Below are 57671 nucleotides of genomic sequence, written 5' to 3'. Positions count from 1 at the left end.
CAGTACATGGCATCTGTTGATGCTAAGCCTGAGCACTTGGCGGCTATTGCTTCAATAGAAGCGATGGAAAAAAGTGGTTCTACTGTTACAGTCATTCGCGCCGATGTTACCAATGATGGTGATATGGAGCGGTTATCAACAGAGGTGAAAGCCAAGTTTGGCTCTGTAGATGGTATAGTTCATGCTGCCGGTCTACCTGGTGGCGGTGCTTTAATTCGCAAACAAAAAGCGGATATGGAAGCAATCTTAGCTGCTAAGGTACAAGGTACTGAATTGTTACTGCAAGCGTTTGCCGATCAGTCTCCAGATTTTATGGTGCTTTGCTCTTCTGTCACTGCGATTTTGGGTGGCTTTGGTCAAGTTGACTACAGTGCTGCCAACGCTTATTTGGACGCTTTTGCTCAAGCTAAGTCACTGAGCAGTGAGACTCGGGTGATCGCCATTAACTGGGATAATTGGCAAGAAGTAGGGATGGCCGCCGATCCGAGCCAAGGCGTTAAGGTTGATCTGGATTGTTTGGGACCTGAGGTCGAATCTGATGGCATAGCTTTTTGCCAAACTTACCGAGTAGAAACGCAATGGGCTTTGAGCGAACACTGGATCCTAGGGGTGCCAACCTTACCTGGCACTAGCTACCTAAACATGGTGACCATGGCGTTAAAGCGTGCGGCTAATATCCAGCAGTTTAGCTTCAAAGATATTGTCTTCCTCTCGCCTTTGGCATTGAACCAAGGGGAGCAGGCACAGGTGATGACTCAGTTAACTCAAACTGCCGATGGCTACGAGTTTTTAGTGCGTTCACAAGAACATGAACACGCCAAGGGGCGTGTGGTGGTGCACTCAATGCAATCAGCTCCAGCTGTTAATCTAAAGCAATTGAAAGACACTTGTTCTGATAGCATTATCGATAATCCAGAAGAGATTGCGCATTTGGGCAAGATAACGAGTAAGCAATCTGGAGAAACTCAGTTTGAGCTGGTGGAATTTGGTGAGCGCTGGCAGAATCTAGATTGGATCCGCTTAGGAGATAAACAAGGGATTGCCAAGTTATCACTGGCTGACAAGTTTGCTGCAGATTTTAATCTAGTTCCGCTGCACCCGGCCTTGCTAGACTGTGCAACTGCGTTTTTGCGCCCGTTCCATTACGAAGGGGTATTTTTGCCCTTGTCTTACGACCAAATGCGAGTCTATCACCCATTACCTGATACCATTTATAGCCATGCTCGCTTGGTGTCGTCACAAGTAAATAATCAAAAAGGTGTGCAGAGCTTTGATGTAACGTTGCTGGACAGTTCAGGCCGTGTATTAGTGGAAGTAAACCGCTTTACTTTGCGCGAGGTGGATCAATCCAGTATTGATCGCTCTTTGTCTCACAAGCAGCCAACAGCGGACAAGGGGTCAGCCCTTAATGCATTGCGCGGTGATGGTTTGACTAATCAAGCTGCGTTAGCTGCTTTTGATCAAGTGATGCAGCTCGATAGCCCGAGTATTGTGGTGTCGAAAGGTAATATTAATCAGCGTATAGCGCAATATGATGACTTTCTTAAAGTTCAAACTGAAGAGAAAGCTAGCAAGTCTCCGCGACCTGAGCTAGATGTTGCTTATGTCAAGCCAAAGACCGAAGTAGAAATTAAACTTTCAGAAATACTGCAACAAATCATGGCTTTGGAAACCGTAGGCGTTCAAGACGACTTCTTTGAACTCGGCGGCGACTCTCTACTATTGGTTCAATTCCACAAAAAGCTACAAGAAAACTTTAAGCAAAAAATTGCCATGACGGACTTGTACGAGCTGACCACTATCAAAGAGCTGGCTGTCGCTCTGAGCAGTGAGTCGAAAGAGGCCAGCGATGCTGAGGTAAAACGCGCAGTGTCTCGCGCGGAAAAACAAAAACAAGCAGCCGCACGTCGCCGAAAAGGGCGTGGCAACAGCAGAAACGATTTATTGAATTAAGGGAAACCCATATGTTAGATAAAGAAGCGTTAATTGAAGAGTACATTGATGATATTGCCATTATCTCCATGGGAGGGCGTTTTCCCGGGGCGGATAATCTCAAAGCATTTTGGGATAACCTTGAACAAGGTGTTGAGTCCATTACTTTCTTCAATCAAGAACAATTACTTGAGTTAGGTGTTAACCCATCTCTGTTAGAAAACCCAAATTTTGTCGGTGCAGAAGGGGTGTTAGACAATGTTGAAAACTTTGATGCAGAGTTTTTCTCTTTCTCTCCACGGGAAGCCGAGTTATTAGATCCCCAACATCGATTATTTCTTGAAGTAAGCTGGGAGGTACTAGAGAAAGCAGGGTATAGTTCGCCTGATTATAAAGGCGCTGTTGGTGTGTATTGTGGTGCGGGTGCAAGCTCTTATTTATCGAGAAACCTGCTGTCACATCCTGATTTCGTTACAGATGTAGGAACATTCAAGGTGTCGTTATCGACCGGTCAGGACTTTGTCGCGACACGTGCGAGTTATAAGCTGGGCCTAACTGGACCTAGTATCAACGTAAACACCTTATGCTCTTCCTCTGCAGTTGCTGTACACTATGCTCGTGAAGCGCTGCTCGCGTATCAATGTGATGTAGCCATTGCTGGTGGCGTCACAATTTCAAATTCACGTGAAGATGCGCTGTTTTATCAAGAAGGTGGCATTGGTTCATTTGACGGCCATTGTCGTGCATTTGATGAACGCGCCGCAGGGACTGTCGCCGGAAACGGGATTGCCTTGATTGCGCTTAAACGTATGGAAGATGCCATCGCTGACAACGATACAATCCTTGCCGTAATCAAGGGCACGGCCATTAACAATGATGGCGCTGACAAAGCGAGCTACACAGCACCTAGCTCACAAGGGCAAGCGAAAGTTATTGCAGAAGCTCTGGCCATAGCTGATGTGAATGCAGACTCTATCAGTTATGTAGAAGCGCATGGTACGGGCACGAACTTAGGCGACCCAATTGAAGTGGCAGGACTGACCCGAGCCTATCGATTGCAAACTGATAATAAGCAGTATTGTGGTATTGGCTCGGTCAAGACGAATATTGGCCACCTTGTATCTGCCGGCGGTGTTGCCAGCTTAATAAAAACAGTTTTGGGTATGCAACATCGCACCATTCCAGCAAACCTCAACTTTGAAAAGAGTAATCCAAAAATTGATTTTGCCAATAGCCCATTTTACGTGGTGGATAAAAAGCAAGCCTGGGAACCAGTTGGCGGAGACAAACTCAGAGCGGGTGTTAGCTCATTTGGTATTGGAGGTACGAATGCGCACTTGATTGTTGAGGAAGCACCTAAGTTATGGCAAACCGACGCAGTCGATGGGGTTTTTCCGATCGTACTGTCTGCTAAAACAACTACAGCCTTGGCGATGATGAAGGAGAACTTGAAACAGTATTTGCTTGAGCATGGAGAGACAATAAATTTGGCCGACTTAGCTTACACTTTACAAGTTGGTCGACATCATTTTGAACATAAGTTTTACGCAGGATGTAAAACGGTTGAAGAATTAGTCCAAGCGTTAGGCCAAGCGGGTGAGTACGCTAAGCAGGCGCAATCGAAACCGCGTGATCGTCAAGTTTGCTTTATGTTTCCAGGCCAAGGTAGTCAGTACATCAATATGAGCCGCGATTTATATCAAGAAAACCAAACTTATCGCGCGCAATTAGATGTTTGCTTTGAGAAGTTACCTCAGGATTTAGCGTTTGACTTACGCGCTTTGATGTTCCCAGCAATTGGCGAAGACGCCGCCGCGGAGATGCGATTAAGAAATACAGACGCTGCGCAGTTAGCGTTATTTGTTGTGGAATATAGCTTAGCAAAATTATGGCAGACGTCTGGCGTACAGCCAAGTCATATGATTGGGCACAGTATTGGTGAATATGTAGCGGCTTGCTTGGCAGGCGTATTTAGTCTTAAAGATGCGCTAAAAGTAGTTGCTAGACGAGGCCAGCTGATGGCTGCACAAGCTAAGGGAACCATGTTATCAGTGTCGCTCAATGAGTCTGAAATTCAGAAGTATGTATCCGATACTATCTGGCATTCAGTACAAAATACGCCAAATAACCATATTCTATCTGGCTCTGAACAAGCCATTGCAGACCTTAAAGTGCAGCTCAGTAATGATGATATTGGTTTTACTGAGCTAGTCACGTCTCATGCCTTCCACTCAGGTATGATGGATGGTGCACTTGCGGACTTTAAAGCGGTATTGAACTCTGTTGATTTGCATTCAGCGAACACGCCATTTATATCAAACTTAGATGGTAACTGGGTGGGTGAAAGAGCAACCTCGGTAGATTATTGGGTGTCGCATTTAAGGTCGACAGTACGTTTCTCTGATGGCGTTAAGACGTTACTTGAAGAGAATAATGAGCAACTGTTTTTAGAGGTTGGTCCGGGCCATACGTTGAGTGCGTTTGTAAAAGCGCAAAATGATCAGACACAATTAGTGGTGACCACTTTACCACATCCGCGTCGTGCATCTGATTCCGCTTATACCTATGCAACTGCATTAGGGAGCTTATGGGGTCAAGGCATTAAGCTTGATTGGTTGTCTTTATATCAAGGTCAACAGCGCCGTAGAATTGAATTACCAACTTACCCATTTGAGCGAAAACGCTACTGGATCCCAGCAGCCCCGCATGGCAGCAGAAGCTTTAGTCCGGATGTCATCATCAGTCAAACTGAGGATTTGAAAAAAGTTGAACATGCAGACGTTAAAAAAGCAGCGGTACATTTTGACATCACTGCAAATGATACCGATTCACTACCTTCTGACAAACTTGCCGCGCTATTGGCATTACAATCTGAGTTCGCGAAGCAATGTAAAGAAATTATGGGTGAAGGGTATCAAAGTGTCTCAACGGGCCTAGAGCTTAAGCTTGGGGAAATGCACTCAGTGGATCAAAGTGAAGGCGAATCTGTGGCGGTAAACCCGGTCAGTGCTACTAATTCTAGGCCTGGTTCGTCAACTGAGTATGTGTCACCAAGTACTAAAACGGAAGAAGTGTTGGTTGCCCACTGGCAAGAAGTACTGGGTTATTCTCCAGTCGGTATTGATGATAACTTCTTTGAGATGGGAGGGCATTCATTAATGGCGGCATCAATTATTACGCGGATCCGCAAGTCATTCTCACTGGATGTGCCATTAAAGGAATTATTAGATACGCCAACGGTAAAAGCATTAGCCGCTGAAATTGACAACCAGATCTGGTTGAAAGAGTCAAATGAGCCCGTGGAGCATGAAGGCGAGGTACTAGAGTTATGATTAAAATCTCTGAGTTGCTACAAAAGCTTAAAACTGCCGGTGTCAAAGTTCGCTTAAGTGATGATGACAAGTTATTGTGTGAATTGCCCAAAACAGGGATCAGCGCAGAACTGAAAGCTGAATTGATCGCGCAAAAAGAAGCGTTGAGAAGTTATATTAAGCAGCTCAACCTAGGCCATGAGTACAATAAAATAGAGCCGCAAACAAGTCGCTTTGCCGGTGCGCCATTATCCTTTGCACAGCAGCGTTTGTGGTTGATTGATACTCTAGAAAGTGACAGCACGCACTACAATACCTATGCAGTATTCAAATTTAACGGTAATTTTGATGTTGAGGCATTTCGAGTAGCGCTGGTTAAAATTGTCCAGCGTCATGAATCTTTGCGAACGGTGTTCAGTGCAGGTGACGGTGAGCCGGTCCAGAACATTCGGTTGTTTGACGAGCAAGATGCGGGTCGTATTCTTGAACTAAAACCGGCAGCTGAAGGTGATTTGTCCGAGTATATTCTGTCTGAAGTCAATCGCGCATTTGATCTCAGCCAAGATTATATGCTGCGGGTAACGGTGACGCCTATTGATGAAGCGCGGTATGTGGTGACATTTGTCACCCATCATATTGCATCAGATGGCTGGTCTTTGGCTTTGCTATGTCATGAATTAAACCAGTTTTATAATGCCGAAGTGAGTGCAACATTACCACAAGTCGCAAAGTTAGATGTGCAATATGCTGACTTCGCTATTTGGCATCGAGAGCAGTGGAGTGATGTTGAAGAGGACACTTCAATGCAGTATTGGCGTGAGCGCCTCAGTGACATTCCACCGCTGCATAGTTTACCGTTGAAAGGGCCTCGCCCGCTCAAGCAATCATATCAAGGCGCGCGTTTTGATTTGTCCATCGAGAACGGCATGTTGGCAGATTTATCAGATTATGCGAAGCAAAAAAGGGTGACCTTATTTAATCTATTGCAAACTGCGTTTTCATTAACTTTGGCTAAATACACGCAAGAGTCAACGATTGTGATGGGAGTACCTGTTGCGGGTCGAGATCATCGTCAGATTGAGCCGTTAATAGGCTTTTTCGTCAATACGTTGGTGTTACGTAGTGATGTAGATTTTAATAGTTCTTTTGCGACGCTATTGGCGCAAAATAATGCAGCTAACTTAGCAGCGTTTGAGCACAAGCACGTGCCGTTTGATAAAGTCATTGAAGCGGCGGTAACGGATCGAGTACAAGGTTACAGCCCGCTATTTCAAATTTTGTTTGCCTTTCAAAATAACAAGCAAGCCGTTTTCGATTTAGACGGCGTTGACGTTGAAGATATGCATTTTGACGGACAGCATCTACGCTTTGATTTGGAACTGCATATCACTGAGAAAGATGATTTTTGTGCGCTCAATTTCTATTATGCGACGGCCTTATTCTCAGAGCAGACGGTGGCGAGTTTAGCCAATGCCTATCTCAATGTATTGGTACAGATTTTAGCGGATGATAGCCAGCCGTTAACCACACTTAAATTACTACCGCTAAATGAGGTGGAATACTTTACCAAAACTTTGAATGACACGGCGCAGGACTATGCCAAGGCATTGTGTATTCATGAGTCAATCGAGCAGGTTGCTGCTGAGCAACCCATGCAAGTCGCGCTTAAGTTTGGACGCGAAACGTTGACGTACGCTGAGCTTAATGAGCGTTCAAATCAGGTCGCACACTATCTGCGTGAGCATCATGATGTGAAGCCTGATACATGCATTGGTGTGTATATTGACCCTTCAATTGAGCTAATCGTCGCGATGATCGGTGTGCTAAAAGCGGGTGGGGCGTATGTGCCACTTGACCCCAGCTACCCCAGTGAACGGATTGAGTATATTGTCTCGGATGCAAAACTCAGCACCATACTCACGACGGCTAATTTATTGTCTGAGGACAAGTTCACGGCTCTGGACGTTTTGGCCGTGGATAAACTGCCCTTGGAGAATGATAAAAAGCACAACCTAGCTAAATCTGAGTTGGGGTTATCTGCCAATAACCTAGCATATGTAATTTATACATCAGGTTCTACAGGTCAGCCAAAGGGTGTCATGGTAGAGCATACACAGGTGCTCAATCTGTTGACGGGTATGGATAAGCATTTTGCATTGAGCAATCAGGATATTGCATTATCGCTGACATCTGTGTCTTTTGATATTCATGTGTTGGAAATATTCCTGCCTCTATTTAGCGGATCATCGGTCGTGATTGCGAGTAAAGAAGATGCGACGCAGGCGACAAATTTAATCCATACAATTGCTGACGAGCAGGTTAATTTCATACAGGCAACACCGGCTACATGGCAAATGTTGAGTGATGTCAATTGGTCTCCACAGTCCCCAATCACATGCTTGTGTGGAGGAGATGCACTGAGTAATAAATTAAAAGAACGATTACTATCTCACCCCGCGGTGACTTTATGGAATATGTATGGCCCGACAGAAACATGTGTGTGGTCATCCCTTAGTAAATTGAGCCTTGATGCGGATGTTAATATTGGTAGGCCAATCGACAATACCTATTTATATGTCTTAGATGAGCAGCACAATGTTGTGCCAATGGGCATGTCCGGTGAGTTATATATCGGCGGAGCCGGTGTGACACGAGGGTATTTGAACAATCTTACGTTGACAGAAACTCGATTCATTGACAATCCTTTTTATGATCAGGCTGATGCCTCTGGTGCTAAACGGCTTTATCGAACTGGAGATTTAGTTCGCTATTTGCCCGATGGCAAACTGGAATACATTGCACGTTTAGATAACCAGGTAAAAGTGCGCGGCTTCAGAATCGAGCTTGGTGAAATTGAGGCTCAATTGGAACAATCAGAGCTAGTTCACAGTGCAAAAGTGGTGATTTCACAGCAACAAGATTATGACACGCAATTACATGCCCACGTCAGACTTAATGAGCAGTTGCCCCTGCATGACCCACAACAGCAGATGATCAGTACATGGAACGCCTTATGGTCTGAAGCTTATGAGAGTGAGCCTGTAGCGGAGGATATGGAGAGTAGTGCTGAGTTAGATACATCAGGTTGGTTAAGTAGCTATACCGGTGAGCCAGTACCAGAACAACAAATGGCTGATTGGGTCGCAGAAACGGTTGAACGGATAAAGCTGTTAAAGCCTAAAAAGATATTAGAGATCGGCTGTGGTACAGGGATGCTACTTGCGAGCTATGCGAAGTTCTGTGATCAAGTCGTGGCGCTAGATGTATCAGAATCTGTTATCAAAAAAGTGCAAACCATGGTCGACCTCAATCAGTGGTCGCATGTCGAGTTGAAAGTAGGTGATGCCCACTCTTTGGCGAATATGCAGGTTGAAGAATTTGATCTCATTGTGATCAACTCAGTCGCCCAGTATTTTCCAAGCGAACAGTATTTCAAGCAGGTAATAGACATTGCTTTGGGCAAGTTGTCACCTGATGGCAATGTGTTTATTGGTGACGTGCGCAACTATGATCTGCACGTTCAGTTTGCTTCGCGTGTTGTTTGGGAGAGAAAGCAAAATGACTGGCATGTCGCAGATTTTGAGCGCAAGGTAGGCCAGCTCGTCGGTGAAGAAAATGAATTATTGTTCAGCCCTAGCTATTTTTATCAGCTAGCCCAGAGCAACCCATATATTAAAGGGTTAGATATTCGAGTTAAAGACACCATTGCTGACAATGAAATGTCATCGTTCAGATACGATGTTACGTTAAGAAAGTCAGGGGAACTACAAAGAGAAACCGTGCAATGGGTCGATAACCTTGAGGTGCTTAAAGCACAGCTGATAAATGGGACAGAGAAGGTTTTTGGTATACGTGCTGTCAATAATCCTAATCTGCAGTTAAACGCGCGCATTGATAATATGTTGACTCAACAGCGCGCTCAACATGCACAAACCTTGCAATGCGACTTAACACAAGTGGAGGATAATAATGAGTTTATTGAACAGTTTTCGCAACTAAAAGCGCTTTGCGAACAGTATGGCTACACCCTGACTGGCACATGTGATTTGAATAACATATGGTTGATTGACTGCTTTATTTATCCAACTGCATTGGATTGTAATCACATCGCCTTTGTGAGTGACTCTGTAAGTTGTTCTAAGCAGTTATTTAATAAGCCATACTTACATGTTGTTGGGGCGAAAGTATTTCCTCTGTTAAAGCAAGAGCTACAGGCATTTTTACCCACACACATGATCCCTCACTATTTTAATGTAATTGATGAGTGGCCATTGACAGCGAATGGAAAAATTGACCGCAATGCGTTACCTGTTCCGCAGTGGAATGCAACTCAACAATATATTGCGCCAGAGTCTGAAGTACAGCAAAACCTATGTGCGGTGTGGCAGGAAATGTTGAAGATAGATCGAGTTGGGATCAGAGATAACTTTTTCGCTTTAGGTGGCAATTCGCTGCTCATTTCAAGAATGATTTATGTTCTCTCTGAGCGGTATGGCTTCCATTTCTCTGTTGCAGATATGTACTCAACTCAGACGGTCGAAAAACTTGCAGAATGCCTACAAAAAAGCGGCACATCACACCCTTATGCTCTGGAAAACCACAGTGAGAGTGGTACTGCACCGCTTTCTTACGGCCAGTACCGAGTGTGGTATACCAACAATATTTGGGGCCAAAGTAGTGTGACTAATATACCTATCGGTATTAAAGTGAAAGGCGACTTTAGCTGTGAAAAAGTGACTTCGACACTCTCTCTCTTATTTGAAAAGCATGGCATATTTAGAACTAAGTTTACTGAGCAACAAGGCGAGATACAGCAAGAAATAGGTGCAGATGTTAAGCCGATAGTGGACTATCATGACTTGTCTAGTGTACCAGCCTTAAATAAACAGCAAGAAGCGGCACAATTGACACAGGCTCACGGGTTACGTCTGTTTGATTTAACATGTGCGCCACTTATCTCAACTCAGGTCATCAAGTTGGATGAGCTGGAGCATTTGTTGCACTTTAACATTCACCACATCATTCTTGATGGGTGGTCAGTAATGTTATTTATCAACGAGTTTTTAGACGTTTATGAGTCGCTTTCTAAGGGGAAAAAGCCAGACTTGGCACCGCTCGATTATAATTTCAAAGATTACTCCTTATGGCAATCAAGTTTCATAAGCAGTGAAGCGGCGCATCCTCAAGAAGCATTTTGGAAGAAATATCTCGCGGGTTGTAATGAATTTTTAAAATTGCCATTTTATCTCGAGGGCAATCAAAATGAATTGGGTGAGAGTGGACTGGAAACTGTCATTGTTGACCTAAAAACAAAGCAGGCATTGGAGCAAATTGGCAAGCAGCACAATGGTAGTTTATTCAATGTAATTCACACTGCATTGGCGCTGCTGATTGCGCGCCTGACAGGTGAAAATGATTTCAACATTGGTATTCCAGTGACAGGAAGAACCATTCCAGGCACAGAAAATATGTTGGGGATGTTTCTTAATAACTTACCAATTCGGCATGAGCTTAACACCAACAGTTCTTTTTCACATTTGTTGAGCCAGCAAGTAGACAATGTGAATAAGGTGCTCTCAAATCAAGAAATGCCTTTTGAACGGATATTGGAAGTTAGCAACGCCAAGCGTAAAGGGATGTCTACACCTCTGTTTCAAGTATTCTTAAATATGGCTAATTTGCCACAAATTGAGCGAAAACCAAGAACGCTGGAGTTGGAAGTAGATGACGTGCCGTATGTAGGTAATAAATTTGACCTGACTTTGTATGTGACCGATCGAGATGAAGGGATAGAGATAACTTGTGACTATAACAGTGGCATATATTCAAAGAGTAATATCCAAATGCTTTTGGAGATGTACTGCGCGCTTCTGACACAGGTTGCATCATCACCTCAACTCCAATGTGATCGATATGATTTAAGAGTTGCTTCACAAGACATGGAAGAGTTGAGCAAGTCCTTAACTACTTCATGGCAAGGTCCAGTTCATCAATGTTTTGAGCAGTGTAGTTTTACGTCACCCGAAAAAATTGCGTTGGAATATGGAAACAATCAGTGGACTTATCGCCAATTAAATACGATTGCCAATGCATATGCACAGCGCCTACACGCGCTCGATGTGCAATCTGGTGATGTTGTTGGGATTATGGCTACCCGAAATGACTCGACAGTGGCATCGGTAATTGCCACGCTCAAAGCTGGTGGCGCGTTTATGATGCTTTCAAATGAACTACCTAAAAAGCGCCTGATCCAACAATTAGAATTGGTTCCTCCAAAATGCATAATTACAACGGATGGGCAGCTTCTATCACCTGATTTGCAGCAGCATTTGGACAGTATTAATTGTCCTGTTATGGACGTTTCAATGACAGGTATTTCAGGTTCTGATGACCTTATGGTCAGTGCTGCTGTTGATGCAGACGCACTGGCGTATATCGCGTTTACATCAGGTACATCAGGCAAACCTAAAGCAGTAATGGGCAGACAAAGCTCACTGACAGTGTTCATGCCTTGGATGGCCAAAGAGTTTGACTTAACAGCCGATGATAAATTTTGTATGCTCTCAGGTCTGGTACATGACCCACTGCACAGAGATATCTTTACGCCGCTGTGCATGGGGGCTACTTTATTAGTGCCAACACAAGAGCAATATAATTCATACAACATAAAGGCATGCTTGCAAGCTCATCAAGTAACTACGTTACATTTAACACCAAGCCTTGGTGAGATGTTGCTCAATGGTGTCGGCGGTGAAGTGGGGTCACTGCGAAGAGGCTTTTTTGTTGGGGAAGCGCTGACCACTAAACTGGTCAATAACTTTGCTGACGTTGCACCAAATATGGAAGTGATTAATTTGTATGGCTCTACTGAGTCCTCTAGAGCCGTGAGCTACTTCAGGCCTCAAGGCCCTGATGCAGCTGATACCCAGCTTTCCAATATCATTCCTGTAGGTAAAGGAGTAGAAGGCGCACAACTTGTTGTATTGAATTCAAGCTTGATGCCTTGTGGCATATGGGAAACGGGACAAATTGGTATGCGTAGTCGACATTTGTCTAAAGGTTACCATGCTGATACTGAGCAAACGGAACAGAAGTTCATTGTTAACCCATTTCGCAATGAAGATAATGACATTTTATATCTAACAGGTGATTTGGGACGTCGGCTTCCTAGCGGAAATGTGCAATGTCTTGGTCGTATAGATAAACAAGTTAAGATCCGAGGGTTTAGGGTTGAACCACTTGAAATCCAGCAAACTTTAGAAACACACCCTAACGTAGACAAGGCCGCAATTATTGCAATTGGTGATGCGCAATCACAGACTGTATTAATAGGTTATGTGGTGTGGCGAAGCGGATCGGGTGAGCGATTTGAGCGAAAGTCAGTCCGTGAGTTTTTAGCGGATGTTTTGCCGAATTACATGATCCCTCAGCAGATCATCGAAATAGAGTCTATACCGCTAACTGAAAATGGTAAATTGGATACAACAGCATTGAAGGCAAAGGTGAATACTTCAGCCTTTGAAGGCATTGTGAAAGAGTTGCCTGAAAGTAAAACGGAAAAAGAACTCGTTGAGATATGGGAAGAACTGTTGGGGCATTCCGATATTTGCGTTAACGAAGACTTCTTTGAGTTAGGTGGCAACTCTTTGTTGTCGACACGTTTATTAACTCGTCTACAGCAGAAGTATGATGTGCAGCTCGATTTCAGAAAGTTCTACGAGAACAACTCTATTCGTGCTGTTGCTCGCGCGGTTGATGATGCAAAGATAGCCGCTAAAGTGACGAATACAAAAACTAAATTAAACAGGGCCGTCATATAATGGAAATAAAAACTCAGGTTTCAGATGCAGCAACTGAGCAGGCTCGGGTAGAGCCTAAAACACAAAATAAACCGGGCTTGGAGCAAAGTTATCGGCAAAATAACTTGTTTTACTCCCAGAAATTTCATGATTTGATGCTGGACTTGCCATTGAGTTGCGAGAGCCATTATTTAGAGCAATCAGCTTTTTGGCAAAACTACCGCCAAAAGTACCGTATTGCTCCGTTACCCTTCATTATTTCAAAAGAGTTAGTCGGTAAGTTTGACGCCTTTATAAAACCGTTAACTGATGTGTTGTATAAAGCGATTTATACCTACTTTGGTGATGATCAACAAAAGTTTGCAACATATTTTAATGATTCCCCAATGGTTTATGAGCTTTTAAAAACGACGCCGTTTAACTCTAAAGATGTATTTATAAGACATGATGCTGTATTTTCTGGTGGAGAACTCAAGTTGATGGAAATCAATGCAGGGTCATCCATTGGTGGTTGGCAGCATGATTGGATAAGTGAAGTCTTTGGAGAGGCTTTAGCTGCGAACAGGAAAACGGCGACTTGGCAGCTTAAATTTAACAATGTTACACGCAATCTTTTTGATGCAATTGGCAGAAGCATCAAACACGCAAATCCTGCAGCCACGGGCAATATCCTGTTTTACGATCACGATGATGGTGACTATGATATGGCTGAGCTCAAGAGCAATATGCAGAAACTGTATCGTAGCCTGGATCAATTTGATGACGGTAAGCTACTTTTCTTTAATGATCATACTGCTCTGGAGTTTTTGTCGGATGGAGGTGTACAATACCAAGGCAACATAATTGATGCCGTTATATTGTCCGTGCCCATAACGCTTCAGTTTCCAGTCTCGTTCTACACCAAGTTGATGAGCAGCTTTATACGGGGAAAACTTATTTTCCCTGATAACTTCTTTCACACCCTTTTGGGTAACAAGTTGCTATTTGCATTGCTACATGAAGTTTCACTGCTTGACAGACTTGATGATAAAACGCGGGATTTTATTGAACGTTATATCCCTTGGACAGCAAAAACGAACGTTGACACTGTTTGTTGGCAGGGGCAATCAATCTCGCTTGAAGAATTATTGCTTTCTCAAAAAGATAGGTTTGTGCTTAAGAAAGCTAAATCTAGTCAAGGAGCCGATGTTTATTTGGGTCGAGACCTTGAGCAACAGCAATGGCGCGATCTAGTCGCAGAGTTACTAACAGAGAATGACTGGATTGCCCAAGAATACTGTGTACCAGATCCTGTGATTGGTTGTTGTGAGAATACTGAGTCTGGGGTTTATCAGCCCGTTTGGGGGATATTTGATACTGGTAACCAGTATGGTGGGGCGTTTGTCAGGGCAAAATTAATGGATCATGGAAGTGGCGTCATTAACTCTGCCAACGGAGCGGTAGAGTTTTTGGTGTATGAAGAAGTCAATAATTATAAAAATAGATTAGTGGTATAAGTCTGGAGTCAGTTGGTGGATATTAGTAAAATTTTTGAACAGTGCGTAGAGCAAGGTGTAGAGCTGAATTGTATAGATGGTGATTTAGAAGTCCTCTTTAATGAGCCGCCTACAGAAGACTTGATTTCCATATTAAGAGCAAATAAACCCCAAATAATCGCTTTTCTTGAAGAACAAACCTTGTCTGATAGCAGCTCTGCAAGTGAAATTGAAAATGTCGATCGTTCAGGTTCTAAATTTCAACTTTCGTTTTCCCAGCAGAGGTTGTGGTTCATTGATACTTTGGATGGCCAATCGGCACAATATAATATGCCATCAACTGTCAGGGTGAATGGTCGTTTTTCTATATCGGCTGCTGAACAGGCTATGCAATACCTTATCGAACGTCATGAAATACTCAGAACTGTATATCAAGAAGAAGATGGTAAAGCTTTTCAGGTTATCAAAAAAAATGTTCAGTTTAGGCTAAATCAATATGACTTGGTCCACTATCCACACACTGACAAACAGGAAAAAGTAAAAGAGCTTATTGCAGAAGAAAGTGAACGAGCCTTTAATTTGGCTGAAGACCTTATGGTACGGGCTAGTTACATTGAACTCTCTCAAGATCATGGGGTTTTAGTGTTTAACATGCACCATATTGCGACTGATGGTTGGTCGATGTCGGTATTGGTCAAAGAATTTGCGCAGTGCTATAGCGATATTATCTCTGGCATTCAACCTCGGCTAGCGCCGCTTGCTATTCAGTATCTAGACTATGCTTACTGGCAACGTGACTGGTTGCAAGGAGATAATTTCTCGGAGCAAATGTCATATTGGCAGCAAAATCTTGCTGATGCGCCGTTAGTTCATAGTTTGCCTCTGGATTACACCAGACCACCAGTTAAGCAGCATATTGGCAATCGTATATCAAAAACGTTGTCGGCTGACACCGCACAATTACTTCAGCAGCTCGCCACTGATCACCAGTTAACACATTTTATGTTATTGCATGGTGCGCTCTCTTTGGTTCTGGCACGCCATAGTAACAGTCAAGATATTCTTGTCGGCACGCCCGTTTCCAACCGTAAGCGTGTGGAGTTTGAATCTCTGATTGGGTTCTTTGCAAATACAATGGTGTTGAGAGTGAATACCGATTTTGACTCTTTACATAGTTATTTAGACCATGTTCGCCAAGTTCATTTGGACGCGCAATCTAATCAGGATATTCCCTTTGAACAGTTGGTTGATAAGCTTAATGTCCCTCGTAGCAGAGCTTACAATCCCATCGTACAAATATTGCTTGCAACGAATAACAGTTTTGCATTGGATGAGAGTTTATCTAGTGACGAACTTGTTTTGGGCGATGTTAAGCTCTCACCTATTGCGCAAACTGATATCAACCTAAAATTTGATCTTGAGGTAAACACCCTTGTTAGCGAACAAGGTATTGAAGTGGCGATAGATTATGATATCAGCATTTTTGACCAATCGTCTGTTGAGCAGATTGCACAGCACCTTTGTACATTATTAGAAGCATTCGCGTCCGCAAGTAAACACAAACAATATGATTTGCCTCTTTCATCATATGCCATGATGACAACCGAAGAACAATCGAAACTTAGCTTAGGTGGGGATGCGCTGTGGTGTGACTTCCCACATGACACTTGCTTACATGAATTGTTCGAAGCCAAGGTCGTAGCGAACCCAGAAAAGATCGCAGTTGTATTTGATGGTCAAAGCCTGACCTACGGCGCATTAAATGACAAGGCCAACCAAGTTGCTCGATATTTGCAAGCGCATCATAACGTAAAACCTGACACACCGGTTGGGTTGTGCTTGCAACGTTCATTGGAAATGGTCGTTGGCATGCTTGCGATTCTAAAGGCTGGCGGGGCTTATGTTCCGCTAGAACCAAGTTATCCAAAATCAAGAATGGACTATTTGTTGTCAGACACAGGGATCCAAGTTGTTTTAACTCATGAGCCTACCGCATCTCTGCTGGCAGGTGAGCACTGTGAGCTGTTAAATCTCAGTGAAGACTTATGTCATGACTTCAGCACCGATAACATCAATAGTGTAGATCTTGGGTTGAGTGCACAAAATCTCGCATATATCATCTACACATCTGGCTCAACAGGTAACCCCAAAGGAGTCATGATAGAGCATCGCAGTGTGGTTAATCGTATCTCTTGGATGGAGAATCAGTATCAGCTAAAAGAAAGTGATGTGATTTTACAGAAGACACCATTTAGTTTTGATGTTTCTGTTTGGGAGTTTTTCTGGCCGTTGATAACGGGTAATAGGCTCGTTATGGCTCAGCCTGAAGGGCATAAAAACCCCGAGTATTTACAGAAGATAATTCAGCAAGAATCAGTTTCTATCATCCACTTTGTCCCTTCTATGTTACGTAGCATGCTTGAAGTCAGCAATCTAACAGATTGTACGTCGTTGCGACATGTTTTCTGTAGCGGCGAGGCACTGACGGCTGACATCATTAAATCTTTCTTTGCTGAAGCGGAGCACGCTGAACTGCATAATCTTTATGGGCCAACAGAGGCTGCTATTGATGTGAGTAGCTGGAACTGTAATGAATATGATGATAAATCAGGCCTAGTACCAATAGGTAAAGCGATTCAAAATACTAGACTATATGTACTTGATGAAAAGCAGAATCTATTACCGCAAGGCGCTGTTGGCGAGTTGTACATCGGTGGAGTGGCAGTTGGAAGAGGGTATTTTAATAATCCTAAGCGTACCGCTGAAAACTTTTTGTCAGATCCATTTTCAACAGAGCCTGAAGCAAAGTTATATAAAACAGGGGATTTAGTACGATATTTGTCAGACGGCAATATCGCGTATTTAGGTCGCTCTGATGACCAAGTAAAAGTTAATGGTTTTAGAATTGAGCTTGGAGAAATTGAGTACCACATAAATCAATGTCCTGAAGTGGACTCAGCTTTTGTATTACAAAAATCACTCAGTGCGGGTCAGAAAAAACTGGTTGGCTATATTAAAGTGGCGAGCAATAACACTGATAGTGCCGCTGTAATATCGAGTATCAAGCAGTCTTTGAAGAAAACGTTGCCTGAGTTCATGGTCCCAGCACACTTTGTCTGCGTAAAAGAGTGGCCATTATCAGCTAATGGTAAGATTGAAAAGTCTAAGCTTCCAGATGTATCTGAACACAGTCAAGGTGGCGCTAGTTATATTGCACCGCAGAGCGCAATTGAAGTTAAATTAAGTCAAGTTTGGTCTTCATTACTGAATGTTGAGCGAGTATCGATGCAAGATAACTTCTTCGATTTAGGTGGTGATTCAATTCTGTCCATTCAGGCTGTAGCGCGAAGTCGTGCATTGGGGGTCTATTTTACGGTAGCCCAACAGTTTGAAAACCAAACTTTGGCTGAATTAGCGCGAGTTGTTACTGTGGAGCCGAAGGTGGAAGTTCCACAAGTTCCTTGCTCCGGCGAAATGCAATTGTTGCCCATTCAGTCTTCATTTTTTGCTCAGAAACTCCATAACCCAGATCATTTTAACCAGGCAGTATTACTGCAGGTGCCCGCTAGTATTGATACTGCATTTTGGTACCAACTCGTTCAGGCTGTGTATAACAGGCATGATGCGCTAAGGTTAATATTCAAAGAGTCTCAGGGCAATTGGTCTGCACAATTTCAAGCATACGATGAATCCATGTTGAACCAGTGTGTTGAACTACATGATTTTAGCCAGTACTCGGACACTCAGCGTCAAGAAGAGCTAGAAAAACAATGTGCCCTTGCTCAGAAAAGTTTGGCCGTGCAACAGGGAGTGCTGTTTAAGCTTTGTTATTTTAATTATGGACCTCAACGCAGTGGTCGTTTACTCATTGTTTGTCATCATCTCGTAATTGACGGTGTTTCGTGGCGTGTATTAATGAAAGATTTAGAGCAGGCCGCACAACTATACGCAAACAATGAACCGTTGAAACTCGATCCGAAAACCTCCTCTTTACAAACATGGCAAAAGAAGCTTACTCAATACGCGAATAGTGAATCTTTACTCTTAGAAAAGCCTTACTGGCTAAAGCAATTACAGTCATCGAGTGAGCAACCTGCGCCTGAGTTTTTGGAGACATTGCCGCAAGGTGTAACTTCAAGCAGTAAGATGGTATTGAGTGTAGCCAGTACACAAGCGTTTTTGCGACAATGTAATCCGCGATTCAAAACCCATATTAATGAATCGCTGCTAGCATGTCTATTGCGAGCTTGGCATCAATGGACAAACCTTCCCACAATGCCTCTTAGTGTCGAGTCTCATGGCAGGGAACCATTGTTCAATGACGTTGATATCACGGAAACTCTGGGTTGGTTTACAACAGTCTACCCCTTAGTACTCTCTTCTGAAATTAAAGGTGACTTCGTTTCCCTATTACAAAGCGTTAAAATGGCGTGTCGTGAAACGCCAAATAATGGGATCGGATACGGTGTATTGTGGGCGTTGGCAAAAGAGCCTGAAATCATGTCATTGCACCACCAAACATATCATCAAAATGTTTTGTTTAATTATCAGGGTAATAGCGAGAGCGCGACGAATGTTGAGCAAGGGTTTTCAGTTGCAAAAGAAGGCGCTGGAGCCACTCAATGCGAGTTGAATCAGCTTAGTCATATGCTCCATGCAGACGGCGCTGTGATAGATGGCCAACTGACCTTCTCGTTTACAAGTCAATGCATTGAACAGCGCAGGTTGGACAGCTTATCTGAATTGTTCCTGAGTTGTTTGAACGAAGCTGTAGATTATTGCAAGCCAAGCAATGATGGGTTTGTTGCACCACTGGTTCCTCAAGATTTTCCAAATTCGCGTCTTTCTCAATCTGATTTGTGTGAGATCCGAGCAGTCCACCCTGTGATTGATCGTCTTTATGTGTCGACACCATTGCAAAGAGGCATGCTATATCACAGCTTGCTGGATAAATCGGGTACACAATATACAACCGTGAGTCATTTTGATTTTTCAGGGCAACTGCATATCAATCACTTTAAGCAGGCGTTGCAAATAGCCATCGAACGACATGATATTTTACGCACCTGTTTTGTGGGTTTAGATTTAGACTTACCACACCAGCTTGTTACAAGCCATGTCAATACTCCATTTGAAGTAAAGGACTGGCGAAATAGACAAGACGGTGACATTAACGCAGCACTCGCAGAATTTAAAGAGCAAGAAAAAGCAAAAGGCATTGATTATTCGCATGCTCCACTGATGCGTTTTGCACTGATTCTTTTACCAAATCAACGTTACCAATTTGTTTGGGTTTATCATCATCTCTTACTAGATGGCTGGTGTTTACCGGTACTACTTAATGAAGTGATGAGCCATTACCAAGCACTTGTACAGAATCCAGATATCGAGCTGTCGATGGGAGAAGTGGTTCCGTACGAAAATTTTGTTAATTGGTATCTAAAACAAGATCAAGACGCTGCAAAAGCATACTGGCAGGCGCAACTTAAAGGGTTGACTACGGCGACAAAGTTGGTCGACAAACCTGCTAATGCAGTAAGCAATGAATATGGCCAAGTTCAGCAAGTAATGTCTGAAGACTTACAACTAAAATTGGCGCATATAGCGAAACAAAACCATTGTACCGTCAATGTTATTATGCAATTTGCGTGGTCTTATGTATTGGCTAAGTATAACGGCACACATGATGTTGTGATTGGGACAACTGTCTCAGGCAGACCGGCAGAATTGGACGGTATAGAAAAAATTCTCGGTATGTTCATTAATACTATCCCAACGCGTACGATATTCGATGAACAACAGACAATTGGCGATGCTTTGCAAAGCAGGCATGCCAAAAATGTAGCGGCTGAAGCTTTCAGTTATCTCAGCCTAGCAGAAGTACAACAGTTATCTGACTTGCCTCCTGGGTCTGAGCTATTCAACACTCTATTTGTTTTCGAAAACTATCCGAGTGTTTTATCGCAGGGCACTGAACATGGCGAAACATCATTAAACATCGAGAATTCGGGCGCTGTGGAACACAGTAATTATCCTTTGACCGTTATTGTGACTGATCAAGAATACATTACACTGACTTTGGACTACCAAAAAAGCCACTTCAATGAGCAAACAATGACTCAAATCATGGAATACTACTGTAACGTATTAAGTAGTATTGCGTCGGTAGGAAGCGCGGCCCAAGTGACTGACATTACAATGCAGTCTGAGCTTGAATTGCAAAGTATTTTTAAGCAATTACAAGGACCAAAAATTGCGCTGCCAAATGACAAATGTATCCACGAGTTATTTGAAGAACAAGCAAGTAAACAGCCTCATAAGGTTGCTGTAGAATTTGGTAATGAGCTGCTAACTTATGAGCAGCTTAATAGCCAAGCGAATCAGGTTGCTCATTATCTGCTAGAAGAAGTGGGCGCTCAGTTTGATGAAAACAGTCACAATCACCTGTCTATTGGGGTTTGTTTTGAGCGTTCACTCGATATGTTGGTAACCATTATCGGTATTTTAAAAGCCGGGTTCCATTACGTGCCGTTGGATCCTGAATACCCAGCAAATCGCTTGGAACTTATTAGCCATAATGCAAATATGTTCAAGGTATTAACTTGTGGTAATGTTTCAGAGAAGCTAGCTTCGCTCGATTGCGACATAGCAGTATTTTCCAAATTGGCTCTGGAGAGTTATCCTAGCAACAACATTCCAGTGGACCAGGCTGGCATAAATAGTCACAGTATTGCCTATAGTATCTATACATCAGGCTCGACAGGCGTACCAAAAGGGGTTGCGTTAAGGCATCGGAATGCAGTTGCGATGTTGAGTGGGGCACATGTTGAATATTCGCAAGAAGAACTTTCTAGAGTCTTATTTAGCACTTCTTTGAACTTCGATTTATCAATCTTTGAAATGTTTTTACCCTTGTGCTTTGGTTCTCAGCTCGTACTTGTGAAAAGCATTTTGAGCTTGCTTGATCAAGATGTTCAAGTCAGTCTTGTGGCAACCGTACCTTCAGCTATAAAAACGCTATTAGAGGTTGATGGCATTCCTAAGGGGGTAAAAGCCATAACACTGGGTGGTGAAGCGCTTGGCGCCAATGTGGTAAATGGCCTGCTTGATAATGGTCACTGCAACAAGGTGGTTAATATATATGGCCCAACGGAAGATACCACATATTCTACGTCGGCGGCTTACACGTCACACACAGATATCGCGCCTAATATAGGTAACGTCGTACCTAATAGTCAGGGTTACATTCTTTCTTCGACGCTTACGCCTGTTCCTTTTGGCGCTATTGGTGAGCTATACATGTCTGGAGCAGGTGTGACGGCAGGTTATGTGAATTCAGAGGAATTGACAGAAAAAAGATTCATAAAAAATCCTTTTTACAATGACTCGATGGATGACTGTTATCAGGTGATGTATAAAACCGGGGATCTGGTGAAGATGTTGCCTGATGGCGCTCTCGCTTTCGTTTGCCGAGAAGATGAGCAAGTAAAAGTTAATGGCGTTAGAATCGAGTTAGGTGAGATTGAGCATGTCTTGAGCTCCGTGAATGGTATCGACTCAGCTGTTGTTATTGCCAAGAGATTGGATGAAGCTGATAGCGTAAATAACCAGATTGTTGCTTACTTCAAACCTGAGAAAGAAGCCTTGTCAATCGGTGCCGAAAAGGCGCTCGTTAATGAGGCTAAAACTATATTAGCCAGTGCCTTACCTAGCACCATGCAACCAAATAGATTGGTGCTAGTGAAAGATTGGCCGCTCAACCCAAATGGTAAAATAGATAAGAGCCAGCTCTCTAAGCAGGATTCCGTTCAGAGTGAAGCGCAGCTACCGCAGGTGGATCGAGTTGAGTCGAAGCTTATAGATATTTGGAAAGATCTATTGCAGTTAAACGACTTAGGTGTGGATGAAGGTTTCTTCGATGTCGGTGGAAACTCTCTTACCATCGTCAGCATGGTCAACCGAGTTAATAAGCAATTTAATGTATCGATCCAACTTACCGATGCATTTACGCACCCGACTGTGTCAGCTTTGGCAAGTTACTTACGAACGCTTACAGAGCCTACTCAGTTGGACACCGAGCTTAGCCATTCTGCATCACCAAGTCAAAGCCTAGATAAAGGTGAACCGATAGCTATAATAGGCATGGCCGGTCAATTTCCAGATGCTGAGGACGTCGCTGAGTTTTGGCACAATATAGAAACTGGCAGAGAATCATTAGAAACTTACACAAAGGATCAACTTCTACAAGCGGGCTTTAGTGAAGAAGATATCAATGACCCTTGGTTTGTTGGCAAGGGAGTCACGCATAAATATGTTAAAGAATTTGATGCTGATTATTTTGGTTTTACCCCAAAACAAGCTGAGATCATGGACCCACAACAGCGAATGTTGTTTGAGTCTACACAGCATGCCTTAGATGATGCTGGGTATGGCAATACAGATATACCGCAGAATATAGGGGTGTTTGTCGGATGCAGTGACAGCCAATACCTATTTAATAACCTGCTCCTCAATCGCACGTTAATGGCTGCTATGTATAAAGAAATCTCGCAAGCCAATAGTAACACGTACAGCGCTAGCAGACTGGCATACAAGTTCAATCTAACTGGACCTGCAATTAGTATTGCAACTGCTTGCTCAACTTCTTTGGTAGCTATTCATCAAGCTGTTACTAGTATCCAAAATGGTGATTGTCAGATGGCACTGGCAGGTGGCGCGAGCATTGCCAACTTAGGGCCTACTGGGTATCACTATCAAGAAGGTAATATTGCTTCACAAGATGGTCATTGCCGAGCATTTGACGATAATGCGTCAGGAACACGGAGTGGTAATGGTGTTGGGATGTTATTGTTAAAACCTTTATCTAAAGCTATCAAAGATGGCGATAACGTTCATGCAGTCATTAGAGGCACCGCCGTTAATAATGATGGTCGAGATAAAATTGGTTTCACAGCTCCGAGTGTCGCAGGCCAATCGGAGGTCGTTGCAACAGCTATGAAAAAAGCGGGCGTGACACCAGAGCAGGTCCAATACATAGAAACACATGGCACAGGCACAAGGCTTGGGGACCCGATTGAAATAAGAGGGTTAAGAAATATTTTCCAGAGTGCAGCAAAAAATAGTATTGCGCTGGGCACGCTTAAACCGAATATAGGGCATACGGACATTGCTGCAGGGGTAGCGGGCGTGATCAAAGCTGTATTGGCGATTAAAGCAAAGAAAATGCCCAAGAGCATCAACTTTGACAATGCCAATATTGAAGCTGATCTTGATAATACACCTTTTTATATTAATACTCAGACCAAATATTGGCCAGAGAGCAATGAAACTCGAATTGCAGGTATCAGTTCATTTGGTATTGGTGGTACAAATGCGCATTCTATTATTGAGCAAGCGCCTGAACGCCATTCGTTAGACACAGAGCAAGCGGTACAGCTGCTAGTTCTTTCTGCTAGCAGTGCAAAGTCTTTAACTCGAATGAATGCTGAACTTGCGAAGTACTTAGACTCAGAACCGCAAGTCAACTTATCTGATGTGGCCTTTACACTGCAGAAGGGGAGAAAACAGTTACCATTTAGGCAATATCATGTTGCGGCCACAAGGCAGCAAGCCGTGGAAGTGCTTAAAGGAGCCCATAATACAGATACCGTTAAGATGCAGCACAAAAAGACGGATGTGTACTTTATGTTCTCAGGCCAAGGAACGCAGTATGAGCAGATGGCAAAGGATTTGTATCATGCTGAACCTGTGTTTCGTGATGCAATGAACTTGTGTGCAAACCTTATTAAGGTCCACTCTTCTGTTGATATACTGCAGCACATTTATCCTGAGCAGCTGGTTCAAGATGAACAAATAGAACTCAGTATTCATGATACGATAGTGACTCAGCCTGCACTTTTTGCTGTAGAGTATAGTCTCGCTAAAACACTAATGAGTTGGGGAATACAACCAGCAGGTGCAATAGGTCACAGTCTGGGCGAATATGTCGCAGCGACGGTTGCAGGTGTATTTAGCCTTGAAAACGCACTTAAACTGGTTTGTAAGCGTGCACAGATCATGCATCAAGTGCAGTCTGGCGCCATGCTCTCTGTGGTGTTAAATGAAGAAAAAGCACAAGCGTTGGCAGACAAGTTTGGGTGTGATGTTGCGGCTGTAAATGCACCGCAGCGTACTGTTATTGCGGGTGAAATTGACGCAATAGATGAATTGATCGGCTATTTACAAAACAACGATATTATTCACAATAAGTTGCATACATCTCATGCTTTCCATTCCAGAATGATGATACCTGTGGTGGATGAGTTTAAGGCAATTGTGTCAGGAGTAGAAATACACAGTCCGCAGTTCCCAATCATATCCAATGTAACCGGTGAATATCTCACAAATGATATGCTCAACGACGGTGATTATTGGGTGAACCACTTAAGGGGAACTGTCAGGTTCAGCGATGGGTTAAGTACTTTACTTGCCAGTGATGCGAAAATAAACCGCATTTGTGTTGAGATTGGACCTGGCAATGTTCTTAGCAAGCTAGGACAATTAAATGGAAACGGTCAATCTGGCGTGTTTTTATCTTCGTTGAAAGGGGCGCAATCGTCACAGGATGATATAGAGGTCTTACGTACTTTGCAGGGGGCGCTTTGGGCACATGGCGTGAATATATCCTGGGATAAGTTATCTTCTGGCGAAGAAAAGAGACGTGTTTCTCTACCTAAATACCCATTTGAACGAAAAGAGTATTGGGTTGAACCTGTGGCAGAGTCTCTGGACAAAGTTGATTTGCTGCAAGCTGCAGACTCAGTTCAGCAATGGTTATATGAACCTGTGTGGAATGCATGTGTAAGGCAAAGTAGCCGTCAGAGGAAGCCAAATGATGCTTCATCAAGCTCTAGGAGTTGTCTAGTTTTTGAAGATAAAGCTGGCATGGGTCGTTTGATCGGTGAGCGACTGAAAGAACAAAACATTGCACCAATATTCGTAGAGTTCGGTGATACCTATCAGCGCATTTGTGCGACCAGATATCAGCTTGATGCATTAGATAAGGGATCTTACAGTCAATTGGCGACAGATCTCGCGCAAGAAAACCTTGTGCCTTCGTACATTGTACATGGCACAGGTATTGATGATGCACACATATCTGATGCTTCTCAAAGTAGTTTGCAGGTTAATCGTGCCCTTTCAAGTTTGCTTATTATGTGCCAGGCATTTGAAGAAAATGAGTGGCAACAGGAAATAAAGCTCACAGTATTAACCACAAATGCACAACGATTTGACGAAGATGACACGGTTATTCCTGAAAAATCAGCGTTATTGGGTGTCTGTCGAGTTATTCCAGCTGAATATCGCAACATTGATTTCCAAAGTGTTGATATTGAGCAGGGTCAATCACCTCAGTTAATCAGTAATAGAGCAGTTAACAAGCTCGTAAGTTGTATCACTGCTGAAGCCAAAGTAGCACATAGAAGCCTTTGTTTGCGAGGTAATCAACTTTGGCACCAGTCCTATGCTAGAACACAGAATGATGGCGAGCACGCATCAACGTTATTGAAGTCCAATGGCGTATATGTTGTATCAGGTGGATTGAGCGGAATAGGCGCTGCATTGGCTGAGCACATTGCTAAGTCTGTAACAGCAAAGTTGGTGCTATTGGGGCGTTCAGAATTTCCATCCAGACAAACTTGGAATGAGTGGATTGCAGCTAACGGTTCCCATGACCAGACATCTCAAACGATCATTCGGATCCGTGAAATGGAAAAAGCAGGCTCTGAAGTATTGATTTTACAAGCTGACATTACACAAAACAGTGGAGTGACATACGTTAAAAAGAGGGTTGCAGAGGCATTTGGTAAGGCAGATGGGATTATTCACTCAGCTGGAGTTCCTGGAGGCGGTTTAATGTCGCTAAAAACTCAGGAACTGATAGAAAAAGTGCTAAAACCAAAAGTGGCGGGGACCATGTTATTGGCCAGTACCTTTGAAGATGATCAATTAGATTTCTTTATCAATTGCTCTTCACTTGCCCCTATCATTGGGGGAATAGGGCAATTTGAATACTGTGCTGCGAATGCATATCAGGATGCATTTTCAATAGCACGTGAACATGGAAATACACAGTTTATATCTATCAACTGGGATTCATGGTCTGAAGTGGGGATGGCTGTCAAAGAGGTTAATAGCACATCAAAAAGTGAAACGCCGATTGTGCACCTTAAAAATGCCATGACACCGGAGCAGGGAAAGCAGGTTTTCGATCGTATTTTGAGAAACCCACGGTCTCAGGTCATCGTGTCCAGAACAGAAATAAATGCAAGAGTAGCTCACTTAGAGGTGTTGATGAAAACTCAGGACGTCGATGTGACTGAGCTGCGCGAACGCAAAGCACACGATCGACCCGATCTAAGTGTCGAGTTTGTCGAGCCGAAATTCAACCTTGAACTCGAGTTGGCGGAAATTTGGAGATCGGTTTTGGGAATTGAAAGAGTCGGCATTAATGACAACCTTTTTGATCTCGGTGGCGACTCTTTATTACTGAGTGGCATCATCACACGTATCAACAAAAAATGGGATGTTAGATTTCCCTTAAAGACTGCATATGAGAAACCTACGATCAAGGAGATGGCTGAATCTTTGGCAACTCATACTAGCTTGGTAAGTGACATAGATTCAGATGATTGCGAATACGAAGAGGAAGTATTATGACAGCGGGAGAGCTATTAGTATTAACCAATGAGCTAGGGATATCTCTTTATCTGAAGGATGGGAATTTAGCTGTACGCTCTAAAAAAGGTACTCTGAGTCCAGAATTAAAGTTTGCAATTAAAGAACATAAAGCTGAAATCATCGCGCTGTTATCGCAAAATCAGAAACTTTCACAAGAATCCAATAAATCGGTACTGAGAAAGTTAGGGCTATCAAAAGCTGAATTGTCTTTTGCTCAACAACGTTTGTGGTTTCTTGATAAATTTGAAAGTGGCAGCTCAAATTACAATATGCCAACGCCTTTGAGGATCAATGGTGATTTGGACTTGGATGTTGCACAGCAGGCGATACGTGCAATTATTCAACGACATGAAATATTAAGAACCGTCTATTTGGACGAAGGTGGAAAGCCATATCAACAAGTAAATGAGAGATTTGATTTTCACATTAAACGCTACGATCTTTGTGCATTTGATGGCGCAGAAAAAGAACAGAAACTTGAGCAACTGATCACTGATGAAAGCTTTAAACCATTCGATTTAGAACGAGATTTAATGGTTCGAGTATGTTGGATACAGCTTTCTAGTAAGCTAGAAAAACAAGAAGGTGTGTTGCTTTTTAACATGCACCATATCGCTTCCGATGGATGGTCCATGAATGTACTTGTGGAAGAGTTTAATGCCTTATATCAGGGGATTAAAAAAGGTGTGGACAGCCCTTTGACGCCGCTTAAATTACAATACAGTGACTTTGCTACTTGGCAGCGAGAGTGGCTAAAAGGAGAAGTATTTGAAGCGCAATTAAGTTACTGGAAAGAGCGCTTACAAGGGGCGCCTTTGGCCCATGGTTTGCCACTTAGTTACCCTAGGCCTGATAAAAAAGAACACGTTGCCGATCTGGTTTTAGGTAAGATGGATGAAGAGACAAGTGCTGCTTTATTAGATCTAGCTAAAGAACATAAAATAACGCCTTTTATGTTGCTGCATGCCGCATTAGCATTGGTGTTTTCACGCAATAGTAACAGCTATGATATTGTACTGGGCTGCCAAGTCGCTAACAGACAGCAGTCAGAGTTAGAGTCGTTGATTGGGTTCTTCGGTAACACTTTAGTGTTGAGGGCGAATACCAACTTTGACTCTCTAACCGACTATATGGCTCATATTAGAGATTGCAACTTAGAGGCTTTGTCAAATCAGGGGATCCCTTTTGATCAGCTTATTGAGCATCTGAACATACCTAGAAACACCGATCACTCGCCTCTGGTGCAGATCATACTAACAATGGAAGTCACACAGGACAACGATTTGGAGGGGGATGACTTATCAGTCAAGCTTATCGTAGAGCGAGAAACTAGAGCAAAGTTCGATATAGATATTAGTGCCTTGGTGATGGGGGGAAGGTTTTGTTTTAATTGGACTTATGATTCCTCAATATTCTCGAGAGAGTATATTGAGCAGCTAAACAAGCATTTGAAAACGGCACTGAGCAGCTTTGTTTTGACGCCAAACTTGCCTTTAAAAGAGCTACCTATATTGACTGAGCAAGAAGTTGATGGGTTGTTGCATGAGACACCGCTCCCTGTATCAAGTTTTACAGGTGAACCTTTTATCCATCAGCTTTTCGAGCGCCAAGTAGCCGAGCATCCGTTGTATGTAGCGGGTATTTGTAACGAGCAACAGCTCACATATTCGGAGTTAAATCGTAAAGCAAACCAGTTAGCACGTTATCTCAAACAACAGGGAGTTGGACCGGACTCGCTAGTTGCTATATATCTGGATCGTGACCTGACGATGTTGACAGCCATATTAGCGGTATTAAAAGCTGGTGGAGCCTATGTGCCTGTCGACACCAGCTTTCCAAAAGCGAGGCTTGAACATATTTTTGCGGACTCAAAAGTGAATGTGATTATTACAGAGACTGCACTGGCTCCCAAGCTTGAATTTAGCGCGGCAACTCTGGTTGATATATTGCAGGAAGAGCAAGTTCAGTCACTATCTGCGGAAAACTTAGCGCTTGAAGAAATAAACCTGACACCCAATAATTTGGCCTATGTGATCTATACGTCAGGTTCAACGGGCAGACCAAAAGGGGTTGCTATTGAGCATCGTCAAATAGCGTATCGCTTTGCGGGTTTTAGCCACTTATTCGATATTAAGCCCAAAGATGAAGTGCCGAGCTTAGCTTCTTATGCCTTTGATATTTCATTGTTAGAGTTAGTATATCCGCTAACTAAAGGTGCAACTGTCAACATAGTAAGAAATGACGAGTTGAGTGAACCAATCGCATTATTGGACAGAACAAGGAACAGTGCATTTATCCATATGACGCCGAGTCTGGCTCAAATTTGGTTAGACCAAGTAAAGATCAACAAGCATATGACGCGCTTCCCTAAATTACGTTATTTTGCCACAGGCGGAGATCTTGTTCCCAGTAGGTTATTAACTGATTTGAAGCAGACGTTAGAGCATATTGACGTACTACAATTCTATGGACCTACTGAAGCGACCTTATTCTGTGTGTGTAACCAAAAAGCGGATGAGTCGCCTAACCTGATTGGCCAAGTAATCCCAAATACTCTGGGAATTGTTGTTGGTGAAAATATGGAATTGTTGCCTTTTGGTGTGGCTGGTGAGTTGTGTCTTGGAGGTGAAGGTATCGCTCGAGGGTACTTAAATAGAGATGAGCTTACGCGGGAACAGTTTGTTAATAATCCTTATTCTACAGAATCGAATTCTACGTACCCTCAGCGGTTATACAAGACTGGTGACATAGTCAGAAAGCTACCCGATGGTAATATTGAATATATCTCCCGAAAAGATGATCAAATAAAGATAAGAGGGTATAGGATTGAGTTAGGTGAGATCCAATACCACCTAGATCAATGTGAGGGAGTGCATTCCTCTGCGACACTCGTTAAGGATTCCGGTCAGGCAGGGAAACACATTGTTGCCTATGTAAAACGAGATCAAAGCTGTGAAGCACTCAATGACAATGAACTCATTGTGACCTTAAAAGCGACACTTGGAAAAGCTGTTCCCAGCTATATGGTACCGAGTTACTTTGTTTTTATCTCTGAATGGCCTTTGACCCCAAATGCCAAAGTCGATAACAAGTTGTTACCTGAGCCTAAATGGAATGTATCTGGTGATGTGTGTCTACCAGAAACTGACGTGGAGCGGGGGTTAGTTGACATATGGTCTGAGCTACTGGGTGTTGAGAGCAAAGATATCAGCACTACAGCTAACTTTTTCGAATTAGGTGCTCACTCGTTACTGGTGACTAGGCTTGCTACGGCGATTAACTCTAATTGGAAAATTGACTGTACGGTCAAGCAAGTATTCGAGCGGCAGACGCTAAAAGAGCAAGCTGTGATGGTTTCAGAGGAACTTGCAATATATCAAAGCCTGTTCAAAAAACCGGATGTAGGTGGCGCACAAGAGCGTTGGGAGCTTTAGGTACTTTGATCGCCGCCCAAAAGTGTTTTGAGCGGCGTTACCTGATTTTAGTGTTAAATATTTAATCACCTAAAGCAGCTCGTCCCTCTGTTTGGTGGTGTACTGTAACATATTAAGGAGTTATGATAGTGAGTAATACTATCGAAGAGATCCATGTGGATGACTTAAGTAAAGCACAATTTAAACAACAGTATTGGCACAGTAATAAGCCTCTATTAATAAAAGGGGCTGTCAAGCATTGGCGAGCTCACAAGTTGTGGAGGCAGCCAGATTACTTAAGTAAAAAGCTCAGTAAGTTAGAAGTCTTAACACTCAGTGAGCCTTTAGTAGAATCGAATTCTAATTTATCTCAGACACTGTCTCAGACTATGGAGTTTGAATCCTTTTTTAATGAGATTAACAATGGTAAGAATAACCCTTTGTGGATACATGCTTTACCTTTGCTTTTCACTGAAGAGGATGCAAAAAACGTGTCTACAATTGCAGGGATGGACAAAGAGGAATTTGTAGCGGCTATGAGTTCTCTAGCGTTAGAGGATGTTGGCAGCTTTCCATTTTTGGATAAAACAGCAAAATCTAGGCTCTATCCAGGGTGGAGGATTTTTTTGTACAGGAATAGTTTCACAGATTGGCATGAGCATATCACAGACACACATTTGATGTGCCAGATATGTGGCGATAAGGAAGTCACTTTATTGGCTCCCAATGCTGGCAATAAATTGATAAGAGGCCTGTATGAAAAAAATGTCAGCTCGTTGAAAATGGATAAAAGTTTTGAAGAGTCAGTCGCGAATGCTAATCCATACAAGGTGATTGTGGAAGATGGTGACGCTCTACATATTCCTGTTTACTGGTATCATAAGGTGGCGCCGACAAAAAATAATTCATTCGGTATTACGTTGGCACATGCATATGCTTCACCTATGAGGGTCAATGGAGACTTCAGATATTTAGGTAGTCAAAGCATGTATAAATTAGCACCTGTGTATATGAAGCCCTTGTTGCTGATGGCCAGAGCAGTAGCGCTTCTTCAAAAAAAGAAGCCATTGTCAATTGAATAAGAGATAAATATAAGAACGGTTAAAGTTATTTATGGATGTTAAAAAGAATAAAAAAACGCGAAAAGTTAAACTCAATACTAAGCAAGCCTTTATTATTGCTTTAAGTGTTGTCACGCTTGCCGGTATTTTCACTGTCATGAAGGATAAAACCATTAGTATGCCTCAAGAAGACTTGCTAATTGAGCGCGTGAAAGCTGGAGAGCTTGAGGTGACAGTGGATGGTTACGGTATCCTCGTATCTGGAAAACAGCAGCTCATTACCGCGAATTCTGACGCGACGGTTGAAGAAATTGTGTTAAAGCCTGGTGCTAAAGTGAACGCTGACAGTGTGATTGCGAAGTTAAGTAACCCAGAATTAGAAGAGCTTGCTGAAAGTGCCCAGCAGGATCTACTGCAAGCTATTGCGAATATGCAGCAACTTTCGTTGAATAACGAACGAGAAAAATTAATCGAGTCCTCTCAATTAATAGAGGTCGAATCTCAATTAGAGGGCGTAAAACTGCAGCGCGAGTCAGAGGAACAATTGGTGGAAGAAGGCATTGTTTCTCGCCTTAGTTACAAACAAACGTTACTAGAAGAAAAGCAACTTGAGCAGCGTGTCAGTGTATTAAAAGAGCGGGCGAAGCAGTTGACTAAAATCCATGAAAAATCCATAAATATCGAAAAGGGTAGGGTTAAGCAAAGTGAAGGTGTATTAAACAATGCACTTGCTCGCTTAGAAAAGCTTGAAGTGAAAGCAGGATTTGAAGGGGTGTTGCAAAGCTTGTCTGTAGAGCTTGGGCAAAGCTTGCGAAGAGGCGATGAAATTGCATTGATAGGATCTGTTACAGAGCTGATCTCAGAGATACAAGTTCCGCAGAATCAAGCCCAATTAATTGAAGTTGGCCAGCCTGTGATATTAAAAATGCGAGATGAAAATATCGTAGGTGAAGTTAGTCGAGTGGACCCTGTGGTCAATGATGGCACTGTTTTAGTGGAAGTTGCATTGCCAGCGCAATTACCTTCATCTGCACGACCATTACGTAATATAGAAGGCACTGTGATTGTAAAGACAATACCCAACGCTAAATATATTAGAAAGCCCGTTGGCGCAAAACCTAACAGTAGCAGTTACTTATATCGTTATGACGGCGATTCAGGTTCTGCTGAACGGTTCTTAGTACAGTTTGGTGAATCGGCTGGAAAAGACATTCAGCTTCTTTCAGGCGCAAACACTGGTGAGTTTTTTATCATTAGTGATTTATCTAGTTTGCAAGAAGGGACTTCACGGATCAGCATTCATTAAATATACTGGCGCAAGGCATTACATTTATGTGGCCACGCTTTTTCTAGACAATGCCTGGGGCCTATTTGGCATTGTCTAGAACCATAATCGGATTATTCACTTTAACTCTTGGTTTAAATCACGCGCACCAATCACACTCCTAACCCTTTTGGAAGCTGAGCTTCCCAAATGTGATTCCTGATGACAACTTGTATATTTTATGGCTTACCTACTTTTCTTCCACTTGCAATATAGTGCCCGGTACCTCTTTAGTTTTGGCTTGAGGCCTGTATTTTTTGGTGTGATCTTAGTGACAGTCGCTAAGATTTTTGGTTTATATCCGTAAAACTTATTTCGTGAATCAGCTTTTTAAGGACCACAAAACTATTTTGGCGTTAGGTATTGTCACCCGTTAACTTGCAAGTTACCAAGTTTTATTGTGTCTATATGGGCTGTAGGTGCAGTTACAATTCGTTCCTGTTATACATCCAAAAAGTTAAATATCTTGATATTGAGGGCGACAAGGTGTTATGTGAAGAGTAGTCTATATTTGGTTCGATTTGTTGACTGTTGATATACTGTTGGTCTATATTTAGTCTTGTAGTCTATATTTAGACTTTGTTGTAAAGTGATATTACAAGTTATGTGAACTTAAAGGGGTGAGTAGGTATGAAAATCGCAACAATTAGCCAAATGAAAGCCAACGCGGCCACTTTGCCTGACGAATTAGGGCTTGCTCCTCTGTTTGTGACACAAAATGGCAAAGAGTCATTAGTGGTTCAAACGCATGAGGCGTACCAACATCAGCAGGAAAAAATGGCATTCATGACGCTGTTATTAAATTCAAGAAAAGATATCGAAGAGGGCAAGACAGCGCCAATCGATGATTTTCTAAGTTCGATTTAAAATAGGTATAGAATGACACATGTAAATATTGAAATAACTAGACATGCACAATTGCAAATTAAAGATGCGATCAATTGGCGTTCGCGTCGAGAGACTGACGGTGTAGCAAGAGATAGCATTAAATCAACCGTCATAGCATGGAAGAGCCAGCTAGAAACCTTGCCTGAGAGCGGTAAAGCCTGCCAGTACTTTGACTCACCTGAGTTTAGAGAGATAGTAAAAGGCAATTACCGGTTTGTATACGAAATCAGGAACACTGGTGAGCAAAAGTTCAATATTTACTTACTGATATTTTGTCATGTTAAAATGAATTATCAGGATTTGATCAACCAGTTTGGTCTGTTTTAAGAAAGAGCCAGCTAAAAGTTGGCTTTTTTCCTCTAGGCTACAACACTGCAAAGGCGTAATGGAACGTGACATCACTTTAACCGATGTGAAAGTGCCCACATGGTTACTGCAACCCTTAGTCTGAATGCTGAACATTGCTGTTTGTGCCACAGAGCTTTAAGGGGATAAGTAAGTTAATGGTAGAAAGGATGCAGTTTATAAGGAACTTGTAAGAACATCAAACAACTAGAACACATCATACTTAATTTGTTTTATCATTAGGCTTAGCCCCAATAGAAATAAAACTATTCCTTTATATCCAGGTAACTAAAGCTACTAACTCATGTAAGCACGCTTCGAAGCTGAGTTCTTTTGCCGTTCTCATTTCTCAAACCGAGCGTTCTTATCTAGATATTTTTTTGAATTCAAATCAATACTGAAGAGTTGATATGCAAGCATATTTTCTGAAAGTGGACCTAAAATACTATAAATTTAATACTTTTCAATTAGTTAATTGATATAAGTTATCCAAGTGTTATTCATTGACTTGTTAACTGAAAATGTGGATAACTTATTTTTTAAACAAATTGACTGTCACTGTATCGTCAATTTCTTCTTGCGAAGTCTGAACATAGCGCTCTGTTGTTTTAATCGACGAGTGACCCAGCAATTTTGAAATGTGTTTTAAATCAGAACCGTTACTATATAGCCAGGTTGCATAAGAGCGCCGCAATGAATGAGGCGGCACAGGCCGATTACCGTCGAGCAAACCATACTTTCTGCAAACGTCATAAATAGCATGGCCAGACAACCCAGCGATATCGGACATTTTATAATAGGCCCGCCCCCCTTTTGTTAGGCGTATAAATAAGGCTCCCGTTTTAGTTGGGTGTAGCACCAGCCATTGCATTAATGCTTGATACGTAAATTCATGCAATTTAACCGCGCGCTCATTATTACCTTTCCCTATGAATTGAAGGCGTTGATGCTCATGATCGATATCTTCACACTGCAGGCCTGCGACCTCGAAACGCCTCAAACCGGCCCCAACCAACACATGAAAAATGGCCTGGTCACGCACACTTGTCATCACGGGTTGAGTCCAGCTATCGACCTTAGTTAATAACGACTCAAAACTTTCCAACGCCAAAATATGATGATCTTTAATTCGAGAGCCGCCGGGTTTACTTACACTCTTAATGGACTCGTAACGCCTAGTGGAAATTTGTTCGAGTAAAAACACTTCTTTGATCACACTTTTGAGCACAGACAAATAAAGCGATATAGTATCAGGTGATAGACACTTTTTTTGCCACAAGCTCAGCATCAAATTGACATCATTTTTAGTAATGGATGGCCAGTCAATATCGTAAATAGACTGAGCACCTAGACCCTTAGAGATAGTCATTAATACTCTTCGAGCTGTCGCTTTTGATGCATCACTCGAGAGGCCATTGATATATGTATACATTGGACAGTTGTTATCTCGGAGGATTAAGTTCGTAATCGTTGGTCGCCGACGCGAAACCTGCTTATTTTGTGGTGATTCAGTTGGTGTTATTTTTACTAGGTGTGATAACCGATCATACATAACTCGCTTCTCCAATAAAACATCATGATAGAGACCTAGAGTCACTAATTTATTCACTATAGTCAAAGCATCTCAAAATTACCAACGTAAATGCATATTTACGTTGGTAATTTACATTATGTTAAATGAGACAACGAATAAGATAAGCGCAACTATGGATAGTATTTTTCGAATACATCGGATAAAAATGGTTTACCCTGTAACACGTTCCCGCACTTTGATCTAGATGATTTATTACATCTTATACAATGCATACGGCTGAATGCTCCAACCTAAAAATCAGGAGTATTACAAAAATAAGACAGAGACAGAATCGGATGTTATTATTTTGGTTACAGAAATAATAAAAAAGGAGCGTAATATGAAACGTGAAGTAGATGCGGTCATTCTATGGGTTGATGGGAGTGATGAAAATTGAGAAAATTCGCTATGAAGACATCGGTACATTGAAGTACGTTCATCGCAGCATCGAAAAGTTTATCCCTTGGATACGCAATGTATATTTAGTAACAGCTAACCAGGCTCCGGGTTGGTTGAAAACAGATCACCCGAAGCTTGTACAGATATCGCATAGTGATATTTTCAAAGATCAGTCTCAGTTACCCTCTTTTAATAGTTCTGCAATAGAACTTAATTTACACAGGATTGAGGGGCTATCAGAGCAATTTTTACTATTCAACGATGATACGATCATCCAAAAGCCCTTGAATAAGAGTTATTTTTTTAAAAGTGATTACCCTAATGATATGTATATTGTGAGGAATTTATTTCACGATGATAAGTACTCGCATTCACTTCACTCGATTATGCAAGTAATTAATAATGAAGTTAAAAGCAGTCAATCTTTCAATCAGCAATTGCGTTACATGAAAAACTTCCGATATGGCTTAAAGTGTGTGATAAACAATCTTATACTAACGAGACTATCACAGAATGAAATTCCTCTTTTTGTACAATTACACTCTGTGCAGGCTCACTTAAAAAGTAATTTTATTGAAGCAGAAACGGCATATCCCAACATATTTCACAACACCTTTTCTTCTAGGTTTAGAAGTGAGTCTGATATAAATCATTATTTGGCACAATTTTGGGGGCTTATCAAAGGAAAGTTTCACCCCAAAATGCAGTTTGATAAAAAATATATCAGCATATTGGATATCGACATGCTTAAAAAGCAACTTTTAGCACTTAAAGATCATGATATTTCATTGCTTTGCTTTGGCGAGCACCCTGAATTTGATACCTCAGATTACCCAAAGTGTAAGCAGCTCATCTCAGAATTTTTGGACATAAAACTCAGCAATCATAGCTCTTATGAACGAAAAACCCAATAAATATATAAAAGTCTAAATTTATTATAAATAGGAGCACCCTACAACTGGTGAAAAACGCTGATAAAAAGAAGAGATTAAATCTTTTATCAGCACTAAACTATAATAGTTTAATTTATATAAAAGTGTAGAGTAGGGGGCGATACCAGGGTGAGAGCATACTTCGTTAACGACCATTAACCGAAGATAAGCTCGGCCCTGAATTCATCGTCAAAACTGGCCCGAACGCACTTGCCACGTATCGAATCTTTACGACCTGTGTGCTGTTTTACCAGATTACGAACGACTCGTCTGAACAACGCCATGTTTTCCGCCGAAATCGGTTCGCTGATTTGGCAAGCATCCTCCTTAAACACCACGTCCAACACCCAATGCTGTTGGTTCTCGATGTGCCAATGATGGCGGATGGCTTTTTGCAACATCTGTGCATCTGGCTCGACAGAAGTAACATAAAAGTGCGTGTCTATTTTTGTTGTCGGGCCAGACTTACGGTGTCTTTCAACCGCGACTATTGAAGTGATCCCGGGCCATTTTTCTTTTATTTCTTCGGGCAGTTTGTCTGCCTTCAGAGCATAAGTGATGCGGGTTTCCTGGCGTCCATGACCATTGCTGACTTGTACATCTTCGGGCAAATTCTTTTCTTCTTCAAAGGCTGTTTCAAAACATGAAGTGACTGCTTTATAGAGTGTTTTCTGATTCGCTTTGACCTGAACCAGATAGTCAGCCCCTCTTGAAATCAATGCTGAAAGTGTCGCTTTCTGACAATGTAGTGCATCTAATGTGACGATAGAATCTGAAATATCGAGCACATCCAATAAGGCCCTAACTGCCGGTATCTCATTGGACTTATTTTCTACTGTACGCTGATACAAAGTTAAACCAGACTCGCAATCAAAAGCAGACACCAAGTGTAAGTTATCCTCACGCTTTTTACTGGCACCGCGCAGGGTTTTGCCATCAAACGCAATGATTGGCTTACCTGACTGAGACCGTTGCTCGTTGACCCAACTGAACAAGGCCAAAACCAACGAATCAGTCTCTACTGTCTTAAGAATTCGTGCAATGCTATGTCGCGTTGGAATAGCGTGCTTAAATGCTCTGAACTGCCTGAGCCAAGGCAGTTTACTGTGCCCAAATACTTCGATATCTTTCCAGCCTTCACAACCGGATAAAACCGCCGAGATGATCAGAAACAAAACGTCAGCAAGCTCATGATGTTGATCAATAGAAGAACGCTTATCTTCAACAAGTTCAAGGTGGCTAAATAACGACATAATTAACAAGCAGATAGTGATAATGTGGGCGTTATTAGATCAGAAAAGAGGCGGGTGTTAAAGCCTTTTTACAAAGTGTGATCCCGCCGTGGGGGCGATACATTAACCAAGATGTTATAATAACCCGATTTATACATTGATGAAACCTCGCTACAAACGTGCTGGGGGATCCCCTCATAATTGAGGTCTCCCGAGCAGATGTATCAAGCGCACGTATTCACCGTATAGCCCAGCGCAGTTGCTTTCCTGTCATAATATAATCGCTTCGTCGCCTAACCTCTTTGCCAAGCCTAACAGTCGACAGCACAACACGATCTCTGATTGTATTTGCCTGCAACTTTCGTTGCCAATTTGAGTATTGGGCATACAGGCCTATCCACCAGAGAATAATGGTCGCCAGCAAAGAACAGCTGATGGGACTTAGGTGAGTTGTATTGAGCTAACGTGAAGGTGCGCTCATACACTATCATTGAGCGTCCCTGAATGCTGACGGAAGCACGCAAAGTCATCAACCGCAGTTGCTCGCGCACATCGGCCCAGTCGACCAGCAAGATAGGCATAGGATTAGCGCCGCACGTCAGGCAAGCATGAAAGCGGTAAATAGCAAGTCGGTCGTTATGCATGGCAGTGTTGCCAAGCAGTCGGTCCATACGTTTAATGTTGTGTTTTGCAGCGACAGGGCCCTTCATATTCCGACCCAGCTCTGTAAGTGAGAGTTGATTGCTATCGAGCAAAGTCTCAGTTGCTAGCATTAATGAATCAAGGCGCCGCGCATGAATTTGGGGCAGTTTTTTCTGAGCATATCGTGTAGGATAGTGATATCACGCATGGTGTTGTAATCTATTTGGTTTTTGGCGAAATAAATTAGATCAAACAATGCCGTTCGTGTCCATCACATTGATTTTAAATATGATTATCTGGGGATTCCTCAGACAAACGCGTAATTTTCCGGTATCTTTGTAGCTCTTTGAGAGCGTTGTACAATCCCGCTACTAATGTAAAATTATGCTCTTCGCTGTTAAATTCATCAAGTTGTAACACTAGATCCGTTGAACGGTTGCGTAAGACGATATTAGAAAAGGCATCATATTGCTTACGCATACTTCCGCGTTCCCCTCCTATATTCATATATAAAAAGCCAGGTTTGTCATTCTCGGAAGACAAATAGCTTTTAGTTGCCTGAACTGTTTCTCCATTCCCCCACCAAACAGCAGGGCTAAACGCGAGGTGTGCTTGAAATAAGCCCGGGCGAGCGTGAAAGGCATGTATAACAAACAGACCAGCAATAGAATGACCTAAAATGATGTTGTTGTGATTACTTCGGTATTTTCCATTAACAAAGGGGATAAGTTCATAATGTATATAGTCGAGAAATTTTCCTGCACCGCCCCCTTCTCCAAGCGGCCCTCTGGGATCTTTGTTAACAGTTGGTGCAAAGTCTTTGAGGCGATTTGCACTTGTGATACCTACAACAATATATTCATCAGAACCATTAGATTTGTGAAGCCTGTTCAACATGCTAAACACTAGCTCCCCATTTAACTCCCCATCCAATACATACAAAACAGGGTAGTGCTTGGATTCTTTGGAGCTGTAACTTGATGGTAGTGCAATTGTAATTTCAGGTTTGTCGTCTAAAAATTTAGAACTGGGCATATTAATATTTGTAAAGCTCGATGCACCCACACCAGCAGAAAATAAAATAATGGCAATAGCAAAAAATTTTTTCAAGGCTTCACTCTCCTTTTATATAAAATCTTGAATCAAATCACTTTCTTCAGAGACTTTTAGTAGAAATAATTTACCTGAATCCATTTGATTATCATAGTGATTTGCTTCATATGTGGTATGAAGAGTGAAAATACGTTTAGTCAAAACGATATTTGTGTTTATATACATTGATGTGAGTTCGTTTCTCATGTCAGCTTAGTCCTCAACCTGTAGAGGCTATTCTATAAGTTGGCGACATCAGGCTTGCTATAACAAATAGACACAACAAGAGAAGGGCACTTACGAACTCACATCTAAATACTTAAAACTAAAATAGCGCCACTATCCATACAGCATAAAAACCGTCGTGCATGTTCAAATCACATACAAGAGCATTCACAATGACACCCGAAAAAGTACCCGACTACATCGTAATGTCAGCCTTTTAAACTCAATCATGTTGATCTCAAGCTTACAAAACACTTTGGATCAAGTGAAATAAAATCACCGAGCGAATTCAATCACTGTCAATACAGTTCATTAACGGTGAAATAAACATTTACCACATGAAAGTGGGTGCTGAGTGTACAAAACAAAAATGTCGAGATATCATGTACAAGGTACAAGAAATTAAAAAACAATTGACTTTTAGAGGGTCAGGATTAACAATAATGACAATTGCGCAATAACATATTAAAACAAGCGTAATAATTTATATCTCGGGAGCATTTGGCTTTTTATCCCAGAAAAGTCAGTGATTAAGTTGTAACAAAAGTAAGGAACTGAGGAGAAATGATGAGTAATCAAAAGGAGCTATTAGAACAGCTAAGGACGAAGCTGAACATTAGTGATGAAGATGAGCTAAGTTTGGCTAGCGAATTCTTTCTTGAAGGCTATAAGCTTGGTCGTAAGGATGGATATGAAGGTATCCATATGTCGCCGATCAATGCATTACACTACTTCAATAAAAGCATCAATATGGAACGACAAAAATATAACTAAACAGAATATTGAGTCCGCTGCAAGTTTAATTTAAAATTCCAAATGAAGTTAGCACCTGGAGTAAATCTTGAACAATATTTCATTGGAACAAAGCATCGCATCGGCTCTTAATCATTCTGAAGCTAATCGCATTTTAATTGAACAGGCTTATGAATTTAAGTCTGTTTTTGTCAATCGAATAAAGCCAGACAGCAGTAACCCTCGCTTTTTCCCAGCCGTATTTATTCAAGATGTACACGCATATCAGATGCGAGAACGCAAGCTAACTAAAGCACAGCTAGTCAAACTGTATAATGCCCAAGACAAAGTATTGATAGGCAAAGGCTGTATTGTCAATTGTTTAAACTACGGTACAAATGAGTGGAAAAAAGCCAACCGAACGATTGAATCTATTTTGGAACTCGCGGAAAATGTAGCTGTAGCCGAAATTATTCAAGTACCAACATTGTTCCCTATCGGAGAGGGTGACTATCAAATCCTGACAGGACACAGACGATTTTTTGCACTAATTTATGTGAATGGGGTTGATGCCGCATCCCACTTTAAAGTTTACGAGCAATGTCCTGTGCTACCTAAAACCAAGCAGTTTCAAGAGAACGCCAGTAGGGAAGATTTGCCACAACTTGGCAAACTAGCTGCCTTTGGAGATGCCTTACTCGAAATAGAAGCGCTTAATAAAATTCGTAAGCAAAAAGGCTTTAAGGCACTCACAGTCAGAGAAACCGCAGGAATTCTTGGTATTTCAACGGGTGCCTATGATAACTACAATGTATTGACTCGATACCCAGCAGTTTCTAGCGCATACAGTGATGGGTGTTCAATGGCTTTTGTTCCGATGAAAAAGCTGATCCTGAAAATAGAACAGGAATATAAAAAAGAAATAGGCGCAACCGTTTTAAATGCGACAAACGCCCAAGAGGTAAATAGACGCATTGCGAGTTACCTCAGCGGCGAGAAAAACGCTGAACACAGTAAAAAGCAGACCAGAAACTATCGAGTAGATAAGCTAGTATCAACCAATGCTCTAATGACACTCCTCAAATCTGATGTTACCACTCTCGATACAGGTATCAGCTGGAATGAAGTCGACTGGGATAACCACAAGCAAGTTAAAGAAACACTCACAACGCTGGTTGAATTCTTGAACAACAGGGATTGAGGCCAATGTGCTGCCTTATAGATGCGTAGATATATGCATCTATACTATTATCAGTTATAACTTTAGCGTTGTTCTGAAACATACATCAATTTGATATTGATAAAGTGCCTGTGACTTTTGTTTGGAAAGTCGCAGGCCATATCCTAATAAAATAACCTTAAATTGTCACTCAAGCTAAAGAGTATTAAGGACATAAATATTCGCGCTTTATATACACTTATCTGATGATATATACCCAGCAAACAAAGAAGCAAAATATAGATATTAGCAGTGCTATCATGGGTTTCAGAGCTTATCAATACACCAGAACCTCTGGATCACAAAATGACTCACTTGGAAGCAGTCTTGCATGTTGTTTATGATGTGATGAGTTACTTTGGGTGACAGTGTTAATAACCAAGGTGAACACCTCGTTCGTGCTGAACATTTTTGATAGTCACCTTAGTTATCGTATTACGAAGATCATCCGTATCAGCTTCAAAGTAAATTGATCCAATGACCTTAGAACACACGCATTTAAACTCAGTCACTGCTACCATAACTGAGCATTATGCAAAATTTCAAGATGTGTGCACGCGTTTTTGCTTCACGACGTATGTCAGCCCCTTGGGTTGGTAGACAATTTCTTTAGCCAACCACATAGCTTGCTTTTCTTTTATAGAGCTGGCGATATATCTAGAGGGGATGTCTAGTTCATCTAATTCAAGAACTTGCTCTACTTCAAAGCCTGCCTCATCAAACAGTGCCAGCGCGTCTTTGACGGTATAAAATTTAGCTCGAGGGTTCATATAGTCATCCATTTTATTGAGAATATAATGCTCCTGCTCTTTTTTGCTAAACTTTCGTTTGTAGTGCGTGATTATGCTGAAAAAGATATCTTGCCAGCCATAACTTTGTACTTTGTATAGAAAGTATTCCATCTTTTTGGCTAAGCTCGATTTATTTAATGTTGCTTCCGCAGCGAGACAGTGATCAATTGTGGGACCACTGACTTCGCCATTGTCACCAAGTATCTGGCTCAATGCCATAACATCACTAATTCGCCGTCTTCCAACCGGGTTGTACAGCCATATAAACCCTTTGCCATTGTCTGCCATTTGGTTGCGTATGTTTGTTAACGCAACTTGGGGGTTGGCCAAATGATGAATAACACCTTGGCAATATACAAGATCGGCTTTTCTATCTTCAGCCATTGGCAGAGATTCTTCGAGGTTAGCCACATGATACTCAATATTGCTTCGAATATAATTACTTTTGGCAACAGCGATAGATGGCTCTGAAAAGTCTAACCCCACAACTTTTGATTCTGGAAAAGCGCGTGCAAGCTCGTGTGATAAATTTCCAGTACCACATCCAGCGTCAAGAATTAACTGTGGTTTCATATCTTTCATAGCACCATATTGGAACTTACGAAAGTATCCATAATGGTTACCTTCTAGCGGATATGGGTTATTTGAATAAAAAGTTTTAATCGGATCTGCAAATGACTCTGTAGACAAAATATTTACTCCATATAGAGACTAGTATCTGAACCTACTAGTCTCTAAATTGTTTTAAAATCATGAATGCTTCGGCTCGTTCAAAACCAGACTCAGCACCTCTTTTCATTGCAAGTGCTTCGATTGCCTGACGACTCCTTGGAAAAGGAAACTCGGCCATCTCACTTTTATAAACATCCATGACATCCAACTTCTGTTGAAAAGTATCAGTGACATTCTCATATAGATTTGGTGTGAAACACGGTTGGTTTATCGCTGTAGCGACATCCGTTTCTGACACAGTTTCATATACTAAGATCTCCTTGAGCTCAGTTCGCCTAAACCACTTAGAACACGCCATACTGGTTTCGAATGCCACAGTATGATCTGAGTGAATATCATTCTTAAATGGTACAAAGACAGTAAAAGGTTTAACTTCGTCAAATACTCTCACCATTTTTGAAATGATGTCACTTTTCGCAATGACATCAAGTTGGGAAGGCGGCAATCCCAGCTGAAAGGTTTTCTCAAACCCATAGGCTTGCGCCACCTCTTTGACTTCTTGAGCTCGGGCAACTTCTCGTTCACAGGAAAACCCAAACTCCTCACGCTGATCTGTCATGATCAGCCAGAAAATTTTGTAGCCGTTATCTTTATACTTAAGAAGCGTCGCGCCACACCCCAATGTTTCATCATCTGGGTGCGGAGCCACTACGAGGATATTCTTATGCATCAACACCCTCTTTCTTGATTATAAATGAGCCAATAGCCAGCACGTTCATACCTGTTGAGAAGAAGCACCGTACCGCATCAAGCGGGTTGTTGACAATCGGCTCACCACGAACATTAAAAGAAGTATTTATGATTATGGGGTGGCCGGTAATTTCCCCAAATTCATTAATCAAATTCCAATAGAGCGGGTGATGCTTTTTGCTTACAGTTTGGGGGCGCACAGAGCCATCCACATGAACAACGGAAGGGAATTCCGCCTTGTATTCATCTTTAAATTGATATGCCAAAATCATAAAAGGAGAATCTTTGGGTGATTCCATGTATTTATCTTTTACTTCTTCAATCATTGAAGGAGCAAAAGGCCGGAAGCCTTCTCTGTATTTGACCCGTGCATTAACAATGTCTTTCATATCTTTATTGGTGGGGTTGGCTAAAATCGACCTTGCACCCAAAGCACGCGCGCCGAATTCAGATGCTCCTTGGAACCACCCAATGATATTGTCTTCTGCAAGCAATCGAGCACACTCGGCGGCAATGTTATCCACTTTTTCATATTTTAACTGACAGTGTTTTAATATTGGCTCAATATCTTCATCAGAAAAAGAAGGGCCATAGTAAGCATGTTCTAAACGATTTGCCGGCAAGTCACCTACTATTTCTTTATGGGCCAGTAGGGCTGCCCCCATCGCTGTTCCACTATCGTGAGATGCTGGATTAATAAAGATGTCGCTTACGCATTCTAAATGAGACAATAAACCGTTCATTTTACAGTTCATGGCCACTCCACCACTTACACACAGATTAGTTGTACCAGTTTCCTGCATTAAACGTTTAGTGATGCGGCTCGCTACGTCCTCTAATAATTTTTGAGTTTCGTAGGCAACATTGATGTGATAGTCACTCAGCTCTGATTCCGGAACCCTAGGTTCACCTAGCAATTCAACAAGTTTATCTGTGAATTTTTTAGAGTAGCTACGCTCTCCAAAGTAAATGTAAGTCGGATCGACCTGATAGTTACCATGTTCACCTACATCGCAAACCTTTCTCAGTTTTTGAGCAATGTCAGCAGATGCTTTACCATATGCCGCCAATCCCATCACTTTGCCTTCCCCAGAGTAGGCATTAAACCCTAGCCACTCTGTTAAGGCACTGTAAAACCACCCCATACTGTTAGGCAATAACCACTGAGATTGCAATGACAATTCACCATCTTTACCAAACCAAGTCGTTGTCGATTGATTCTCTCCACTGCCATCCATCACCAACACAGCACTCTCTTCAAAACCTGATAGGTAGTAAACACTGGCAGCATGACATTTATGATGAGGATACCATTTGATGATAGGCTCCGCTGTTGGTGCTATTTTTCTGAGGCCAATTTTAATTTTTGATAAAGCCATCGCTGGCGTGAGTTTGTTATGAATAATGGACTCAGAAGGATCTGCCAGAGGGTCCAGCTCTCGCCCCTCGAGGCCCCCCATAAACTGATCCATCTTCACAGGGTAGAAGTCATGATCCCAAGACGTAGCAACAACACTCACATCGTTAAGCGTTACTTTCGCTTTTTTTAAGCAAAACTGTATTGATTTGCTTGGGAACGCTTCGGAGGCCGACTTGACGCGCGTAAAACGCTCTTCTTCGACCATAGCGACTAAATTACCATTTTCAAATAGACAAGCCCCAGTATTTGGGCCTTGCATAAAAATCCCTAATATTATCATTGATAACCTTTCTCAAGTAATTGTGCTTTGCTTGACTGAACAAAGCGAAAAATATCCTGAAACCATGGAAAATGCGTCCAGCTCTTATTATTGTCCAACAAGCGAACAGGATTCGAACTGCTTGTCAGTAATTTGAGCGCATTTTGGCAGTCAACCAAATATTGACGAGTTTCTGGTAAATTTAAGTTGTTAAGATGAACAATTAGATTCTCTAATTTTTTTTCATAATAATCTATTGGCTGATGCGAGCTTTTGAAATAATTCGCCGCATGTTGCCTATAATATACAACAGGTCGCGCCGTTTGCGCGGCAACTGCACCATTGAGCAAAGCCTGCGTTGCTAACATCCAATCCGGTGCAATGCTGTCCTGAGCAAGTGTATTCAAATCTATTTTTTCAAGTGCTGATTTCTTAAAACCGAGCGCGCTTAGTCCGCAATAGTTTTGGTAAAGAAGTGCGCTATAGTGTTCTAACTTTGTCGGCACATTTACATTGTCGAACAAACACCTCCCTAATAGCTCCCCATCTGTATTGATAAGAATCTGATCACTATATGAAAAATCGTGTTGCTCCAATACATCAAAATGCAATTTTAGAGCGTCCTCGTGCAAACAGTCATCAGAGTCAGTAAAAATAATATTGTCAGCGCTAAAACTGGCTGCCTGCCTGATCAAGTTAATTTTTGTTTCCTGCACTGAGTGGCTCGGCTCATCGGTACTTAAGAAAACATCATATACGCGAGATAAACTCTGAAGTTCAGCTTCACTAAATGAATAATTATCTTGCAAGATCAACAGAGCAATATTTTCTCGGCTTCGCAACTTTAACAGCGCATCAATAAATGCGCTATGATATGGTTTTGCCGCTGAAAAAATAGAAAAGCAAATCACCGCTTTGTACGACGCACGATCACTGTCCAGCGTTTGGTTCTTTAATATTGTCATTTATGAAAGACTACTCATATGAAGTCACATTACCAAAACACACCAACAACTTTCTCTCCCCTTGGTAGGGGTTTCGGCCATGAGCTTTGAGAATATTGTCAACCAACAACAAATCACCCTGTTGCCATTCGAATTGCATTTGATGCTGCTTATAAATACTCAAGATGTGTGTCATATATTCATCTGGAATTTTTGACCCATCACCAAAGTAACAATTACGCGGATAATCTGACTCATCATCAAAAAGTAATTCGATCCCAGCCCTGATCCCCTCATTGAAACATGAAAAGTGCCAGTGCTGCGCCTGATTAGTCCAAGATGTACTGCCGTTGTCTGGGTGGCTATAAATTGCAGGTCTTATCGCTCGTGTAATGAGTTTATTCTCAGACTTCCACTCGTAGCTCAAATTTAATTCTTTACATTTTGCTTCCACTTCAGTTTTATCTGAGGTTTGAAAGATAGTTTGCCAGCCCAGTCCCATTAAATCATGCTCTTCGTATTTTCTGACGTACATGACTTGCTTATCAATAAATTCACGTTTGATATGCTCAGGTATTTGTTTGTAAACAGCCCGGCTGTCTACAATGGGGGTTTCTCCACCCTCGAAATTCTTAGTTTCACACGCAAAAATAGCCTTGCTTGGGAAGCTATGGTTAAACGTGTTTTCATTGTGCCATAGCAGCACGTCCGAAGGAGAGTAATGAACAGGCCTTTGAACTTGGCTTTGCTCACTCACAGGAACATGTTCAGAGTTATTTTTTAAGACATCGCTCAGCATAATATCAGCAAAAGTTTGCACCGTTTCAGGTTTGGCTATATCCATTCCTCTGAATAATACCGCCCCTCTATCATGCATAATGGTTTCAATTTCGGCTTTGTTATGCTGAATTAGCTCAAAAACATCGCCCGCTTCATTTTGCTTTGTAACAACAATGGGACTATATGCATCAGCATTCAAATTGTGTAGGTCAAATCCTGTTAATTGGTACATTTTCACTCTCTACAGTTGTTACATTTACACACTGTGTTGTGCAGTAGCACGATTCAATTTTCTTTGTGCTGTATTGATAGCGTCATGCAAACATTGCAACGAATTGTCTGCGAATTGCTGAATTGTTTTTGTGTCAAATACATTGGTGCTGAATTCCCAAGTAAACAACAATTGCTCATTTGAATAAACGACTTCACAATAAATTTTATAAGTATTCTCTCGGTTCTTACCAAACAGAGGGACCATCTCTATCATTCTTAAACTGTCTTCAGAATCAGATGCGCCCTGAAACGCACTCCCCATATGGCTGAGCGTTTTGGGAATATAGTTTATCAGGAGATCTGGTCTAATAAGCGTCGATAAATCATGCTCAGGTATAACGCCCTGATCTTTGTATTTCAGCGCGCTAAAACCCTTTGCATGCTCTATCAGCTCATTTATCGCCGATTTACTTTGCTCAATCGTCGCCATCACATCATTGAAGTTATTGTTTTTCAGCAATAGACTGATATGTTCATTTAACCACCCAACAGTACCTGATAGATCAAGGTCTGTAAAATGATCTCGCCCGGAAGTCACTACATCACAAATAAAGTCATCCTGCCCAGTCCACCGACTCACCTCTCGAGCAACAGCAGAAAGAATGAGGTCAAACTCTTTGTAGTCTCCTTGATCCGCTATTTTAACCAAACTGTCAGTATATTCTTTACTGAGCGCCACACAGACCGAAGAACCGCTACCAACGGTGTTCTTCTTATGTACATACGGATAGTCCGTCGGAAGTGCAATACTCTGCCCTGCTAACTTATTTTCCCAGTACGCTGCTAACTGCTTCGCTTCCTCGCCTTGCAACCACTCTTCCATACTTATTACCCACTCGCTAAATCGACTACCGATCCGCTTTAACTGTGGCTCTTTTTCTTGACTGAAAGCAGCAAATGCCTTTAATAAGTCGCCAAATAGTATATCCCGTGAATATTGCTCAATTGCAAGGTGATGTGTAACCAGAACCAGTAAATCTTGCTTACCTTCACCTAAATCACAGTACCAAAACTTCACCATACCCTGAGCTAAATTGATACTAGCATGTAGTGCTTTGATTTCAGCTTTAATCTCTTCCTCAGTCAAAGATCTAAAATCTACATACTCAAAACACACGTAGTCCTCAAAGTTAACGATTTGTTCTGTTCTTTCCCCGTCTTTTTCAGAGATGGTAATTCTGGTGCCTTCATGCATTTCTACAACAAAGTTTGCAGCTTTGCGAGCAGCCTCACTATGATTTTTAGTCGACGTAAACTCCAGAAGATATGCAGGGCCCCACTGCCCGACATCTTCAGTACATGTGTCAAAATACCAAAAACGATTGCCAGGCATTCTATATGGTACTGACAATAAATTGTCTTCTCCCTGCTGAGGCGGCAAAACATGGCTAATGACCTTCGCTAGCTCAATGATGGTTTGCGACTTAAAAATATCTTGCACTGTTAAGCTATAACCAGATTGCTTAATATTATACACAACCCGCATCGCACTTATGGAGTCTCCGCCTAAATCAAAAAAGTTATCTTGTATACCGATAGTCTCTCGTCCCAGCGCCTGCTCCCATGCTGTACAGAGAAACTTTTGCATATCATTTGTTGGAGCAACATACTTATCTTTTACATCAACAGCTCCTGGTGCAGGTAGCGCTTTATGATTTATTTTGCCATTGGTAGTTAAAGGTAACTCTGGCAAAACCATAATCATATTCGGGATCATGTAATCGGGTAAATGTTGCTTCAACCACGCTTTTAGCAACTCAGAAAAATCCGCTGTACTTATATCTTGATTGGGCACAACATAAGCAACGAGCTGTGTTTGCTCATTCTGCTGATAGGTTGTAAGTACGCTATGTGACACCAAATTGTGCTGCACTAGTCTTTGCTCAATTTCACCAAGTTCAATTCTAAACCCTCTGATCTTTACTTGGCTGTCATCTCGCCCCAGAAATTCAATTGCTCCTGCTGAATTACGACGCACCAAATCTCCAGTTTTATACATACGCTGATACTGTTCAGGCAGAGCGCTATTATAAAACGGGTTTGTTACAAACCGCTCCTCTGTCAGTCGGGATCGATTTAAATAGCCACGCGCTAGACCACTACCACTTACATACAATTCTCCCGGCATACCAGGCGAAACTAGTTGCCCGAAACTATCCAGCACGTAATGCACATCTCCATTTACCGCATAACCAATTGGTATCGATTTCTCATCTCCCTTCAAAGCTGGAATTGGGTAACAACAACTAAAGGTCGTATTCTCCGTCGGACCATAACCGTTGACCACCTGAACATTAGGCAAGGTCTGCTGAACACGGTGCACAGAGGCTGGTTTCACAACATCACCACCAGTTACAATCCAACGCAGTTCGGGTAATTCTCCACAATGCTCACTCCAGATATCAAAAACGCCAGCCGTCAGCCACAAACTATTTACTGACTGTGCCTTGAGTGTCTGTTGAAGTTTCTCCGGTTCGATAGTACTACCAGGGTACAAGATACAACACCCGCCATTTAACAGCGGCCCCCAAATCTCCAACGTTGCCGCATCAAATGCAATATTTGCAGCCTGCAAAAACCGAGTATGAGCCCCCAAAGGCATAAAGGTTGCGTTGGTCAGTAATCTGACAACACCCGAATGCAGTGTCTGCACACCTTTTGGTTGGCCAGTTGACCCTGATGTGTAAATGACATAAGCCAAACCTGACGAATTTTGACTTAATCGTGGTAGGTTTTCAGCAGGCATACCTGCGAAAATAGGCGAGTCAATTACAACAACCTGCCGCTCACCAAAGTCTATATCATCAGTTAAGGCATGCTGTGTTAGCACTATATCTAAGTCAGAGTCATTCATCATGTACTCTAAACGTTCATCTGGGTACGATGGGTCTAAAGGCACATAGGCTCCACCGGCTTTGATGATCGCCATCATACCTATCAGCATGGATAATTCGCGCTCTACACATAACCCCACTAAAGTATCTGGCCCAACTTCTAATGCGTTTCTTAAAAAATGCGCCAGCTTATTGGCTTTTTCGTTCAATTCTTTATAACTAAGCCGTTCTTCTGCGCAAATTACCGCTGTTTTATCACCATACACAGCCACCTGTTGCTCAAAAACATCTTGCAAACAACGATTTTCAACCTTATCAAATGCGGTGCGATTACACTGATTCACTAACGTAATGCGTTCATCTAGGTCTAGCAAAGGTAATTGAGAAATAGGGCATGACAGATCATCAAGTTGAGAAATCGCCAAGAGTAGATTGCCAAAATGCTTGTCCAGCAACGCTATCTGATGTTGCTCAAACAACGCCACATCATATATCCAACCGCAATGCACACCATCATCATCAAGACTGATGCTAATATCTAAATCAAATTTAGCTAGGGTATGCTCCACTATTTCCGTCGCTGATATTGCGAGACTACCGGACTCAAATGGCCTTTCATTCAGTCCTTTGCTTACCCCATAATTAGTTCTTGTATTCAAGATAATCTGAAACAACGGCGAGTAACTTGTTGTTCTTGGGATATTAAGATGATCAACTAACTGTTCAAAAGACGTATCTTGATTAGACTGTGCTGCCAGATGTGTTTGTCGCACATGCTCAAAATAGTCGTCTAGTTGTTGATATTCAGTATTTACTCTTAAGACTATGGTATTAACAAAAAAACCAATCAAGTTAACCAGTTCAGGTTGTTCCCGGCCAGCCATCGGTGCTCCAATTACAATATCATGGCTGTGGCTGTGACGAGAGAGCACCAATGCCAATACGCCATGCACTAACATAAATGGAGTGAGCTGGTGATTTTGTGCTATTTTTTTCAGCGCGAGAGAGACCGTGGCAGGTAAGTGTGAAGAAATACGACGTCCCGAATATTGTTTAACTTCAGGTCTAACTTTATCCATATACAAGCTATGCAATACAGGCGCATCGCTCAGTTGTGCTTGCCAATAAGCTAAGCTATTGTCCAACGATTTACCTGACATGGTATCTCGTTGCCAAGTAGCAAAATCAGCATACTGTATTGGTAAAGGGGCTAAAGGGCTTTCTTTTTTATTGGTAATACATTGGTATAAAGTTGAGAACTCCTTGAGCAACACCTCCATAGACCAGCCGTCACTCACAATATGATGCATACATAAAATCAGTACTCCCGTCTGTTCAGCACTGTTTTCGCCGTCACTCAGACTAACATAACTGGCTCGTAACATAACATCTTTAGCTAAGTTAAACTCCTGTTGTGTTTCTGCTATGAGCAGTTCATGTAACTTAGTTTGTCGCATAGCTTCATTTAAGTGTGAGAGATCCAAGCGGCTAATATGAAACTTTTGCGGACTTAAAATGTGCTGATAAGGTGTGCCCTCATGCTCTTGATACACGCTTCTTAAGATTTCATGTCTAGAAATAATTTCTGTCAACGCCTGCTCAGCAATGTCTAAATCAAACAACCCTTGAATATTATAAGTATAAAGCTGTAGATGCTGATTTGAACCCTGAGTGTATTGTTCCGTAAACCAAGTGCGTTGTTGGGAAAAAGATAATGGCAACAATCCATCTCTATGCTGCAATGGTTTTATCTGGCCTTCGGTATTTTTATGTTCAGTTAAGTAAGCTATGATCTCTGCTTTTTTTTCTTTAATGTTGTTTTTGAGTTCGTCTGTTAACTGACCACCGCTGTATTGCTTAAAGCCCAGCCTGCCTTCTTCTACAAACAATTGTATACCATTATCCAAAGCATCATTGATAATCTCAACTGCTGTCATTGTTCTTCTCCTGATGCTGTTGCCTTCAACATCTATTTAGTTAAATCCCAGCCGAACCGCCCCTCATCAGTGTTCGACCTTAAAAAATGCTGCACAATGACCTGAGACACTTAATAAAGGCACATTGGCATCGCCCCCCCCTCTAGGTGGGGCTTTAGCTGCAGCTGCTGTTTGAGCTTATTTTACTTTTTCAAAATAGAATTGTGGGAACAGGTCATATTGCGACCAAAAAAGTCACAATATTTTGTATCAACAACAAATTTCTCTGCCTTATCACTTAAAAATTCTGCGACACCTTCTTGTTTACACCCACTATCTTCAACAACGAGATAATCATTCGAGCTCATATAACGAGCGAAGTATGATAGTACATTTGTTACGTTTACATGGGCATCTTCAATGACTAGCCAAGGGTGGGGTAACTCAGACAGGAAACTTGCTGTCATTCCTGTTCCAATTTGATTACAGTCGCCTTGGATAAATGTTACATCTTCATACTGAAAACAGGGTATATTAATATCGAATGAGTAAACGTGACACTCTAGTCCAAAAGACTTTAGTAAATCAGCCATCCATACTGCACTACCACCATTTATAGCACCTATTTCAATAATTGTTTTTGGCTTCAGTTCCCACAATAGCATTTGATAGATACCTAGATCAAATACACTTTTAAAAAGCGGTAACCCCTTCCATTGCAAACATTCGAACTCCCCCTCTTCTTGATCATCATTTGCGCGTTGTGCAAACTCTACAAAACGACCTTGATGCCAGCTGAGTACTTGCGCAACAATGGCGTTAACTTCCTTTTCTGGAACATACTCGCTTATTTGAGTAATTATGTTTGACAATGTATCTTCATCTTGAATTAGCGCAGAGCTCGTTTCAAAAATTTTAACTGCTTCATCAATAAATAGATCATTGAATGTTGAGACATTTTTGCGTTCCGAGTTTAGTTTTCCACACATCAACAAAGCTCGAAAATAATGTTTATTTATTATTGTTGCTCTATGTTTGCTGCCATCTCATCAATAGGCAGCAAACTGTATGCAGATCAAAACCAGCTAAACGCTCCCCATCAATTTTATAATTACTCAGAAGTCCCCTGTAAACTCTCATCTACTTCCGAAGTCAATATTCGACAGCTTCCCTAAAACACAGTAAGCGACAGCTGTGTTGGCGTTTTCTCGAAGCGGACATTTCTTTCTCTGCACTTACACATTCCAAAAAATACACACCAATGTATCGAGCTAAAGCTCAACGTTGAACCATAAATAATATGAAACTTGGTTGGCTCTCGATCTTAATTCTTTGTAAATCAAAATAATGCCTTCGAAAATCACAACGACATTATTCGCACTTTCTCTACTTGGCGTTCAAACCAATAATGAATAAACGGTGCTAACTCATCTCATTCGTTTGAATAGTGCAACTCACGCATGAGACGGCATGCATCTTCTTTTTCGAGCACAAGTACTTGGAACAATTCAATGTCTAATATAAGCACATTGCACAAATGGCCGCTCATCCACTTTCGATAGAAGACCAAACGCAACACTCTGCAAATGTCTTTTATAATATGAACTTCTGTACAGAAGACTTTCTATTAAGCGGTATGAAGGACGATGCTCCATATCAAAGAAAAGTTCTACATACCCTTTCAATGGCGCAAGGATCCGCGCGTACAACTTTTCTATTGATTCACCACTAGCATGATTCCGCAGTAATTCATCTAGTTCTTTAACCGCGTCAGATAGCGCCACTAAATCGGCACACTCTTCATTTATAAAAGTGATAAGCCTTTTGATATTTTTAACTTACTCTTCAGTACAATCTAATACTTCACTACCCGCCATGCATACCATTGGTTAAATAACGGCTCAAAGTAAACATCTTCACGTAAATACAACATAATTCATTCCCTATGATCAAGAATCAAGTTATTCCAAGTCAATTACAACTTGTTAATTATTATAATAAAAACCAAACTAAAGGGTTGTTGGTTGGATCAAAACAAGCTCAGCCATTACTTACGAAGCACGATTAAGTCGGGTGCCTATTTTAAATTTAGGCGTGAATGCTTCACCCAGTATGTCATCTTCAACTGCACAGATTTTTGTAAAACATATAGTTGAATCACCCACTTTAATAACGTTCCCCCGTTCATGTTTCCCCACAACCTCACCTACAGTCGAAATATAATCGGGTGCATCAGGAATCAACTCGCAAGATGCAACAGCATACATTTGCTCAGCGACAAAGAAACGAGCTAACGGAGCAGGCGTGTTAATCGCCCTGACAAAGTTAAAAATTTGTATTGCAGGCCAAGAAAAATCGATTACTTCATCACCGTTTATACGGCGGCCAAAATAGCTCCCAACTGGGTGGATTGACTTTTGATCCACAGCCTCAAACTCTCCCAGTGCAACTTTAACAATTGCACTATAAAGAACTTGAGCACACTCAACAATCGCCTTAGACAATAACGAACCATAGGTGTCTTGCTGGGATATTGGGTACATACGCTGCTCTATGATTTTCCCTGTATCAATACCTTCATCAATATAATGTGCTGTCACACCGAACTCAGTTTCGCCATTGATTAGCACCCAATTTAGTGGATTGCAGCCTCTGTAAAATGGGAGGGCACCCGCGTGACAATTAATAAACCCCAGTTTAGGAGTATTTATAATGTCCTTCTTTAGGATTTGATTAAATGATAAAGAAACAAAAAGGTCTGCGCCATATTGCGCTAATTCTTCAATAGTATCAGGGCTATTAACGTTTTTGTAGGGGAGGAATGGAATATTGAGTTTTTCCGCCCAAGCTTTTAGTGTTTCGTCCGGCATCTCATATCGAGGTACAATGAAACTAACCTCTAGTAACGGGTTACATGTAATTAATTCGATTGCTTTATGTGACCAAGGCCCATCTGCGAAATAGCCAATCTTCATAGCTGTCATACCTGATTGTGTAGTTTATTTTAGTTAGGTTAAACCGTATAAAAAGGTTACATATTCTGAATGCGTTTAGTCTGCATTTTAAACATCAATAAAAGTCTCATTGAAACTAAGCTTCCAGATTGTTCTCCAACTGCTTTTTTGACAAGACAATGGGTAAAATCGCATTGTACAAGCGCGAGGAAAGACTCAATAATACTTACTTAACTTATTCTAATATGGTCACTCGTCTTGAAGCAACTATTAGCTACAAATCAAACACTAAAAGTGGTTTATTGTTACAACTAAATACATCAACGCTAGATAATGCAGACAGATTATCGTCTCTCTGATAACGAAGATCTTGCTGATGTTTATCACGAAAAATTAGGTCTCAACTCAAGGTCACTTTGAAGTAGCTTATAGGCGGGTTAGTACGTTAGATCTGCAACTAATGTTGATAAGAAAGTCATCATTTTTTATCTCAACCCCTGCCAAAGCCAACCTTGTCGTTTTCAATAAATTTTTAGCGCTATTGCCAGCTCGCAATGCTCCCTGTTCGTAAAGCGATTAAAAACGTACATAAATGTTTACGCTATCTAACCAAATGACATACAGGGTAAAAGACGAGCCAAGCGGCCATATACCTAGTAAGGTCACCGCTTGGCTTTTACTGTACGATGTCCTGCGTTACATCTTCTGTGATTAACGATGTAAAACAATAGCCACAGTTAGGCAAGACAGCGTGATTAAAACCACCCTTCTTGCTCTACTGTCTCTTCAGTTATGATTTTTTCTTTGTCCTTTATATTTATTAATTGGTCTAAATATGCAGCAAGCTGTCTTATGGTTAGCATGTCATAAACCTGTTGCAATTCAGGCTTTATATCAAACTGCTTTTTGATTTGTACCATCATACGAATAATCAGGAGTGAGTCCCCACCCAGTTTAAGTAAATTTTGGTCAACCGCAATTGTACTCATGTCTACATTGAGTAGCTCAGCCCAAATTTGAGCCAATTGTATTTCTGTTGGGCTTTGTGGTCGTTGACACTGTTTATCTACTGCGTGCGAATTTTTCAAATTCAGCAATGCTCTTTTATCCACTTTGCCATTTGGTGTCGTCGGCCAATCCGCTACGACAATAAGATTACCAGGCATCATAAAGCTAGGTACATTAGATTCAAGATAAGACCAAATATCTTGCAAACTTGTTTCCGTACTATCTAACTCAGAATTACCCTTTCGTATTGAACTTAACTTGACGTATGCCAATAGGCTCTTGTTATCTTCACCGAGTTTGTTAAGCAGTACAACACCCGACTCCACATGTGGAGCCGCACATAAATGATGCTCGATATCGCCCAACTCAATTCTATACCCTCGAACTTTGACTTGATCATCGTTACGCCCAACAAATTCAAGGTTACCATCAGGTAAGACTCTCGCCAAATCACCTGTTTTGTATAGCCTTTGATCCATAACGCTACCATCAAGTGCAGTGTGTCGCCAAGCAATAAACTTTTCAGCGGTCAGCTGTGCATTATTTAAGTAACCTCTGGCAAGACCATCCCCGCCAATATGCATCTCGCCAATCGCACCTATAGGCACTAAATTGGCTTCGCGATCCAGTAATCGTATTTGCGTATTTTGGATACTTTTACCAATTGATACAGATTTTTTACCAGTGAGTTCGTTAGTGACTCTGAACTGGGTGCTTCCTACTGTCGTCTCTGTGGGGCCATATTCATTGATAACC

The 57671-nt window shown here is 41.8% G+C and carries 26 protein-coding genes and 1 pseudogene (1 of these 27 running past the window's edge); 13 read left to right on the top strand and 14 right to left on the bottom strand.

The features are described 5' to 3' along the window. The 10 genes from BB427_RS13855 to BB427_RS13810 all read left to right on the top strand — a co-directional run. Positions 1–1953: the 3' end of a type I polyketide synthase gene (locus tag BB427_RS13855; RefSeq protein ID WP_069021269.1), read on the top strand. It extends 3597 nt beyond the left edge of the window; the window shows 1953 of its 5550 coding nt (coding positions 3598–5550); its start codon lies beyond the left edge, outside the window; the stop codon is at positions 1951–1953. A gap of 11 nt (positions 1954–1964) precedes the next feature. Further along, positions 1965–5264, top strand: coding sequence for a type I polyketide synthase (locus BB427_RS13850; protein WP_069021266.1), 3300 nt, complete (start codon positions 1965–1967; stop codon positions 5262–5264). Continuing rightward, positions 5261–13063, top strand: coding sequence for a non-ribosomal peptide synthetase (locus tag BB427_RS13845; RefSeq protein ID WP_069021265.1), 7803 nt, complete (start codon positions 5261–5263; stop codon positions 13061–13063). Before BB427_RS13850 ends, BB427_RS13845 begins: the two co-directional genes overlap by 4 nt. Beyond that, positions 13063–14538, top strand: coding sequence for a hypothetical protein (locus tag BB427_RS13840; RefSeq protein ID WP_069021262.1), 1476 nt, complete (start codon positions 13063–13065; stop codon positions 14536–14538). The genes BB427_RS13845 and BB427_RS13840 overlap by 1 nt, the downstream gene beginning before the upstream one ends. 15 nt (positions 14539–14553) lie before the next feature. Further along, the gene (locus BB427_RS13835; RefSeq protein WP_069021261.1) at positions 14554–27216 is read left to right on the top strand and encodes a hybrid non-ribosomal peptide synthetase/type I polyketide synthase; all 12663 of its coding nucleotides are present in this window, start codon (positions 14554–14556) and stop codon (positions 27214–27216) included. Then, the gene (locus tag BB427_RS13830; protein WP_069021258.1) at positions 27213–30671 is read left to right on the top strand and encodes a non-ribosomal peptide synthetase; all 3459 of its coding nucleotides are present in this window, start codon (positions 27213–27215) and stop codon (positions 30669–30671) included. Before BB427_RS13835 ends, BB427_RS13830 begins: the two co-directional genes overlap by 4 nt. Positions 30672–30799: 128 nt before the next feature. Next, positions 30800–31732: a cupin-like domain-containing protein gene (locus tag BB427_RS13825; protein ID WP_175401282.1), complete on the top strand. Its 933-nt coding sequence runs from the start codon at positions 30800–30802 to the stop codon at positions 31730–31732. A gap of 31 nt (positions 31733–31763) precedes the next feature. Then, positions 31764–33017 (top strand): efflux RND transporter periplasmic adaptor subunit, encoded by a 1254-nt coding sequence (locus BB427_RS13820; protein ID WP_069021254.1) that lies wholly within the window; start codon positions 31764–31766, stop codon positions 33015–33017. Between the two features lie 648 nt (positions 33018–33665). Next, complete coding sequence (locus BB427_RS13815) at positions 33666–33902, top strand: type II toxin-antitoxin system Phd/YefM family antitoxin (protein WP_069021253.1); 237 nt, start codon at positions 33666–33668, stop codon at positions 33900–33902. A gap of 12 nt (positions 33903–33914) precedes the next feature. After that, entirely contained in the window at positions 33915–34250 is a 336-nt protein-coding gene (locus BB427_RS13810; protein WP_069021251.1) for a type II toxin-antitoxin system RelE/ParE family toxin, read from the top strand. A 550-nt stretch (positions 34251–34800) separates the two neighbouring features. On the opposite strand, the gene BB427_RS13805 is transcribed toward BB427_RS13810, so the two are convergent. Further along, a complete protein-coding gene (locus tag BB427_RS13805; protein WP_069021250.1) occupies positions 34801–35637 on the bottom strand; it encodes a tyrosine-type recombinase/integrase in 837 nt (278 codons plus the stop codon). Positions 35638–36227: 590 nt separating this feature from the next. Between BB427_RS13805 and BB427_RS13800 the strand changes: the two genes are divergently transcribed. After that, on the top strand, positions 36228–37154 hold the full coding sequence (locus tag BB427_RS13800; RefSeq protein WP_069021248.1) for a hypothetical protein: 927 nt from the start codon (positions 36228–36230) through the stop codon (positions 37152–37154). Positions 37155–37327: 173 nt separating this feature from the next. Here BB427_RS13800 and BB427_RS13795 read toward each other — a convergent pair whose 3' ends face one another. The 3 genes and pseudogenes from BB427_RS13795 to BB427_RS13785 all read right to left on the bottom strand — a co-directional run bounded on the left by BB427_RS13795 (position 37328) and on the right by BB427_RS13785 (position 40156). After that, on the bottom strand, positions 37328–38425 hold the full coding sequence (locus tag BB427_RS13795; RefSeq protein ID WP_069021246.1) for an ISAs1 family transposase: 1098 nt from the start codon (positions 38423–38425) through the stop codon (positions 37328–37330). Positions 38426–38778: 353 nt separating this feature from the next. Continuing rightward, a pseudogene (locus BB427_RS13790) lies at positions 38779–39254 on the bottom strand (IS4 family transposase); the annotation flags it as partial. Between the two features lie 74 nt (positions 39255–39328). Continuing rightward, positions 39329–40156 (bottom strand): alpha/beta hydrolase, encoded by an 828-nt coding sequence (locus BB427_RS13785; RefSeq protein ID WP_254663638.1) that lies wholly within the window; start codon positions 40154–40156, stop codon positions 39329–39331. A gap of 774 nt (positions 40157–40930) precedes the next feature. On the opposite strand from BB427_RS13785, the gene BB427_RS13780 reads away from it, so the two are divergent. Both BB427_RS13780 and BB427_RS13775 read left to right on the top strand, forming a co-directional pair. Then, positions 40931–41137 (top strand): hypothetical protein, encoded by a 207-nt coding sequence (locus tag BB427_RS13780; RefSeq protein WP_069021243.1) that lies wholly within the window; start codon positions 40931–40933, stop codon positions 41135–41137. Positions 41138–41204: 67 nt separating this feature from the next. Beyond that, a complete protein-coding gene (locus BB427_RS13775; RefSeq protein WP_069021241.1) occupies positions 41205–42296 on the top strand; it encodes a ParB/Srx family N-terminal domain-containing protein in 1092 nt (363 codons plus the stop codon). A gap of 560 nt (positions 42297–42856) precedes the next feature. On the opposite strand, the gene BB427_RS13770 is transcribed toward BB427_RS13775, so the two are convergent. The 10 genes from BB427_RS13770 to BB427_RS13730 all read right to left on the bottom strand — a co-directional run. Then, positions 42857–43795, bottom strand: coding sequence for a class I SAM-dependent methyltransferase (locus BB427_RS13770; RefSeq protein WP_069021240.1), 939 nt, complete (start codon positions 43793–43795; stop codon positions 42857–42859). A gap of 37 nt (positions 43796–43832) precedes the next feature. Then, positions 43833–44507: a PIG-L deacetylase family protein gene (locus tag BB427_RS13765; RefSeq protein WP_069021239.1), complete on the bottom strand. Its 675-nt coding sequence runs from the start codon at positions 44505–44507 to the stop codon at positions 43833–43835. Further along, positions 44500–46206 carry a carbamoyltransferase family protein gene (locus BB427_RS13760; RefSeq protein ID WP_175401281.1) on the bottom strand — a complete coding sequence of 569 codons (1707 nt, stop codon included), beginning with the start codon at positions 46204–46206 and terminating at the stop codon, positions 44500–44502. The genes BB427_RS13765 and BB427_RS13760 overlap by 8 nt, the downstream gene beginning before the upstream one ends. Before the next feature lie 17 nt (positions 46207–46223). Continuing rightward, entirely contained in the window at positions 46224–47021 is a 798-nt protein-coding gene (locus BB427_RS13755) for a hypothetical protein (RefSeq protein WP_139119072.1), read from the bottom strand. A gap of 160 nt (positions 47022–47181) precedes the next feature. Beyond that, entirely contained in the window at positions 47182–48162 is a 981-nt protein-coding gene (locus BB427_RS13750) for a TauD/TfdA family dioxygenase (protein WP_069021232.1), read from the bottom strand. 24 nt (positions 48163–48186) lie between these two features. Next, a complete protein-coding gene (locus tag BB427_RS13745; protein ID WP_069021231.1) occupies positions 48187–52974 on the bottom strand; it encodes a non-ribosomal peptide synthetase in 4788 nt (1595 codons plus the stop codon). A gap of 182 nt (positions 52975–53156) precedes the next feature. Beyond that, positions 53157–53942: a CmcI family methyltransferase gene (locus tag BB427_RS13740; protein ID WP_083229881.1), complete on the bottom strand. Its 786-nt coding sequence runs from the start codon at positions 53940–53942 to the stop codon at positions 53157–53159. Between the two features lie 519 nt (positions 53943–54461). Further along, on the bottom strand, positions 54462–54737 hold the full coding sequence (locus BB427_RS24500) for a hypothetical protein (RefSeq protein ID WP_254663637.1): 276 nt from the start codon (positions 54735–54737) through the stop codon (positions 54462–54464). Positions 54738–55004: 267 nt separating this feature from the next. After that, the gene (locus BB427_RS13735) at positions 55005–55928 is read right to left on the bottom strand and encodes a methionyl-tRNA formyltransferase (RefSeq protein ID WP_069021229.1); all 924 of its coding nucleotides are present in this window, start codon (positions 55926–55928) and stop codon (positions 55005–55007) included. 734 nt (positions 55929–56662) lie between these two features. Continuing rightward, on the bottom strand, positions 56663–57671 hold a 1009-nt coding region (locus BB427_RS13730), incomplete at its 5' end, for a non-ribosomal peptide synthetase (RefSeq protein ID WP_139119071.1).

The sequence above is a fragment of the Pseudoalteromonas sp. BMB genome, from assembly GCF_001709235.1.
GTDB lineage: Bacteria > Pseudomonadota > Gammaproteobacteria > Enterobacterales > Alteromonadaceae > Pseudoalteromonas > Pseudoalteromonas maricaloris.
This window is presented reverse-complemented; position numbering and strand designations above follow the sequence as displayed.

Coding starts and splice junctions, on each gene's coding strand:
- BB427_RS13850 (WP_069021266.1), top strand. CDS start 1,965: ATGTTAGATAAAGAAGCGTTAATTGAAGAGTACATTGATGATATTGCC.
- BB427_RS13845 (WP_069021265.1), top strand. CDS start 5,261: ATGATTAAAATCTCTGAGTTGCTACAAAAGCTTAAAACTGCCGGTGTC.
- BB427_RS13840 (WP_069021262.1), top strand. CDS start 13,063: ATGGAAATAAAAACTCAGGTTTCAGATGCAGCAACTGAGCAGGCTCGG.
- BB427_RS13830 (WP_069021258.1), top strand. CDS start 27,213: ATGACAGCGGGAGAGCTATTAGTATTAACCAATGAGCTAGGGATATCT.
- BB427_RS13820 (WP_069021254.1), top strand. CDS start 31,764: ATGGATGTTAAAAAGAATAAAAAAACGCGAAAAGTTAAACTCAATACT.
- BB427_RS13815 (WP_069021253.1), top strand. CDS start 33,666: ATGAAAATCGCAACAATTAGCCAAATGAAAGCCAACGCGGCCACTTTG.
- BB427_RS13810 (WP_069021251.1), top strand. CDS start 33,915: ATGACACATGTAAATATTGAAATAACTAGACATGCACAATTGCAAATT.
- BB427_RS13805 (WP_069021250.1), bottom strand. CDS start 35,637: ATGACTATCTCTAAGGGTCTAGGTGCTCAGTCTATTTACGATATTGAC.
- BB427_RS13800 (WP_069021248.1), top strand. CDS start 36,228: ATGAAAATTGAGAAAATTCGCTATGAAGACATCGGTACATTGAAGTAC.
- BB427_RS13795 (WP_069021246.1), bottom strand. CDS start 38,425: ATGTCGTTATTTAGCCACCTTGAACTTGTTGAAGATAAGCGTTCTTCT.
- BB427_RS13780 (WP_069021243.1), top strand. CDS start 40,931: ATGAGTAATCAAAAGGAGCTATTAGAACAGCTAAGGACGAAGCTGAAC.
- BB427_RS13765 (WP_069021239.1), bottom strand. CDS start 44,507: ATGCATAAGAATATCCTCGTAGTGGCTCCGCACCCAGATGATGAAACA.
- BB427_RS13760 (WP_175401281.1), bottom strand. CDS start 46,206: ATGCAAGGCCCAAATACTGGGGCTTGTCTATTTGAAAATGGTAATTTA.
- BB427_RS13750 (WP_069021232.1), bottom strand. CDS start 48,162: ATGTACCAATTAACAGGATTTGACCTACACAATTTGAATGCTGATGCA.
- BB427_RS13745 (WP_069021231.1), bottom strand. CDS start 52,974: ATGACAGCAGTTGAGATTATCAATGATGCTTTGGATAATGGTATACAA.
- BB427_RS13740 (WP_083229881.1), bottom strand. CDS start 53,942: ATGTGTGGAAAACTAAACTCGGAACGCAAAAATGTCTCAACATTCAAT.
- BB427_RS13735 (WP_069021229.1), bottom strand. CDS start 55,928: ATGAAGATTGGCTATTTCGCAGATGGGCCTTGGTCACATAAAGCAATC.